The sequence below is a fragment of the Pseudooceanicola nanhaiensis genome, assembly GCF_020171315.1.
Classification (GTDB): domain Bacteria; phylum Pseudomonadota; class Alphaproteobacteria; order Rhodobacterales; family Rhodobacteraceae; genus Pseudooceanicola; species Pseudooceanicola nanhaiensis_A.
In genome coordinates, this window is the sequence record NZ_JAIUZP010000011.1 from 113,093 (window position 1) to 161,049 (window position 47,957).

Consider the following 47,957-nt stretch of genomic DNA (forward strand, 5'->3'; position numbering starts at 1 on the left):
AGGCCATGCTGGAGGCCGGATACGCCCGCTACATGGACCTCTTTCCGCGGATCGACGCCCTGCCCCGGCAGGTGGTGCACAACGATTTCAGCCGCTCCAACCTGCTGGTCGACCGCTCCGGCCCCGCGAACCTCGTGGGGATCATCGACTTCGGCGACACGGTGGAGACGGCGATTGCCATCGACATCTCCACCGCGCTGCTGAACCAACTGCCCCGCGACGCCGCCGAGAACCCAGTGGAGGATCTGCTGGCCGCGCCCAAGGCGGTGCTGCAGGGGTATCTGGAGGTCGCCCCCCTGACCGATGAGGAACGCGCCCTGCTGCCCCACCTCGTCATGGGCCGGGTCATTGCCCGCGCGCTGATCACCCTGTGGCGCGCGCGCGAATTCCCCGACAACGAAACCTACATCCTACGCAACACGGAACAGGGCTGGGCCCAGCTCAACTGGTTCCTCGCCCGCGATCCCGACGACATCTCTGCGCTGCTGGCCTGAGCAGCCCATCCGAAAGGCCCCCCCGATGACCTCTTCGATCTCCACCCGCGGCAAGATGGTGAACGCCTTCGACCCGAACAGCCTCTACCATCTCGACCCGCTGCGCCGGGCTGCCATTGAACGGCGCACCCGCCTGCTGGGCCCCGCCTACCGCCTGTTCTATCAGGACCCGGTGGAGGTGCGCGAAGGCCGCGGCACAAGGCTCTTCGACAGCGAGGGGCGCGAATACCTCGACGCCTACAACAACGTGGTCTCCGTCGGGCATTGCCACCCCAAGGTGGTGGAGGCCGTGCACAAGCAGATGTCCACCCTCTGCACCCACACGCGCTATATCCAGGAAGGCATCCTCGATTACGCCGAGGCAATGCTGCCGACCTTCGGCGGGCGGATCGCGGCGGGCGGGCACATGATGTTCACCTGCACCGGCTCCGAGGCCAATGACCTCGCCATGCGGATCGCCAAGCATTACACCGGCCATCAGGGGATCATCATCACCCGCGAGGCCTACCACGGGAATTCCGACCTGACGGCGGGCTTCTCTGCCTCGCTCGGCACCTCCTCGCCGCTGGGGGCGTGGGTGCGCACCGTCTCCGCGCCCGACAGCTACCGCGAGGACCCGGCGACGCTGGGCCAGCGGATGGCCGAAGAGGTCGCGGAACAGGCATGGCACCTCAAGCGCAACGGCAACGGTCTGGCCGCCTTCATCGCCGACAGCCTGTTCTCCTCCGACGGGATCTATGCCACGCCCGAGGTGCTCAAACCCGTGGCCGATGCCGTCCATGCCGCAGGCGGGCTCTTCGTCGCGGACGAGGTGCAATCGGGCTTTGGCCGGTCGGGCGATGCGATGTGGGGCTTCCAGCGCCACGGGATCGACCCGGACATCGTCTCGATGGGCAAGCCCATGGGCAACGGCTACCCGGTGGCCGGCATCGCGCTGGTGCCCGAGATCGTCGAGAAATTCGGCAAGGACACGCGCTATTTCAACACCTTCGGTGGCAATGGCGTGGCCATGGCCGCCGCGCAGGCGGTCTTTGACGTGATCCGCGAGGAGAACCTTCAGGAAAACGCCCGCCTGCGCGGGCAGGAGATCCAGGACGGCTTCAACCGGCTGGCCGAACGCTTCGAGGGCATCGGCGACGTGCGCGGCGCCGGGCTCTACATCGGGGTCGAGCTGGTCACGGACCGGGACAACAAGATCCCCGATGCCGATGCCGCCACGCGGATCGTGAACGGCCTGCGCGAAAAACGCGTGCTGATCTCGGCCACCGGGCCCGATGCCAACGTGTTGAAGATCCGCCCGCCCGTGGTCTTCACGGAAGCCGATGTAGCGTGGCTGCTCGCCGCCTCGGAAGAGGTGCTGTCGCACGTCTACGGCTGAGACGCCCCTGTCGGTGCCCGTCAAAGTGGCGGGCCCCCAAGGGCCGTCGCGTAAAACGGCAGTGGCCCGGCGCGGGCCATTGACGCCGGGGCAGACCCGGCTTGGATTGTCGACACATCGGAACACGCCGGAACAGACCGGCCCGGCCCTCTCCACCCCTCACCTGCAACATCAGACTGGAAGACCCGCGATGCCCCTCAGCGCAGACCTCAAAGAGAAGATCCTGAAATCGGTGGACGACGGCTTCGATGAGCAGACCGCCTACCTCAAGACGCTGGTCTCCTTCGCCTCGCAGCGTGGTGAGGAAGTGCCGATGCAGGAGTTCATCTACACGGATTTCGCCGAACGCGGCCTGACGATGGACCGCTTCGCCATGGACGAGGCGGCGCTGACCGCTCACGAGGGCGGCGCCCCCTTCTCCGCCACCCATTCCAAGGCCCCGATCGTGGTGGGGACCCATCATCCCAAGGAGGCCAAGGGCCGGTCGCTGATCCTGCAGCATCACCTCGACGTGGTGCCGATCGGCCCGCGCGAGATGTGGGAACATGACCCCTACGCCGCCGAGATCGTCGACGGCTGGATGTACGGCCGCGGCGCGGGCGACATGAAGGCCGGCGCCTCGGCCAACGTCTATGCGCTGGAGGCGCTCAAGCGGATCGGCCTGCAACCGGCGGCCACCGTCCACCTGCAATCGGTGGTCGAGGAGGAATCGACCGGCAACGGCGCGATGCAATGCTTCCTGCGCGGCTATACCGCCGAGGCGGCGATGATCCCCGAGCCCTCGAACATGACGCTGGCACGCGGCGCGCTCGGGGTTCTGTGGTTCGAGGTGCTGGTGCGCGGTTTCCCGACCCACGTCAGCGTCATGGGCACCGGCAACAACGCCATCGACAGCGCCTATCGCCTGATGGGCGCCCTGCGCGAGGTCGAGGAGAAGTGGAACGCCGAGAAGGATCAGCACCCCTACTGCGCCCATATGGAGCACCCGATCAACCTGAACATCGGCAAGATCGAGGGCGGCGACTGGGGCTCCTCCGTGCCGGCGTGGTGCAAGTTCCAGGTGCGTGTGTCGATCTACCCGGGCCAGAAGGCACAGGACAAGCTGAAGGAGATCGTGGATCACGCCCTCGCCTTCGCCAAGCAGGACCCGTTCCTCGCGCAGAACCTGCCGACCTTCACCCAGAACGGCTTCAACTCCGAGGGGTTCATCCTCGAACCCGGCTCCGAGGCAGAGGAAACGCTGGGCCGCGCCCACGAGGCGACCTTCGGCACGCCGCTCGAAAGCTTCACCACCCCGGCCTATATCGATGCCCGGGTCTATGCGCTCTACAACAAGATCCCCGTGCTGAATTACGGGCCCGAGGGCAGGCTGTCCCACGGGTTCGATGAATGCGTGAACCTCGAATCCCTGCGCCGGACGACCCAGTCCATGGCGCTCTTCATCGCCGAGTGGTGCGGCACCGAAGACATCTGACCTGCACTCAGGTCATGGCGCTGCGCCCCCGGCCACCCCGTGTGGCCGGGCCTTTGCGTTTGGGCCTGCGGTGAAGGCGCGCAACTTACGCCGCACCGCAGAATGCACGGAAATTGGGCAAATCGGCAACATATTAACGCTTTGATTTTGCTTATATTTATTCATTTCTGCATTTGCACGACAGTCATATGACAGGAATCTCCGACTGTCCTCGGGTTCATCGTTGCCTCGCAAAAAACTTCGGTCCTATCCTCTGGAATGATGATTGACGACAATCGTCGAATAATAATCTCAAAGTCTGTCAGGGAGACTGAAATGCTCACCAAAAGTTTCTGCAGCAACCTGCTGAAGCCGACGATGCTGGCGCTTGCGCTTGGCACCGTGTCCGGCGCCGCCGTTCAGGCACAGACCATCACCGCCGTGATGCACGCGCCGCTGCGCGCCGTGGACCCGGTCATCAGCACCGCCTACATCCTGCGTAACTTCGGTTACATGATCTATGACACGCCGCTGGCCCTCGACAGCGCCGGCACCCCGCAGCCGCAGATGGCCAGCTGGGAAGTCTCCGAGGATGGCAAGACCTACACCTTCACCCTGCGCGACGGCCTGACCTTCCACGATGGCGCCCCCGTCACCGCGGCAGACGTCGTCGCCTCGGTCACCCGCTGGAGCAAGGTCGACAAGACCGGCCAGGTGATGGCCTCGCTGATGACCGAAATGGTCGCTGTCGACGACAAGACCTGGACCATGACCTTCGGCGAGCCCACCGGCATCGCGCTGATCGCCCTGTCCAAGCCCTCGGGCCTCGCCCCCTTCATCATGCCCGCCTCGGTCGCAGCCACCCCCGTGAGCGAGCCGATCACCTCGACCATCGGCTCCGGCCCCTTCAAGTTCGTCGAAGCGGACTACCGTCCCGGCGTCTCGGCCACCTTCGCCAAGTTCGAGGAATACGTGCCCCGTGAAGAGCCCTCCGACGGCATGGCCGGCGGCAAGGTCGTGAAGGTCGACGAAGTGGTCTGGACCACGATGCCCGACCCGATGACCTCGCTCAACGCGCTGATGTCCGGCGAGATCGACTTCCTCGAACAGACCCCGCATGACCTGCTGCCGGTGATCGAGGGCAACCCCGACATCAGCACCCGTCAGGTGAAGAAGCAGGGTTCGCAGAACCTCGTGCGGATGAACCACACCCTGCCGCCCTTCGACAATCCGAAGTACCGCGAAGCCGTGCTGCTCGCGCTTGGCCAGCAGCCCATGCTGGACGCGCAGGTCGGTGCCGGGTCGGAATACTCGCAGGCCTGTGCAGCGGTCTTCGGCTGCGGCTCGATCTACAACTACGACTACCGCGCGGATGACATCATGTATGCGCATCCCGACAAGGCCAAGGCGATCCTCGACGAAGTGGGCTATGACGGCACCCCGATCCTGCTGATGCACGCCACCGACCTCGCCACGCTGAACCCGCAGGGTCCGGTTATCGCGGCACAACTGCGTGACGCTGGCTTCACGGTCGACATGGTCTCGATGGACTGGGCCTCGGTCGTTGCCCGCCGCGCCTCCAAGGCAACGCTGGCCGATGGCGGCTGGAACATGTTCTCCACCACCAACGTTCTGCCCGACGTGGCCAACCCGATCGGCTTCATCGGCGTCGCGGCTGGCGGCGATTCGGCATGGTTCGGCTGGCCCAACGTCCCCGAGATCGAAGAACTCCGCATGGCGGTCGCACAGACCGCCGACGTGGATCAGCAGATCGAATACGCCAAGAAGATCGACGAACTGGTCATCGACAACGGCGTCATGGTCCCGATGGGCGAACTCTTCAACGTGAACGCCTATTCGTCCAAGCTGACCGGTCTCGTCGAAGCCGAGGCGCCGGTGTTCTGGAACGTCGAAAAGGCCGAGTGATCAAGTATGCTGAGCTTCGTTGTCAAACGGGTCCTCTCGGCCGTGCCGGTGCTGTTCATGGTGGCGGTCATCGTCTTCATGGTGCTGCGCCTGTCGCCCGGTGACCCGGCGGTCATGATCGCCGGCCCCAACGCAACCTCCGAACAGCTTGCCGATCTGCGCGAGAGCATGGGGCTGAACCGGCCGCTGCTCGAACAGCTGCTGATCTGGCTGGGCGACATCGGCCGGGGTGACTTCGGCACCTCGCTCGTGTCCGGCAAGCCGGTGACAGAGCTTGTCATGGACCGGCTGTGGCCGACTCTGGCGCTCAGCACCTCCACGATCATCCTGGCGGTGGCCGTCGCGCTGCCGCTGGGGGTCATCGCGGCCTGGCAGCAGGGCAAGTGGCTGGACCGGCTGGTCATGGCCGGGTCGGTTGTCGGCTTCTCGGTGCCGGTGTTCATCATCGGCTACGTCATGATCCTGATCTTCGCGCGCAAGCTGGGTTGGTTCCCCGTGCAGGGCTACAAGCCCCTGTCCGCGGGATTCGGAGAATTCGCCTCGCGGCTGGTTCTTCCGTCCATCGCGCTGAGCTTCCCCTATATCGCCCTGATCGCCCGCATCGTGCGGACCAACGTGATCGAGGTGATGGGCGAGGATTACATCCGCACCGCCCGGGCCAAGGGCCAGACGGAACGCGGGGTGATGACCGAACACGCGCTGCGCAATGCGGCCGTGCCGATCGTCACGATCATCGGTGTTTCCATCGCCATGCTGATTTCCGGCGTGGTGGTGACCGAGTCGGTGTTCAACATCCCCGGCCTCGGCCGTCTCGTCCTCGAGGCGGTGCTGGCCCGGGATTACACCGTCATCCAGGCCGTGATCCTGCTCTTCTCGACGATCTACGTCTTCATCAACCTCTCGGTCGACCTGCTCTACGGGCTGTTCGATCCGCGGATCCGCTACTGATCTGGCGGCTTGCCGGCCCCCTGCCCCGGGGGCCGGTCCAACGGGGACACGAACACGCGGCCCATCAAGAGCCGCAAGCAACGGACGTACACCATGACCACTGACAGCGGAAACACGATGAAAGCCGAGGAGACACTCGCCCTTCCGGACATGGAAGAGGCGCAGAATGCCTCCGGCCTCGGACAGCTGATCCGCGGCATTCTCTCCACCTGGCCGGCCCGCATCTCGGCCGTGGTCCTGCTGCTGATCATCCTCATGGCGGTCTTCGCCCCCTACCTCGGCACGGTGGACCCGGTGCGGCTTGACCCGTCGCAGCGTCTTCAGGGCTCCACCGCCGCCCATTGGCTGGGCACCGACAGCTTCGGCCGCGATCTCTATTCCCGCGTCGTCTATGGCGCGCGCATCTCCCTCGCCGTGGGGGCCGGCACCGTGATCGTCGCCCTGCTGGCGGGCGTCTTCTTCGGCGTGCTGACGGGCTACTTCCGCTGGGCCGACATCGTCGTCATGCGCTTCATGGACGGCCTGATGGCAATCCCCGGCATCCTGCTGGCCATCGCCCTCGTCGCCATTTCCGGTGCCACGCTGACCACCGTGCTGATCGCCATCTCGATCCCCGAGGTGCCCCGCGTCGCCCGCATGGTCCGCTCGGTTATCATGGGCGTGCGCAACGAACCCTACGTCGAGGCGGCCTCGGTCCTCGGCACCTCCACGATCAAGATGATCACCCGCCACATGCTGCCCAACACGATCGCGCCGCTGATCGTGCAAGGCACCTATATCTTCGCCTCGGCGATCATGACGGAATCGATCCTGTCCTTCCTCGGCGCGGGCGTTCCGCCCGAAACGCCCAGCTGGGGCAACATGATGGCCGATGGCCGTCTCTACTTCCTCGTGAAGCCCGAACTCATCCTCTACCCCGGCGTCATGGTCTCGCTCACCGTTCTGAGCGTGAACATGCTGGGCGATGTTCTGCGCGACCGTCTCGACCCGCGCATGGCCAAACGTATCTGACCGAGAAGAGGATCATCATTATGACGACCACCCCCGACAGCCAAGTCGTCCTCTCGGTCGAGGACGTGACGGTAGACACCCGCCCCAAGGGCAAGAAACCCATCGTGCGCAACATCTCCTTCGACGTGAAGGAAGGCGAAACGGTCTGCATCGTGGGCGAATCCGGCTCCGGCAAATCGGTGACCTCGATGGCGGTGATGGGCCTGCTGCCCAAGGACGCCCTTCAGGTCACCGGCGGCCGGATCATGCTGGATGGCGAAGACATCCTGAAGGTCACCCCCGCCCGGATGCGCGAGCTGCGCGCGGCCTCCGTCGCCATGGTCTTCCAGGAACCGATGACGGCGCTGAACCCGGTGAAGACCGTGGGCGACCAGATCGACGAGGTGCTGCGCCTGCACACCAAGGACAGCCCCGCCGAGCGCAAGAAGAAGGTCCTCTCCATGCTCGACCGGGTGCACCTGCCCGATATCGAGCGGGTCTACAAATCCTTCCCGCACGAGCTGTCCGGCGGGCAGCGGCAGCGGATCGTGATCGCCATGGCGCTGATCCTGCGCCCGCGCCTGCTGCTGGCGGATGAACCGACCACCGCGCTGGACGTGACGACGCAGAAGCAGATCCTCTACCTCATCAAGGAATTGCAGGAGCAGGAGAAGACCGCCGTCGTCTTCGTGACCCACGACTTCGGCGTCGTGTCCGAGATCGCCGACCGCATCGTGGTGATGAACCGCGGCGATCTGGTGGAGACCGGCACGCGGGACGAGATCCTGACCGCGCCCAAGAAGGACTACACCCGGATGCTGGTCTCCTCGGTGCCCAGCCTGATCCCCCGCCGGGAGCCGATCGCGGCCCAGCCGAAGGTGCTGGACGTGATCTCGCTGCAAAAGCGCTACGGCAAGAAGGGCCTGCTCTCCGACAACACCGTGCTGGCGGCGCAGGACATCAACTTCACCGTCCACAAGGGCGAGATCACCGGCATCATCGGCGAAAGCGGCTCAGGCAAGTCGACGGTGGCGCGCTGCGTCATGCGGCTGACCGATCCGACTGAGGGCTCGGTCGTCGTCAACGGGCGCGACATCGTGCCGATGAACAACCTGCGCGACGTGCGCAAGCAGGTGCAGTACATCTTCCAGGACCCCTACCGTTCGCTCAACCCGCGCCGCACCATCGGCCAGTCCCTGATGGAGGGGCTGATCAACTACGGCATGGACGAGGCCGAGGCGAAGAAGCGCGTCGGCGAGACGCTGGAGCTGGTGAACATGCCCGCCTCGGTCATGAACCGCTATCCGCACCAGTTCTCGGGCGGGCAGCGCCAGCGGGTCGCCATCGCCCGCGCCGTGGTGATGGAGCCTGACCTGCTGATCGCGGACGAGGCCGTCTCGGCACTGGACGTGACGGTGCAGGCGCAGGTGCTGAAGCTGCTGGAAGACATCCGCGACAACACCGGGGTGTCGATCCTCTTCATCACCCACGACCTGCGCGTGGCGGCCCAGATCTGCAACACGGTGGTCGTGATGCAGAAGGGCAAGATCGTGGAACACGGCGCGGCACGCGATATCCTCGCCAACCCGCAGCACGCCTACACCCGGGCCCTGATCGACGCGGCCCCGGCCCCGGACTGGGATTTCCAGAACTTCCGGCCCGCCGCAGCCGCCGTCGCGGTCTGACCCCGGACCGCAGAGCAGAACGAAGAAAGGACAGGCAATGCGCATCCTGCTTGCCGGTTTCAACCACGAGACCAACACCTTTGCCGACAGCCGCGCCGATGACGCGGCCTTTGCCCACGGCGGCGGCTTCCCGGGCTTCTGCACCGGCGCGGAGGTCCGCGCGGCGCTGAACCCCGAGGTGAACCTCGCCGGTGCGGGCTTCCTGCTGGCGGCCGAGGCGGCGGGCGACGAAGTGGAAACCCTGCTCTGGACCGCCGCGGTGCCCTCGGGCTACGTGGTGAAGGAGACCTATGACCGGATCGCGGGCGAGATCATCGCCCGGATCGCCGCCGCCCTGCCCGCCGATGCGGTCTACCTCGACCTGCATGGCGCCATGGTGGCCGAACATGCCGAGGACGGCGAGGGCGAACTTCTGGAGCGCATCCGCGCCGTCACCGGCCCCGACCTGCCGATCATCGTCAGCCTCGACCTGCATGCCAATGTCTCGCAGCGGATGATGGACCTGTCGGATGCAATGGTGGCCTTCCGCACCTATCCGCACGTGGACATGGCCGAAACCGGCCGCAAGGCCCATGCGCTGCTCACCCGCCGCATGGCCCATGGCAAGCCTTTCGCCAAGGCCATGGCCCGCATCCCCTATATGAAGCCGATCTGCTGGCAATCGACCGAAGACGCGCCCGCCCGCGACCTCTATGCCCTCGTCGGCACGCTGGAGGCCGAGACCGGCGCGCCCTCCGTCTCCTACTGCATGGGCTTCCCGGCGGCGGACATCCCCATGTGCGGCCCCGTGGTCTGGGCCTATGGCGAAACGCCCGAACAGGCCGCTGCCGCCTGCGATCCGCTGAACGCCGCCGTCGTCGCGGCCGAGATGGATTTCGAAGGGCCGCTCTACACCCCCGACGCGGCGGTAGAGAAAGCGCTGGAGCTGAATACCGCAGGCGTGAAACCTGTGGTCATCGCGGATGCGCAGGACAACCCCGGTGCAGGCGGCTCTTCCGACACGATGGGGCTGATCAAGGCGCTGGTGGCCCATGACGTGCAGGGCGCAAGCGCGGGCCTCGTCTATGACCCCGAGGCCGCCAAGGCCGCCCATGCGGCCGGTGTCGGCGGGCAGGTCACCCTCGCGCTCGGCGGGCGCTCGCCTGCCAAGGGCGACAGCCCCTTCGAGGCGACCTTCACGGTCGAGGCGCTCTCCGACGGCGTGTTCCAGACCAAGGGCCCCTTCTACGGCGGGCGGACCATGGGGCTTGGCCTCTCGGCCTGCCTGCGCATCGGCGGGGTACGCATCGCCGTTGCCTCGGCCAAGGCACAGCTCGCCGATCAGGAGATGCTGCGCTACCTCGGGATCGAACCCACGACCGAGAACATCATCGTCGCCAAGAGCGCGATCCACTTCCGCGCCGATTTCCGCCCCATCGCCGGTGAGATCATCACCGCCGTCGCCCCGGGCGAGATGATGATGCGCTCGACCGACTGGACCTGGCACAACCTGCCCGACGACCTGCGCATGATGCCCGGCGGCCCCACCTTCGCCGAAACGAAGACGCCAGCCAAAACGGCCGCCGACGCCTGAAAGGACCCGCCATGACAGACCTCTGGACGCTTTCCGCCAGCCTGCGCCCGAACGGGCCCCGGTCGCGGCAAGCTTCCGGGGCGCCTGCCGGGTCCCCCGCCCTCCGGTCTCAGATGCCTCCCCCTGCGCCGCACGGCGCGGGGCGCAGGCGTTTGTGCCTCCCCTGATCCCGAAAACACCAGAAAGACACCGCAATGGCAGACACAGCAGACCAGCCCCTCTGGAGCCTCCCCGCAACCCGTATCGCGGCGCTGGTCCGCGCCGGTGAGCTCAGCGCCGTCGAGGTGGCGCAATCCTCGCTCGCGCGGATGGAGGCGGTAAACCCCGCCATCAACGCCGTGGTCGATTGCCGCCCCGAGGAGGTCCTCGCCGCCGCCGCCGCCGTGGATGCCGTCGTGGCCGGGGGTGGCGATCCGGGCCCGCTGGCCGGTGTGCCGGTGACGATCAAGGTCAACGTGGATCAGGCGGGCTATGCCACCACCAACGGCCTGAAGGCGCAGAAGGACCTGATCGCCAAGTCCCACAACCCCGTTGTGGCCAACCTGCTGGGCGCGGGCGCCGTGGCCGTGGGCCGCACGAACACCCCCGCTTTCAGCTATCGCTGGTTCACCAACAACCTCGTGCATGGGCACACCTACAACCCGCGCAACAAGGCGCTGACGCCCGGCGGCTCTTCCGGCGGGGCGGGCTCGGCCACGGCGGCGGGGATCGGCGCCATCGGCCATGGCACGGACATCGCCGGCTCGGTCCGCTATCCGGCCTATGCCTGCGGCATCCACGGGCTGCGCCCGACCATCGGGCGGCTGGCGGCCTACAATGGTTCGGGCCCGGACCGGGCCGTGGGGCCGCAGATCATGGCCGTCTCGGGCCCGCTCGCCCGCACCATCGGGGACCTCCGCCTCGGCTTCGAGGCGATGGCCAAGGCCGATCCGCTTGACCCGTGGTCGGTGCCCGTGCCGCTGGTCGGCCCCTCGGTTGCCAAACGCGCCGCGCTCTGCCTCTGCCCCGATGGGATGGAGACCGCGCCGGAACTGCAAAAGGAACTGCTGGCCGCGGCCGACAAGCTGCGCGACGCAGGCTGGCAGGTGGACGAGTTGGACACGCTGCCCCCGATTGACGCGGCGGTGGCAGTCCAACTGACCCTCTGGATGGGCGACAACTATGCAGGCCAGGTCGCCGCAGCCCAGGCCGAGGGCGATCCCGGCGCCATCGCGGCCCTTGGCGGGCAAAAGGAGTTCGCCGAGTCCCTCGGCGCAATGGACCTGTCGCAGGCGCTGATCGCCCGCATGGGCATCGCGCGGAAATGGGCGCTCTTCCTCGAAGAGTACCCCGTTGTCCTGCTGCCGCCCTCGGCCGAGTTGCCGTTTGCCGACAATCTTGACCTCAAAAGCCCCGAAGACTATCAGCGCGTCTGGACATCGCAGATGGCCATGGTGGGCCTGCCCGTTGCCGGGATGCCTGCCCTGACGCTCTGCACCGGGCTGATGGCGGACAATACGCCGCTCGGCATCCAGATCGTCTCCGGGCGGTTCCGGGAGGACGTGGCCCTCGAAGCCGCCGAGGCGATCGAGGCACGCGGAACGCCTGTTACAATCGCGGAGCCCGCCCCCTGAGCGGGCCGAGCCAACACATGCGAGCCGGGCCGCAGCGCCCGGACAAACGCCAGCCGGGCCCCGCGGCCCGGCCAGCAGACAGAAGGGGGGAGAGATGACCATAAGCAAGCTGCGCCCGGTGACGCGCCAGTCGACCGAGGCCATCGTGACGGAGAACCTGCGCGACTACATCCTGTCGGGCGAAGTGGAGCCCGGCGGTCGCCTGACCGAGATCGCCCTGGCCGAACAACTGGGGGTCGCGCGGTCGACCCTGCGGATGGGCCTGCAACGCCTGGCGGTCGAGGGCATTGTCGTCCAGATCCCCTATACCGGCTGGCAGGTCGCTTCGCTGTCCCCGCAGGATGTCTGGGAGATCTGGACGCTGCGCGGCAGCCTCGAAAGCCTTGCCTCGCGCCTTGCCGCCGCCCGTACCGAGCCCGAGGTCCGCGCCCGTCTCGACAGCGCCATCGAGGGCCTGCTGAGCGCCTGCAAGAGCGGCGACCTGCGCGCCATGACCGATGCCGATTTCGCGTTGCACCGCGCCATCGTCGAAAGCAGCGGCCATCAGCGTCTCGCCTCGCAGTACCGTGTCGTGGAACAGCAGGTGCGGCTCTTCATTGCCACGTCGAACAAGCATGTCGCCGCCGGGCCCGATGACATCATCGCCCAGCACGAGCCCCTGATCGCCGCCCTGCGCGCGCAGGACCCCGAGGCCGCCGCCCGCGCTGCATGGGAACATGACGAGACCGAGGGCGCGCGCCTGACCCGCTGGCTGGAACAACAGACCGAAGCGGTGGACTGAGCCCCCGAAAGGCCCGGCACGGTCGCTCTGATGCCCGCAGTTTCGGCGCGGGCCCTTCGGCCTGCCGCGCCCTTGCCCTCTCCTGCCCTGTCGCGGGTGCGCCGAAATTGACAGCCGCGCCCGGCCTGCGCACCCTATGCGGGTATTTCAGCAGGAGTGTTGGTTATGACCCCTTTCGACATCTGGGCGCCCGTGCTGCGCGCGCCCTTTTCCGGTGACGTGACGCAGGCGATCTCGCCCCGGTTCCTGTCCGACGACATCGCGGGCGTGCCTGAGATCGAAGAGAAGATCGTGACCGAGGTTGCCAGCTACGGCGCGCAGCTTGGCAAGATCCTCGAGGCGCTGCAGACGCTGTCGCAGGCCACCGGCACCCCCCTGCCCGAAATCGACAGGCTTCAGGCGCAGGTCACGCAGGCCAAGGCCGAAAGCCGCGAGGCGATCCGCGCCGAGGCCGAACGGGCCCTGGCGCGGTTGCGTGCGGTGGATGAGGCCGCCTGGCACCGCCTGCGGGAATGACGCGGGTCATTCCGCGACGTAGATCGGCCCCTCGTTGTCCATGGCGTCACGCCCGCCGTCCAGACGGGTGAACATCATGCGCAGCTTGCGGTCGAGATAGCGCTCGATCTTCGGGATCGAGGGGTTGTCCTTCTCGATATAGGCCTTGGCCTGGCGCATCGCGGCTTCCATCTCGATGTCAGGGATATTGGCGATGCGCGGATCGCTCCGATAGCCCTTCACGCCCCAGCGCGGCCCGCCGAGGTAGACGGCGGCGAACATCACCTTGGCGGTGATCTCCTCGGTGCCGCCGACACGCAGCGCGTCATAGAACATGCGGTGTGTGCTCTGCCAGGTGCGGGTGTGGTAATATTCGCCCTGCTCGTTGCCGATGCCGCAGATCGCATCGTGGATCGCCGCCGCGTTCACAAAGGAGGGCGAGGTCGGGCTGCCCACGATGTTGATGAAGACCTTGGGGATCGAGGCGCCGTCGGTCAGCGTCCCGGCGGGCGCGATCCAGGCCTGGTTCAGCCCGTCGACGAAGGTCAGCTTGCGCGACATCGGGTAGAAGGTCAGCGCCCGCCCGTCGAGATGCGTCGGCGTGCTGCCGAGCTGGACCGGCGCGTCGATGAAGCGGCACTCGGGCGAGGTCGACCCGGCGCAGAAATTGCGCGCGGTCGAGACATTGGCCCCGGCCAGTTCGGCACGGGACCCGGGCATGGTGCAGCCCGCGAGGGCCGTTGCACAGAGAAGCGGGACTAGCAGAATTCGCATTGGGAAACCTTGAGAATGGGGATGTTGCTAAAATAGGCCTTTGTCTTCCCTTATCCCACCCTTTCAATCAAGGGGCGAGCGGCACGGCGTCTCTTCGCCGCTGCGTCCCGCCCCGGGGCTGCCTGTTGGGAAGGCGGTCCGCCGAGGCGCCGGTCAGCGCATCCGCGACATCAGGCCGTCGCGCAGGATGAACTGATGGTAGAGCGCCGCGCCCACATGCAGCACGATCAGCAGAAGCAGCAGCGTCTTGAGCGCCTCGTGCACCTCTGCCGCCGCGGCCACGCCCAGAAACCAGGCCAGCCCGCCGGTGAGCGGCAGCAGGATCAACAGCGCGTAAAGCGCCCAATGCGCGACATGGGCCAGCAACCGCAGCACGCGCGGTTCCACCTTCGGCAGCGGGGGAACGCCCTGGGTGAACCGCAGCAGGATGCGCAGAACGGCAAGGACCAGCACCGCGATCCCCGCGATGACATGGGCGTTGGCGCCGAGCGACGGGCCGGGATCGTTCCCTTCGAGCAACTGGCGCCACGCGGTGGAGATGCCGTCCTCGAAGAGGAACTGCGCCGCGACAAGGAGGACGACGATCCAGTGAAGCAGGATCTGGGCACGGGAATAACGAAGGGACATGGCGAACTTTCCTGATGAGGCTGTCGCAACGGTAGGCCCGAAGCCGCCCCGCGCCTAGCGGCGAAACCGCCGCAGGCCCGGCCCATGGGTGACCGGGCCGGGCGGAGGACAGGGCCAGGCAGTGCCCCCTGCCCCGAACGACACAGGGCCGGGGCGCTGTGCCCCGGCCCTGCCGTGATCTCGTGCAACTGGCCCCTCGCCGGGGATTAGTTGTCCATCTTGAGCGCGGAGATGAAGGCCTCCTGCGGGATCTCGACCTTGCCGAACTGCCGCATCTTCTTCTTACCGGCCTTCTGCTTCTCCAGCAGCTTCTTCTTCCGCGTGGCGTCGCCGCCGTAGCACTTGGCGGTCACGTCCTTGCGCAGGGCCGCCAGCGTTTCACGCGCGATCACCTTGCCACCGATGGCGGCCTGGATCGGGATCTTGAACATGTGGCGCGGGATCAGGTCCTTGAGCTTCTCGCACATGGCCCGGCCGCGCATCTCGGCCCGGTCGCGGTGCACCATCATCGACAGCGCATCGACCGGCTCGTCGTTGACGAGGATCTGCATCTTCACGAGGTTGTCCTGCCGGTAGCCCGTCAGGTGGTAGTCGAAGGAGGCATAGCCCTTCGTCACCGATTTCAGCCGGTCGTAGAAGTCGAAGACCACCTCGTTCAGCGGCAGGTCATAGACCGCCATGGCACGGCCGCCGACATAGGTCAGGTCTTCCTGGATGCCGCGGCGATCCTGGCAGAGCTTCAGCACGTCGCCGAGGTATTCGTCGGGCACCATGATGGTGGCCTTGATCCGGGGTTCCTCGACGTGATCCACATGGGTCAGGTCGGGCATGTCCGCCGGGTTGTGCAGGTCGATCTTGGAGCCGTCCTTCATGAAGACGTGGTAGATCACCGAGGGCGCCGTGGTGATCAGCTCGATGTCATACTCGCGCTCGATCCGGTCGCGGATCACCTCGAGGTGCAGCAGCCCGAGGAAACCGCAGCGGAAGCCGAAGCCGAGCGCGGCGGAGGTTTCCATCTCGAAGGAGAAGGAGGCATCGTTCAGTGCCAGCTTCTCGATTGCGTCGCGCAGGTCCTCGAACTCGGCGCTGTCCACCGGGAAGAGACCGCAGAAGACCACGGGGATCGACGGCTTGAAGCCCGGCAGCGGCTTGTCCGCGCCCTTCTTCTCGTGGGTGATCGTGTCGCCGACCTTGGTGTCGCGCACCTGCTTGATCGAGGCGGTGATGAAGCCGATCTCGCCCGGGCCCAGCTCATCCACGTTCTGCATCGCGGGGCGGAAGACGCCGATCCGGTCGATCTGGTGGATCGTGCCGTTCTGCATGAACTTCACGCGGTCATTCTTCTTCATCACCCCGTCCATGATCCGGACGAGGACGACGACGCCGAGGTAGCTGTCATACCAGCTGTCCACCAGCATCGCCTTGAGCGGCGCGTTGCGGTCGCCCTTGGGCGCGGGCAGACGGTGGCAGATCGCCTCCAGCGTTTCGTGGATGCCGATCCCGGACTTGGCCGAAACCATCAGCGCCTCGGAGGCGTCGATGCCGATCACGTCCTCGATCTGCTCCTTCACGCGCTCGGGCTCGGTCGCGGGCAGGTCGATCTTGTTCAGGACCGGGATGATCTCGTGATCCGCCTCGATCGCCTGATAGACGTTGGCCAGCGTCTGCGCCTCGACCCCTTGGGTCGAATCGACCACCAGCAGCGAGCCTTCCACGGCGCGCATGGACCGCGACACCTCGTAGGCGAAGTCGACGTGGCCGGGGGTGTCGATCAGGTTGAGGATGTAGAGCTCGCCATTGTCGGCGATATACTCGATCCGGACGGTGTTCGCCTTGATCGTGATGCCGCGCTCGCGCTCGATATCCATCGCGTCGAGCAGCTGCTCTTTCATCTCCCGTTCGGAAACGGTGTTCGTGGACTGAATCAGCCGGTCGGCCAGGGTGGATTTCCCGTGGTCGATATGGGCAACGATGGAGAAGTTACGGATGTGCGCGAGATCGGTCATGATGGGCAGCATATGCGGGGGAAACGCCCGTTTGGCAAGGGTCTGTCGCAGGGGCGCGCAGCATGTGGCGGCACGTCGCGTCCGCAGCCCCGCCCTGCCTCCCGTTTCGCCGGAATGCCCCGGGTACAACCACCGCACGACCCGCGCGGATCGCGACGCCCGCCTCCGTATTTTTCGAAAAATCCGGTTCGGAAAATTCGAATTTTCCGGGCAGTCCCCTCGGGCGTCTGTGCGCCCCTGACGGCCCTGGGGCCTCTGCCCCGTCCCCACGCCCAGATCGCCCAACCCCGCGCGTGGAGCGGTCGCCCGCTCACCCAACGGAAACGTGAGGTGCCGCACCGGCAGGACGGCCTATCTTTGTGCGCAAACCACAGGGAGAGAGCCCATGCTGCCCAGACGAACCTTCCTCGCCGTGGCCGCCGCAGGTGCGGCGACCACCGTGTTCCGCCCGACCGCGCTGATGGCGCAGGCCGGTGCCTCAGACAGCTATGCCACCGATGGCGGCGAGGTGGTGATCCGCCCCGTCTCGCACGCCTCCTTCGTGATGGAGACGCCCTCGGGCGTGATCTACTGCGATCCCGTGGGTGAGGCCGCGCAATACGAGGACATGCCCGCGCCGGACCTGATCCTCATCACCCATGAGCACGGCGACCATTATAATGCAGACACGCTGGCGGCCCTCGTCGGCGCCTCGACCCAGCTGGTGACCAACCCGGCGGTCTACGAGAAGATGCCCGATGGCCTGAAGGCCCGCGCCACCGCGCTTGCCAACGGCGAGAAGGCCATGGTGATCGGCGTCGATATCGACGCGGTGCCCGCCTACAACACCACCGAGGAGCGCAAGCAGTACCACCCCGAGGGGCGCGACAACGGCTATGTGCTAAACATCGACGGTCTGACCGTCTATATCGCGGGCGACACCGAGGACACGCGGGAGATGCGGGCGCTGACCGACATCGACGTGGCCTTCGTGCCGATGAACCTGCCCTACACGATGACCGAGGAACAGGCCGCCTCCGGGGTCGCCGCCTTCGCGCCCAAGGTCGTCTATCCCTATCACTACCGCGACAGCGACCCGGAGAAATTCGCGCAGCTTCTCTCGGACGAGGGGGCGGAGACCGAGGTTGTCATCGGGCCGTGGTACGGCTAAGCCGCAGGTGACGCAGGGTCGGCCCCGCCGGCCCTCAACCGCGCTGTCATGGACCTGTCACAGGTCGCCCCATTGGGCTTGACGCCATCGGCGTTTGGACATATGCAGCGCGGACGAATTCCGGGGCGCCGCCGCTGGCGGTGCCCTATCGCATTGAAGAGGGCGGCTGCCGCCCTGATGATCCAGAGCTGCACCAGACGAGGACGAAATCATGTCGCGCCGCTGCGAACTGACCGGAAAAGGCCCCATGACTGGCAACAACGTCAGCCATGCTAACAACAAGACCCGTCGCCGGTTCCTGCCGAACCTGAACGACGTGACCCTGCAATCCGAGACCCTGAACCGTGGCATCAAGCTGCGGATCTCGGCCTCTGCCCTGCGCTCGGTGGACCACCGCGGCGGGCTGGACAAGTTCCTGATGAAGGCCAAGGACGCAGAGCTGTCCGACACGGCCCTCAAGGTCAAGAAAGAGATCATCAAGGCCCAGGCAACCGCCTGAACCCTTTGATCTTTTGACGGTTTAACACCCTCGCCCCCCGGGCGGGGGTGTTTCCGTTTCAGCCCCCGCATGTGTCGCCCCGTATTTGTCGCATTGTCCGGGTGCGCGCGGCGGATATAACGGGGGCATGTTGCGCCGCATCGCCGCCATCGGGCTTGCCCTTCTGCTGCTGGTGACCGCCCAGGCCATGGCCGAGGCGCGCACCCGCCCCCTGCCCGCAGGCATGGCGACGCTCTGCACCGGGACCGGCCCGGTGATGGTGCACGTCGACAAGGACGGCCAGCCCGTCGGCGCGCCGGTCCTCTGCCCGGATTTCGCACTCTCGCTGCTGCAGGCCGTGGCCCTGGCCCCGGTGCTGCCGACCCCGCCGGGGCTCTGGCATCGCTGGCAGGCGCAGGCCGTCATCGCCCGCGGCGCCCCCTCCGAAGTGATTCTCTCCAGCGTCAGGGACCCGCCCCGCGTGGCCTGAGACCCACTCAGTATCCTGACGAATCGCCTGAACATTTCCGGAGGAGAGACGAGATGTCCCCCAATTTCCTGCGCGCGGCCGTGACCGCGCTGATCCTTGCCGCCCCCCTGCCCGCGCTTGCGGAGGGGATCGAGGTGCATGACGCCTATGCCCGCGCCGCCTCGCCGATCGCCAAATCCGGCGCGGCCTTCATGGTGATCCAGAACCAAGGCGCCACCGAGGACGACCGGCTGATCGGCGTGGCCTCGGACATCGCCCAGAAGGTCGAGCTGCACACCCATCAGGACATGGGCGGCGGCGTGATGAAGATGGTCCATGTCGAAGAGGGCTTCGAGATGCCCGCCGATGGCGAGCTGCGCCTCGAACGGGGCGGCAAGCACGTGATGTTCATGGGGCTGACCCGGCCGATGAAACAGGGCGAAAGCTTCGATCTAACCCTGACCTTCGAGAAGGCGGGCGACGTGACGATCACCGTGCCCGTCGATCTGGAGCGCAAGCCCGAGCACGGCAAGGGCCACATGAACTGAGGCGCACTGTCGCCTGTCCCCGCGGCTGAGGTATCTAGCCGCGCCGGCGGGGGCCCCGGAAAATGCGCATTTTCCGGTTCGGAATTTTCGAGAATTCCGGGAGGCGCTTTCTGCGAAAGCGCCTCTGGTCATCGAAACAGGCCGGTCAGCCTGTCGGGAACGACCGGCGCAGGCGGGCGATGTGCCGCCAGCCCAGCCAGCCCGCCAGCAGCCCGACCGTCACATTGGCCACAAGCTGCGCCACCAGGACACCCTCCGCCCCGGCGATATGGCCCAGCCAGAAGGCGGCGGGCAGCGTGATCACCGCATCCCGCGTCCAGGCCGAGGCCGTCGACAGAATCGGCCGCCCGAGGTTGTTGAACGCCGCCCCCGCCACGTACACCGCCCCGGCGAGCGCCAGCGACCATGCGGTCATCCGGCAGAAGAAGAGCACCACCTCGGCCCCGTCCTCGGACAGGCCGAAGCCGCGGACGATGGCCCCGCTGGCCGCGAAGAGCAGCACCCAGGCCACGAGGGCGTAGAGCACGCAGAAGACCAGCGCATCGCGATAGGCCGAGGCCACCCGGTCCAGCCTGCGGGCACCGTAGTTCTGACCGAAGATGCCGCCAATGGCCCCGGAGAGCGCGAAGATCCCGCCGAAGACGAGGATCATCAGCCGCAGCACCACGCCAAGCCCCGCGACCGCGCTGTCGCCCTGTTCGGCCATGGCGCGGGTCAGGGCCCAGTTGCCGAAGGGGTTGGACATCTGCGCCAGCAGCGCGGGCACGGCGATGGCCACGTAGGGCCCGATCATGTTGCGCATGTTGCGCAGCGAGGGCGGCGCCAGCATGTCGTGATGGCGCACCACCCACCAGAAGCCGAGCCCCGCCACGATCCCGCGCGACACCACGATGGAGAAGGCCGCCCCGTCCACGCCCCAGCCCGCCCAGAGGATCAGCACCGGGTCCAGCAGGATCGCCACGATCCCGCCCGCCAGCGTGGTGGCCATGGTGCGCCAGGCATCGCCAAGCGCCCGCAGCACCGCGCCCGAACACATGCCCACGGCGATCATCGGCAGCGAGGGCAGCGAGATCCCGAGGAAGCGGTAGGCCACCTCCAGCACATCGCCCTGCGCGCCCGAGGCCTCCAGCAGCGGGCGGCGCAGCAGCCAGGCGGCCGCGGCCAGCGTGGCCATGGTCAGGACCATGTAGATCATCGCGCTGGTGGCAATGCGCCGCGCCCGCGCCCGGTCATCCGCGCCCAGCGCGCGCGAGACGAGCGCATTGGCCCCGATGTTCATGCCGATGGAGATCGACATCAGGAAGAACTGGATCGTCCAGGCATAGCCGATCGCCGCGACCAGCGCCTCGACCCGCAGCTGGCCGACCCAGAACAGCGCCATGAAATCCACGAGGAACATGAAGCTGAGGCCGAGGGAGCCGGACAGCGTCATCACCACCACGTGCCGCATGGTGGAGCCGGTCAGGAAGCGTGCCGGCGGTGAGGTTTGCGGCCTACTCTGCGGCACCGGTCATCAACCGGCGCTGGAAGATCGTCTCGAAGCCCGGCTCGGGATGGCGCGGGATCAGCAGCGCGAGGCAGAAGCTGCCGGCGGCGAAGCTGGCGGCAAGGCCGAAGACCGCCGCGGGCGAGATCAGCCAGAGATAGCCAAGGCCCGCCGGCAGGAAGACCGCCGCGATATGGTTGATCGTGAAGGCCACGGCCGCGGTCGGCGCGATGTCCTGCGGATCGGCGATCTTCTGGAAGTAGGTCTTCAGCGCCAGCGCCATGGCAAAGAGCAGGTTGTCGATCACGTAGAGCGTGGAGGCGATCACCACGCCCCAGCCGAAGTAGTAGATCCCGCCGTAGAGCGAGAAGACCGTGACCAGCCCGATGTATTCGAAGAGCAGCGTGCGACGTTCCCCGAAGCGGCCCACGGCGCGGCCGATCAGCGGCGCGATGAAGATGTTCGAGGTCAGGGTGATCAGGAAGAGCCCCGTCACCTCATGCACGTCGAAGCCGAAGCGTTCGACCATCATGAAGCCCGCGAAGACCACGAAGATCTGCCGCCGGGCGCCGGCCATGAACTGCAGCACGTAATAGAGCCAGTAGCGGCGGCGCAGGACGAATTTCTTCAGCTGCGGGTTCGGCGCGGCAAAGCTGGGGAAGAGCACCATGGCCGCGATGGCGATCACCGAGGTGACCCCGCCCGCCACCATGTAGACGATGTTGTAGGTCAGCCCGAGCGGATCCCAGAGCACGACAATCAGCCCGTAGGACACCAGCGTTGCCGCCGAGCCGGTGGCCAGCAGCTTGCCCATGATCCGGGGCGCGTCCTTCTTGGGCAGCCATTGCAGTTGCAGCGACTGGTTCACCGTCTCGTAGTAGTGGAACCCGATGGAGGAGAGCAGCGTGATGATCATGATCCCCCCGAAGGTGGGGAACCACGCCGTCACCGCCGTCGCCACCCCCAGAAGCAGCAGCGAGAGCAGGCCGAGGAACTGCTCCTTGAAGAGCATCAGCAGGACGATCACCCCGATGGCGAGGAAGCCCGGGATCTCGCGCACCGTGTGCAGCCAGCCGATGTCCGAGCCGTCGAACTGCGCCACGTCGATGACGAAGTTGTTCAGCAGCGCGGACCATGTGGCAAAGGAGATCGGCATGGCGGCGGCCATGACGAAGAGCAGGACGATGGGCTGCTTCCAGCGGGGCGCGGCCGAGGGGGCCGTGGGGTGAGTCGCTTGGGTCATGTGAGACGTTTACGCGCGGGATTGTGACTTGGCGAGTGGCGCTGATCTGAATCAATGCAATATGAATATGAGCATGGCATAGCCCTGCCCCATGGAGAGGACCGCCCTGAGCGGCGGGGGAGGCCCGGGGAGGCATACCATGGATATCGTCACGCTGGTGGAAAGCATCGGAGAGCGGCCCTCGGCCGCGGTGCTCGGTCTGCTGACCGGCCTGATCTTCGGCGTCGCGGCACAGCGCTCGCGCTTCTGCCTGCGGGCCGCGACGGTGGAATTCGCCCGCGGCGCCATGGGCGACAAGGTTGCCGTCTGGCTGCTGACCTTTTCCACCGCGTTGGTCTGGGTGCAGGGCGCGCAGCTGGCCGGGCTGATGCGGACCGAGGAGGCGCGCATGATGGCCGTGCCGGGCAGCTGGTCCGGCGCGGTGATGGGCGGGCTGATCTTCGGCGCGGGCATGGTCATGGCGCGGGGCTGCTCGGGCCGGCTGCTGGTGCTGGCCTCGACGGGCAACCTGCGCTCGCTGGTCTCGGGCCTTGTCTTTGCCGTGGTGGCGCAGATGAGCCTCGGCGGCGTGCTCAGCCCGCTGCGCGACCGGCTGGCCGCGCTCTGGACCACGGCCGGGGGCCGCAACCTCGACCTTGGCACCGCGCTGCACCTGCCCGCGTGGGGTGGTTTCGCCCTCGGGCTGATCTTCGCGGCCGCAGCCCTCGTGATCGCCCGGCGCAACCGGATCGGGGCCGCGCGCCTCGTCTTTGCCTCGGGCGTCGGCTTCTCGGTCGCCGTGGGCTGGGTGCTGACCTTCACGCTGGCCTCGGTCAGCTTCGAGCCGATGCAGGTGGAAAGCGTCACCTTCACTGGCCCCTCCGCCCACACGCTGATGTACCTGCTGGACCGCGCGCGGGTGCTGGAGTTCGACATCGGCCTCGTGCCCGGCGTGGTGATCGGGGCGCTCACCTCCTCGCTGCTGGCGGGCGAGTTCCGCTTTCAGGGGTTCGAGGGCGAAGGCCCGATGCGCCGCGCCCTGACCGGGGCCGCGCTGATGGGTTTCGGCGGGATGCTGGCGGGGGGCTGTGCCATCGGCGCGGGCGTCACCGGCACCTCGATCCTCGCGGGCACCGCGTGGCTTGCGCTCTTCTGCATGTGGATCGGGGCGATGGCGACAGACCTGCTGATCGACCAGCGCCGCGCTCAGGTGGCCTGATCCATCAGTTCCGGCAGGTAGAGCCGTTTCAGCCGCAGGGCGAGCGCCTCGGGCCGGTCCCTCTCACCCGGGCCCTGCCCCAATGCGGCAAAGCCGAAGTTGGAGTGACTGCGCAGGCTGAAGCACATGATGATCAGCGCCCCGATCCGGAAACGCAGTTCGTCCTCCCCCAGCCGCGCCATAGGCGTCTCTGACAGCGCGTGGGTCAGCCCGGCGATGATCTCTGACAGCGCGCCCTCGAAGATGATGCCGAAGGCCTCGGCGTCCTCCGCCTCGCAGCGCATGAAGAAGCGCGGCCAGTCCTGCTGCGGCTTCTCCTGCAGGATGTTGCGCACCGTCGCCTCCAGCGCCGCCTCGACCCGCGCCAGCGGCGGGGCCTGCGTGGCAAGCGCCGCGCGCACGCTGGCCGTCACCCCGCGGACGTTCTCGGCGATCTGCGCCGCGCAGGCGAGGTACAGCTCCCGCTTGCCGCCGAAGTGGTAGGAGACCGCCGCCAGCCCCGCCCCGCTGCGCTTCGCAATGTCACGCAGGCTGGCGCCTTCGTAGCCATGGGTGCCGAAGGCGGCGATGCCCGCCTCGATCAGGCGGGTGCGCTTGGCCTCGCTGCGCGCCTGCTGGCGCTCGGGCCGGGCGGAGGAGAAGGGGCAGCCGGTCATGCCCCGTCATACCAGAGCACCGCCCGGGGCGGCAACGAATTTGAAACGATCGTTCCAAAACTGTTGATGCAGCGGGATGCGGCTGCTACCAACGTCGGCAATCCTGCCGCGAAAGGGTCCGACCATGCCCCCTGCTCCCCGCCTGCCGCGTCTTCTTCTGTCGTCCCTCATGCTGTGCGCGCCCGGCCTTGCCGTGGCGCAGGAGGCAGGCGCCCTGCCCGTCACCGTGGTGCGCGCGGATTTCGCCCCGGTCACGATCAGCGCCACGCTGACCGGCGTGACCGAGGCAAAGGACAGCGCCGACATGGCCTTCCGCGATGGCGGGCGCATCGTCTCGCTTGCGGTCGATGTGGGCGACCGGGTCACCGAGGGGCAGGAGCTGGGCCGGATCGACGACCGGCAGGCGCAGGAGGCGCTGCGCGAGGCGCAGGCGCAGCTGCGCGCGGCCGAGGCCAACCGCGACCGGGCCGAGCAGGAGTACACCCGACAGGGCGCCATGTATGACCGGGGCGTGACCACCGGCGCCACGCTCGACAGCGCGCGGGAGAGTTTCCGCACCGCCGTCTCCAGCGTCGAGCAGGCCCGCGCCAGCGTCGAACAGGCGCAGATCACCCTCGACGAGACCCGGCTGACCGCGCCCTTCGACGGCACGGTGACCGCGCGCAATGCCGATCCCGGCCAGATCGTCGGCGCGGCCACGGCGGTGCTGGAACTGGCGGCGGATCGCGGCGTGGTGGCGCTGTTCTACACGCCCGAGGGCTATGTGGACGAGGCGGTCCATGCCCGCGACATGCGCTTCAGCCTGCTGGACGAACCCGCCCTGCCGATCACCGGCACCGTGTCCGAGATCTCGCCCATGATCGACCCGACCAACGGGTCGGTCGCGGTGAAGGTGGCGCTGGATGCCGGGACGGCGCCGATCCCGCTGGGGGCGGCGATCAGCGGGACGGTGCTCTTCGACATCCCCGACACCGCCGCCCTGCCGTGGGAGGCGCTGACCTCGGACGAGAGCGGGCCTGCGGTCTGGGTGATGGGCGCGGACGGCACGGCCTCGCTGACGCCGGTGACGGTGGAGCGCTACCAGACCGACCGGGTGCTGATCTCGGACGGCGTGACCGAGGGCGCGGAGGTCGTGGTGAAGGGGGCGCATCTGGTGTTCCCGGGCCGGGCGCTGCGCGTGGTGGAGGGCGAGTGATGTTGATGCGGTTTTTCGGGTCGCGGTGGTTTGGTGCGGGCGCGCGCCGGGCGAGGACGATGCCGGAGGGCATGGAGGGGGGTACGCGTTGCACGGCACAGTCCGGCACGTCGTCTTTCATGGCGCAAGACAACATTCATACATTCTATGCCCTGCGTAGAAGCGCTCCGTCTCTCCTGACCGCGCAACAAACGCCTCAAGAAGGTTCCGCCCGGCCGCAGGCCGGGCAGCGCCGACCCGCCCCCATGGGGCGGCGCTATTGCGCCACCCCGCGGGACGGCGCTGCCCTTCGCATACCTGACAGACGTGATGAAACTGCCGCCGTGACGCCCCGGGCAACTGGCACCCTGTCGCTTCGCTTCAAAGGCATCCCCAAACCGGCACTACCCTCCCTCCCCAAAACCCTCCTCGCCCTCGCCCTGATCCCCCTCCTTGCCGCCTGCAAGGAAGAGGCCCCGCCCGACTATGGCCCCCGCCCGGTGGTCTCGATCCTCGTCACGCCCTCGACCATCGAAGAGCGCGGCATCACCGGCACGGTCACCGCCGCGACCGAGAGCGACCTCGGCTTCCTGACCGCAGGCCGGATCATCACCCGCCCCGCCTCGGTCGGTGACACCGTCAGCGAGGGCGAACTGCTTGCCCGCCTCGACGGCTCCGACCTCGAGAACACCCGCCGCTCCGCCGCCGCCGGTGTCAGCGCCGCCGAGGTGCAGCTGGAAACGGCGCAACACACGCTCGACCGGGTCTCGGCCCTGCAGGATCGCGGCGTGGCCAGCCAGTCCGACCTCGAAGAGGCGCAGCGTGGCCTCGCCGCCGCCCAGGCCGAGCAGGCCCGCGCGAGTGCCGCCCTGAAACGGGCCGAGGATGCGCTGACCCATACCGAGCTAAAGGCCCCCCGCGACGGCGTCATCACCGAAACCTACGAGGAGCCCGGCACCGTCGTCAGCGCCGGGCAGGCCGTCCTGCATATCGCCGCCACCGGCGAGCGCGAGGCGGTGATCGACGTGGCCGAGGCCGCGGCCCGTGTCCTGCAGCCGGGCGATGTCTTCGAGGTCACCTCCCGCGTGACGCCGGGCATCCGCACCACCGGCACATTGACCGAGATCGACCCGGTGGCCGATGCCACCACCCTGACCCGCCGCGCCCATATCGCGCTCGACAACCCGCCCGAGGGGATGCGCCTCGGGGCGCTCGTCGTGGTGCGGCTGACCGGCGCACGGGAGGAACGACTGACGATCCCCCCGGCCCTGCTGATCCGTGACCGCGCCACGCCCACGGTCTGGCGTGTCACCCGCAACGGCAACGGCGACACGGGCACCGTCAGCGCCGTGGAGATCGAGACGGAGGACGAGCCCGGCGGCACGCTGCGGGTGCTCTCCGGCCTCGAGATCGGGGACGAGATCGTCGCCAAGGGCGTCAATTCACTGAAGGACGGCGACTCTGTCGGCGCACGGGTACAGCAATGACGGGTTTCAACCTCTCCGACTGGGCGCTGCGGCACCGCTCCTTCGTCTGGTATCTCATGATCGCCTCGCTGGTCGCCGGCGCGCTCAGCTACATCAGCCTGGGACGCGAGGAAGACCCCTCCTTCACCATCAAGACCATGGTGATCACCGCCGCCATGCCCGGCGCCTCGACCGAGGAGATGCGCGAACAGGTCACCGACCGGATCGAGAAGAAGCTGGAGGAACTGGACGAGCTCGACGCCACCCGCTCCGTCACGGCGCCGGGGGCCACGGTCGTCTACATCGACCTCGCGCCCACCACCCGGGGGCCGGCGATCCCGCAAATCTGGCAACAGGTCCGCAACATGATGTCCGACATCCGCGCGGATTTCCCCAGCGAGTTCCAAGGCTTCAGCTTCAACGATTCCTTCGGGGACGTCTTCGGCAACATCTATGCCTTCACCTCCGACGGCTTCTCCCCGCGCGAGATGCGCGATTATCTCGAGGACATCCGCACCGAGGTGCAGGCCCTGCCCGACGCCGGCAAGGTCGAGCTTCTGGGCACCCGGGACGAGGTGATCTACCTCGAGTTCTCCACTCGCAAGCTGGCGGCCCTCGGGCTTGACCAGTCGCAGGTGATCTCGACCCTGCAGGACCAGAACGCGATCTCGCCCTCGGGCATCGTGGACACCGGGCAGGAGCAGGTCCTCGTCCGGGTTGGCGGGCAGTTCCAGGATGCGGCGAGCCTCTCTGCCGTGAACCTGCGGGTGGGCGACCGCTTCTTCAACCTCTCCGACCTCGGCACGATCACCCGCGGCTACGAGGACCCGCCCTCGGAGGTCTTCCACCTCAACGGGCAGGAGGCCATGGCCCTGACCATCGGCATGGCCGAGGGCGGCAATATCCTCGACTTCGGCGAGGAGCTGAAAACGCTCATGGCGCGGGTGCAGGCCAACCTGCCGGTGGGCATCCAGATGCACCTCGTGGCGGATCAGCCCGACGTGGTGGACCACGCGGTCAACGAATTCGTCCGCGCCCTCGTCGAGGCCATCGTGATCGTCCTCGCGGTGACCTTCGTCAGCCTCGGCCTGCGGGCCGGCTTCGTCGTCACGCTCTCGATCCCGCTGGTGCTGGCGCTGACCTTCGTGGTGCTGGAGCAATGGGGCATCACCCTGCAACGGGTGTCGCTCGGTGCGCTGATCATCGCCCTCGGCCTGCTGGTGGATGACGCGATGATCGCCATCGAGACGATGATCTCGCGGCTGGAGGTCGGCGACAGCCTGACCAAGGCCGCCTCCTTCGCCTGGACCTCGATCGCCTTCCCGATGCTCTCGGGCACGCTGGTGACGGTGGTGGGCTTCATCCCGATCGGGCTCAACGCCTCGCAGGCGGGGGAATACACCTTCTCGCTCTTCGTGGTGATCGCGGTCTCGCTGATGCTGTCGTGGATCGTGGCGGTGCTCTTTGCGCCGCTCCTGGGGGTGACCTTCCTGCCCAAGACCATGAAGCACCACAACCCCGAGCCGGGCCGCCTGCGCCGTGGCTTCCACGGGGCGCTGCGGGCCACGATGCGCCATCCCTACCTCGCGATCCTCGCCACGCTGGCGATCTTTGCCACCAGCCTCTGGGGCATGAAGCACGTGGAGTTCCAGTTCTTCCCCGCCTCCGACCGGCCCGAGCTTCTGGTGGACATCAACGCCCGCCAGAACAGTGCCATCGCGGAGACCGCACAGACCATCGCGCGGCTGGAAAGCCACCTCGCGGGCGACGCGGACATCGACCACTGGACGGCCTACATCGGCCGGGGCGCCCCGCGCTTCATCCTGACGCTGGACGTGCCGACGCCCGGCCCCTTCATGGGCCAGCTGGTGATCCAGGCCAGGGACATCGAGGCCCGCGACCGGGTCCGTGCAAGGATCGACGCGCTGCAGGACGACTTCCCCGGTGTCGAGCTCTTCACCAAGCTGCTGGAACTGGGCCCGCCGGTGGGCAAGCCGGTGCAATACCGCGTCTCCGGCCCCGACACCGGCGAAGTGCGCCGCATCGCCCGCGAGTTGACCTCGCTCATCGCACGCGATGACCGGCTGACCGCCATCGCGCCGGACTGGAACGAACCGGCCCGGGTGGTGCGGGTCGAGGTGGATCAGGACAAGGCCCGCCAGCTGGGCGTCGCGGTGGGGGACGTCTCGGGCGCGCTCTACTCCGTCTTCTCGGGCAAGACCGTGACCCAGCTGCGCGATGCGACCTACCTTGTCGACGTGGTGGCCCGGGGCGAGGCCTCGGACCGCACGGATGTCTCGGCGCTGGCCAACCTGCAACTGCAAAGCTCCGACGGCACGCCGATCCCGCTCTCCAGCCTCGCGACGCTGGTCTACAGCACCGAACAGCCGGTGATCTACCAGCGCAACCGCCGCCCCACGATCACCGTGAAGGCCGCCATGGCCGGGGATGACCAGCCGCTTTCGGTGGTCGAGGACCTCGCCCCCGCGGTCGCGGCCTTCGCCGCAGATCTCCCCCTCGGCTACCGGATCGAGGCCGGCGGCACCGCCGAGAGCACCGGCGACAGCACCGGGCCGATCGCCGCCGTGGTGCCGCTCATGCTGCTGCTCATGGTCACGCTGGTGATGATCCAGATGCAGAGCTTCCGGCTCAGCCTGATCGTGCTGGCCGCCGCGCCCCTCGGGCTGATCGGTGTCACCGCGGCACTGCTGCTCTCGGGTGCGCCGCTCGGCTTCGTGGCGATCCTCGGGGTGCTGGCGCTGGTGGGCATCCTGATCCGCAACTCCATCATCCTCGTGCACGAGGTGGAAAACCAGCGCCACGCGGGCCTCGACCGCTGGAACGCGGTCTTCACCGCCTCGGACAGCCGGGCCCGTCCGATCCTGTTGACGGCAGCGGCGGCCAGCCTCGCCCTGATCCCCATCGCCCGCCAGATCTTCTGGGGCCCGATGGCCTATGCGATGATGGGCGGGATCATCGCAGGCACGCTGATCACCCTGCTCTTCGTCCCCGCGCTCTACATCGCCATCTTCCGGGTGCGGGAAAGCCCCCGCCCCTGATCCCTTTCCCTTTCCCTTTCCCTTTCCCTTTCCCTTTCCGTTTCCGAAATATCCCGGGGGGAATTGGCCGCAGGCCAAGGGGGGCAGCGCCCCCACCCCGCCCGCCGCAGGCGCAAACGACAGAGGGGCCCGGCAGGGCCCCTCTTCGTTTCCGTGTCGAACGTCCCGCGTCCGCGGCGGCGCTCAGGCCTCCCAGACGTAGGGCCGCGTATAGCTGCCCATCAGCGCGTTGACGGCGGCGCGATCCGCCTCGCCCTCGGCGCGGATCACGGCGGTCAGCCCGGTCTTCTTGTCGTCCACGACCTCGATCACATGGGCCGGCACGCCCGCCTCTTCCAGCGCCGCGTTGTAGACCCGCTTGATCGCGGACTTGCGCAGGTCGGGCTTGAAGACCTTGCCGACGGCGGTCTTGGGCAGCGCGTCGAGCACCTCGATATGCTTGGGATAGGCGGCGCGTTCGTGGATGTGCAGCCGGGCGTGGGCCATTAGCTCCTCCGCCGTCACCTCGGCCCCAGCAACCAGTTCGACATAGGCGCAGGGCAGTTCGCCCGCGTGCCTGTCCGGCTGGCCGATGGCACCGGCAAAGGCCACCGCCGGGTGGGTCAGCAGGGCTTCCTCGATCTCCGCCGGGTCGATGTTGTGGCCGCCGCGGATGATCAGGTCCTTGGCGCGGCCGGTGATCCACAGGTAGCCGTCCGCGTCGATCCGCCCGAGGTCCCCGGTGCGCAGGTAGCGCTCGTAGTGGAAGAGATCGTGGTTCTTCGCCGCCTCGGTATAGGTCGAGCCCTCGAAGACGCCGGGGTTGGCGACGCAGATCTCGCCCACCTCGTCGATGCCGCATTCCACCGGCCCGTCGGGCCCGGCATGCAGGATGCGCACCTCCGTGTAGGGGAAGGGAATCCCGACGGAGCCGATCTTCTTCTCCCCGTCCACCGGGTTGACCGAGACGAGGCAGGTCGCCTCGGTCAGGCCATAGCCCTCGATGATCGTGACGCCGGTCTGGCGCTCGAAGCGGTTGAACAGCTCCTTGGGCAGCGGCGCCGAGCCCGAGAAGGAGGTTTTCACCGTCGAGACATCCGCATCCACCGGCCGCTGCATCAGTGCCGAGACGGCAGTGGGCACGGTGATGATGAAGCTGATCTTCCAGCGCTCGCAGAGCTTCCAGAAATTGTCGAAGACCCCGTCGCCGCGATAGCCCGCAGGCGTGGGGAAGACCACGTGCCCGCCCGAGCAGACCATGGCCATCATGATCACGTGGCAGGCAAAGACATGGAACAGCGGCAGCGGGCAGATGACATTGTCTTCCTCGGTGAAGAGCAGCGTCGCCCCCAGCCAGCCATTGTAGAGGATGCCGGAATACTTGTGCTGCGCCACCTTGGGCATGCCCGTGGTGCCGCCGGTGTGGAAATAGGCCGCGACCCGGTCGCCCGCGCTGTCCTCGAAGGCCAGCGTGGCGGGATGTTTCGCGACCTCGGCGGTGTAGCTGAGGATGTCGGCATGGTGCTTGCCCGAGACCTTGGGCCGGATCAGCGGCACGATCCAGCTTTTCGGCGGGCTGAGGTAGCGGTTGAGATCGACCTCCAGCACCGTGTGAACGGCGGGCGCATGGCGCACGGCCTCGTTCATCTTCTGGGCGATGTCGGTCTTGGGGAAGGCCTTCAGCGTCACGACGATCTTCGCGCCGGTCTCGCGCAGGATCGAGCCGATCTGCTCGGGCTCCAGCAGCGGGTTGATCGGCGTCACGATCCCCGCAATCGCCCCGGCCATGATCGAGACCGCCATTTCGAGGCAGTTCGGCATCACCAGCGCCACCACGTCCGTCTCCCCGATGCCGAGGCTGCGGAAGAGGTTCGCCGCACGGCAGACCTCGCGGTGCATCTCGGCCCAGTTCAGCGTCTGCGCCGGGTCCTTCGGCCCCGAGGTCAGCTGGAACGAGACCGCATCATGTTCCGGAAACTTCTCGGCGGTGCGCGCCAGCTGTCCGTACAGCGTCGCGGGCACGTCGCGCTCCTGCCACGGCATTTCCCGCTCGATGGCCAATGCATCTTCAACCGATGCGAAACTCATCAGGTATCCTCCCTTATTCCACGCCCCGGCTCCTGCGCCCGGACATGGCCCCTCGTGCCGAAAATGGAGGGCAAACCCGCCGCTGGCAAGTTTGACGGAACGTAGAAAGCCCGGCCACGGTCGCGCGCCGTCACGTCACCCCGCCCCACCGAGGGGCCCGTTGACCCGGCCCCCGACCGGGTCTATCCCGCACCCGGGCCCAAGGCCAGCGTCCGGCGGCGCGATCCCCGGAAAACCGGGCGTTTTCGCCGATCTTCGCCTTGATTTCCTCATGGAAACCTCCTAAACGGCGGCATCCGGGATTCTGCCGCAGGGCGGGCGCCCCTGTCGTACGTGGCAGGACGCTCCTCAAGGCCCCCGGACAGGACCCGCCACGGGCGGTCCGGCAGCGACGATGGTGCATTCTTCTGCCCATCCTGCCGGAAGCCCCGGGTCCGACGCAAGAAACGACGACTTACCTCTGGCGGGCTGCCATGCGCGGGACCCGGTGAAGACACAGAGCTCTGGGACGACAACAAACCTTCGCGGAATACCGCGAGCCAGATAGGAGATGATCAGATGGACCTGATCGCACAGCTGGAGGCGGAACAGATCGCCTCCCTCGGGAAGACCATTCCCGACTTCAAGGCCGGCGACACCATTCGCGTCGGCTACAAGGTGACCGAAGGCACCCGTACCCGTGTTCAGATGTACGAGGGCGTTTGCATCTCGCGCAAGAACGGTTCGGGCATCGCCGGTTCGTTCACCGTCCGCAAGATTTCCTTCGGTGAAGGCGTGGAACGTGTGTTCCCCCTCTTCTCGACCAACATCGAGTCGATCGAAGTTGTCCGTCGTGGCCGCGTCCGTCGCGCCAAGCTGTACTACCTGCGCTCGCGTCGCGGTAAATCGGCGCGTATCGCCGAGGTCAGCAACTACAAGCCGAAATCCGGCGCTGAAGCGTAAGGAACAGTCAGATGAAAAAAGACATCCATCCCGACTACCACTTCATCGACGTCAAGATGACCGACGGCACCGTGATCCAGATGCGGTCCACCTGGGGCAAAGAAGGCGACACCATGTCGCTCGACATCGACCCCACCGTGCACCCCGCATGGACCGGCGGTTCGTCGCGCCTGCTGGACGCCGGCGGCCGCGTGTCGAAGTTCAAGAACAAATACGCCGGCCTGGGCTTCTGAGCCTTTCCCGGTTGACGAGATCGAACGCCGCCCCCCCGGGGCGGCGTTCTGCATTTCAGGGGGGGGGGGCGCTGCGGGGCCCGCGATCACAAATGCCCCTGCCCTGCGGATCGGCCATTCTGCTTTCCGCATCCGTGCGTTAAGCCACCCTCCATGGCCCTGACACTCCTCATCCTCGCCACCGCGATCCTCACCGGCGCGCTGCTCTGGTCGCCGCGCCTGCGCCGCTTCCCGGCCTGGACCGCGATGACGACGCCGCTGGCCTCGATCATCGGATCGGGGTTCCTCGTCCTCGGCCCGGTGCTGGAGAACGCCTACGGGCTCTGGGCCCCGCTGGTGATGGCCGCGCTCTGCCTTGCCGCCTTCGGCTTCGGCGCGGCGGTGCGCCACAACATCGCGCAGATCGGCGACAGCCCCGGCCCGTGTCCTACCCTGCGTTCCACCTCCGAGGCGCGGCTGGAGGACGTCGCCTCCGCCGCCCTCGCCTTCGCCTACATGATCTCGGTCGCCTACTACCTGAACCTGCTGGGCAGCTTCGCCACCTCGCTGACGCCCTTCGACACGCCCACGGTCAGCCGCAGCATCACGACAGCGGTCTTCCTGCTGATCCTCGTCACCGGCTGGACCCGTGGCTTTGCCCTGCTGGAACGGATGGAATATGCCAGCGTCACGCTGAAACTGGCGATCATCGCCGGTCTTCTGGCGGGGCTGCTGTGGTACGTCGGTGCGCGGGCGGCGGAGGGGGCGCTGCTGCTCAACCCCGTCACCACCAGCGGCTGGGGCGCGGTGACGCTGGCCTTCGGGCTGCTCGTCACGGTGCAGGGGTTCGAGACCTCGCGCTATCTTGGCGCGGAATACGACGCCAGGACCCGCATCCGCAGCATGACTTGGGCGCAGGGCCTCTCCACCGCGATCTACATGGTCTATATCGGCCTCATCGCCTATGCCTTCCCGCGCACCGGCGCCGCGGTGAGCGAGACAGCGATCATCGACATGATGGCGATCGTCGCCCCCATCCTGCCGCTGATGCTGGTGGCTGCGGCGCTGGCGGCGCAATTCTCGGCCGCCGTGGCGGACACCGGCGGCTCCGGCGGGCTGCTGGCGGAACTGACGGGCAAGCGGCTCTCGCCCCGGCAGGGCTATGCGCTGCTGACGCTGGTGGGGCTCACGCTGACATGGCGCGCCGATGTCTTCCAGATCATCTCCTATGCCTCGCGCGCCTTTGCAGCCTACTACACGCTGCAATGCCTCCTCGCGGCGCTCTCGGCCCGGCGGCAGGGCGCGGGGGCGAAAGCCGCAGGTTTCGCGGCGCTCGCGCTGCTCGGCGCGGCGATCACGCTCTTCGGGCAGCCGGTCGAGGGCTGATCCCGTCGCGCCAATGCCACAGGGGCGGGTTTTCCCGGCAACACCGCTTCCCTTGGGGGACGCCACAACATATGGTGGCGGGAAACAAATGACCCGCGATAACAGTCGGGGGAAGGACCGGGCCATGGCACATATCATCGTCGTCGGAAACGAAAAGGGCGGAGCGGGGAAATCCACCGTCTCCATGCATGTCGCCACCGCGCTTGCCCGGATGGGCCACAAGATCGCGGCGCTCGACCTCGACCTGCGCCAGAAGACCGTGGGCCGCTATGTCACCAACCGCATCGCCTACCTCGAGCGGGAAGGCGTAACCCTGCCCTCGCCCGAGTATCACGATCTGCCGCAGGTGGATCAGTCTGAACTGCGCCCGGGCGAGAACATCTACGATCACCGCCTCTCTGCCGCGGTCTCTGCCCTCGAGGCAGAAAACGACTTCATCCTGATCGACTGCCCCGGCTCGCACACCCGCCTGAGCCAGGTGGCACATTCGCTGGCCGATACGCTGATCACGCCGCTGAACGACAGCTTCGTCGACTTCGACCTGCTGGCCCATGTGGACAACGACGGCGAAAAGATCCTCGGCCCCTCGGTCTATTCCGAAATGGTCTGGAACGCCCGCCAGCTGCGCGCGCAGGCCGGGCTCAAGCCGATCGACTGGGTCGTGCTGCGCAACCGCCTCGGCGCCCAGCAGATGGTGAACAAGAAGAAGATGGAAGACGCGCTTGCGCGGCTCTCCAAGCGGATCGGCTTCCGCCTCGCCCCCGGCTTCTCCGAGCGGGTCATCTTCCGCGAGCTCTTCCCCCGCGGCCTGACCCTGCTCGACCTGAAGGACGTGGGCGTCCAGCAGCTCAACATCTCCAACATCGCCGCCCGCCAGGAGCTGCGCGACCTGATCAAGGCCCTCGACCTGCCCGGCGTCACCGTCGACTTCTGAGCCTTCATCTTTCCCGAAATACTCCGGGGGAGTCGCGGAACGCGACGGGGGCAGCGCCCCCAACCGCCCCCAAGACCCGCGCTGCCCTCCCGGCGCCCCCCGGAATTTTCAAAAATTCCGGTCCGGAAAATTCGAATTTTCCGGGGTCCACCGCCTGCAAAGAACCACCTCCCCCTCCACATCCCCTCCAAAATTCTTCGAAGACTCTTCGGGGGGAATTTTGGGAAGAATTTTCAAAAATTCTTCCTCTCCCGGCCGCACCCTCGGCGTGGTACCCAAACCCGGTCACGACAGGGAGGACGCGATGCGCTGGACAGATTTTCCGAAGTGGGGCCGATGGATGGCCGATTGGGCCGCGGGCTATCACGCGGGCCTGCGCGACCGCCCGGTGCGCGCCCGTTCCACCCCCGGCGCCGTGCTGGCCGCCCTGCCCGCCCATGCCCCCGAGGCGCCTGAGCCGATGGAACAGGTGATCGCGGACTTCGAATCCCTCGTCGTCCCCGGCATCACCCATTGGCAGCACCCCCGGTTCTTCGCCTATTTCCCCTCCAACGCCTCCCCGGCCGCGGTGCTGGCCGACACGCTGATCGCGGCCATGTCGCCGCAATGCATGCTCTGGCAGACCTCCCCGGCCGCGACCGAGATGGAAACCCGGATGATGGAGTGGCTGCGCGACGCCATCGCCCTGCCCGGGGACTTCCACGGCGTGATCCAGGACAGCGCCTCCACCGCCACGCTGGCGGCCGTGCTGGTGATGCGGGAGCGCGCGCTCGACTGGGCCGGAAACCAGCAGGGGCTCGGCGCCCATGCTCCGGTGCGCATCTACTGCTCGGGCGAGGTGCACACCTCCGTCGACCGGGCGATCTGGGTCGCGGGCATCGGCTCGGACAACCTGCGCCGCATCCCGACGCAGGGCCCGACCCGGGCCATGGACCCCGCCGCCCTGCGGGCCGCCATCGCCGAGGACCGCGCGGCGGGCCTGATCCCTGCGGGCATCATCGGCTCGACCGGGGGCACCTCCACCGGCGGCTCCGACGACATCGCGGCCCTGGCCGACATCGCCGAGGCCGAGGGCCTCTTCCTCCACGTGGATGCCGCATGGGCGGGCTCGGCGATGATCTGCGAGGAGTTCCGTCCCCTCTGGGCCGGGGTGGAGCGCGCGGATTCGGTCGTCTTCAACCCTCACAAGTGGCTGGGCGTGCAGTTCGACTGCTCGGCCCATTTCATCCGCTCGCCCGAGGACCTGACCCGCACGCTGGCCTATCGGCCCGAGTTCCTGAAGACCCACGGCGCGGACGGGATCATCAATTACTCCGAGTGGTCGGTGCCGCTGGGGCGGCGCTTCCGGGCGCTGAAGCTGTGGTTCCTGCTGCGCGCCTACGGGCTGGAGGCCCTGCGCGGCATGATCCGCAACCACGTCACCTGGTCGCAGGCGCTCTGCGAGGGGCTGCGGGGCGAGCCGGATTTCACCATCGTGACCGAGCCGGTGCTGTCGCTTTTCACCTTCCGCTACACGCCGGAGGGCGCGGGCGATCTCGATGCGCTGAACCAGCGGCTGGTGCAGGCGATCAACGACGACGGGCGGATTTACCTGACCCAGACGCAGGTGGCGGATGGCATCGCGCTCCGCTTCCAGGCCGGGCAATGGGATTGCACCGAGGCGGATGTGATCCTCGCCGGTGAGGTGATCCGGGAGATCGCGCGGGGGCTGTGACGCGGGGCGGGCCGTTAGCGGCGCTGCATGGTAGAGGTTCGCCTTTGTGCCCGATCCCGCCTCTTTCTCAGGGGAATGGCGCCAAGTCCGCCCCCTGCCCCTCGCGCGGAGCCGCGCATTGCCGGCGCGCGCGGGGGCGATCCGAAGCTCTCTGGCGAGCAGTTTATCCCAGCCAAGCTTGTCGTGTCCCATCGAGGGACCGCCCAGCCTCGCCAAATCGCCGCCGCGTGGGGGCGCGCCGGCGATGCGCGGCGGCCTGCGGCCTTGTCCCGCGCGGGTGATCGTCCAAGCCGTTCTTTGAGCCGTTCCTTGGCGCCCAATGAAAAAGGCCGCCCAATGAGGGCGGCCCTTCTAGATCATGGGGCGAAGCAGCCTCACCCCCGCCGTCACCCGATCCGCACCAGGTGGTTGTCCCACTGCATCTCGGAGGCCGCCTGCCAGTCGCTGCGGCCGCTGCCGGTGTCATATCCGATCACATGGCCGATGCCCGAGGTGATGACGAAGCCCCCGGCCCCGCAGGACAGCCCGCAGGCATCCGCCTCGGCCACCTGCTCCACCAGCGCGCCCGTCGCCGTGTCGAAGATCTGCACCAGCCCGCCCCGGGGCGAGGAGATCGCGGCGCGGGTCCCGGCGGCATCCATGGCGACAGAGCCCGCGTAGCCCTGCATCGCGTCATGCATCGGCCCCTCGGCCATGGCCAGCAGGGGCTCTTGCCCCTCGCGGTGCAGCCCCAGCAGCGCGGGCGCCTCGTATTCGTCGCCCTGCCACTGCATCGCGAAGGCCACCAGACCGTCGTCCGACAGCGCGAGGTGGCGGATCGAGTTCAGGTGCATCTCCTCCGGCAGCTCCATCTGGCTGCGGATCGACCCGGCGGCGCTCATGTAGGTCAGGTTCGGGCGCATCACCGGCAGGTTCAGCTTGGCCCGGCCCGCGTCCGGGTGGGTCTCGATCCCGCCGTTGGCCACCACGAAGGAGCCGTCCGGCAGGCGCAGGATGTCATGCGGCCCCACCCCGCCCGAGGGCACCTCGTCCACGCGGCTATAGCCGGATGCCACGTCCCAGACGCCGATCACGCCCTGCCCCGCCTCGTAGTCGTTCTCGGGCGTGAAGAGCAGTGCGCCATCAGCGGAAAACGCACCGTGGCCGTAGAAATGCCGCCCCTCGGGGCTGTCGAGCCGCGCCGCGATCTGGCCCGAGCGGCAATCGACCACCAGGGCGAAGGTGCCGGGACGGCGGGCAAAGGCCACGGCCTCGGGGCGGGTCGGATGGGCGGCGGCGGCATGGCCGCGCGCGGGCAGCGGCTGCTGGAAGAGCACCTGCCCGCGCGCGTCCAGACCGCAGAGGCGATAGGCCCCGTCGGGCGCGCGCGCGGCGGAGAGGAAGGCGGGATCGCCCGCCTCGGCCCAGGTGGGCGTGGGCAATGCGCCCGCGGCCAGCATCCCGGCCAGGAAAGTCCGGCGAGAGGTCATGTCAGTCTCCATCCAGCGCGTTGAACCCGGCACCCACGCCGAGGCGGGCGCCGATGTTGGCCGCCTCCTGTTCCCGGATATGGTCGATGGCCTGTTGCAGGATCTCGACCCGCAGCCGGCCCGAGGGATCATCCACCCCTGCAAAGATCGGATCGTCCAGATCGGCGGCAAGGTCCTGCGCGGTCTGGAAGCCCTCGTCCACCTGCGCCAGCAACTCGGCATCATCGCCCGAGAGCCGCTCCCCCAGATCGCGAAGCGCGGCGAGCGACAGCTCCACATGGCGGAGCGAACGGCCGGAGCGACGCGCCTCGGCCCGGGTGGCACGGGGGCGGTCGAAGGTGCCCATCGGCCGCCCGAGGCGGGTGTCAGAGGTGAATTGCAACCCCTGCGACAGGGCGCCGAATAGTTCGCCCAGCACCTCGTCCTCGTCCCGATAGGGGCCGGAGGGCGGCGGCAGCAGGTAGCCCGCCCATGTCTCGTGCCAGTCGCTCGCGATTGCCAGCGTGGTGCGCTCGATGTCGCCAGTCATGGCGCGGATGAGGGCACAGCGGTACGCTGGCGTGCCCATCCCGGTGAATTGGTCGTCGTAGAGCATGTATTCCAGCGCGTAGAAGCCCTGCGCCGCGATGGAGACCTGCGTGAAGTCCTCGGCGTTTTCGACCGCCGGGTCGCTGTCGGCGATCAGCGCCGAGAGCGCCTTGGGCGTGGCGCCCCGGCTGTCAGGCCAGAAGGCGAGCGAGAAGGCGCGGTTGTCGGCCTCCGTCGGGCCGAAGCGCAGGTGGCTGGCGGAAATCCAGGCGTCGAAGGCCGCGCCCCATGCCTCTTTCAGGGCGGGCCCGGGGGTGCAATCGGCCAGCGCCGCCGCATCCAGCGCCTCGGAGGCCTCGGCGAGCGCGTCGAAGCGCGGCAGGATGTGGTTCTCGACCACGTCGGTCACCGTCGCGTCGAACTCTCCGGCCTGCCCTGCCCCCGGCGGCATCAGCACGAAGGCCAGCGGGATCAGGGCGGTGCGGAGGGGACGTCGCATTAAAGGCTCTCCAGGAAGCGGATCAGGGCGGCACGGTCGGGCGCGGGCATCGAGACGACGGCATCGCGGGCGGCCTGTGCCTCGCCCCCATGCCACAGGATCGCCTCCAGAATCGAGCGTGCCCGCCCGTCATGCAGGAAATAGGCGTGGCCGGAGACGCGCTCGGTCAGACCGATGCCCCAGAGCGGCGCGGTGCGCCATTCGCGGCCCGTGGCGCGGGCCTCGGGGCGGTTGTCGGCCAGACCTTCGCCCATGTCGTGCAGCAGCAGGTCGGAATAGGGCCAGATCAGCTGGAAGCTCTGCTCCGGGCGGCCCTGCATCCGGTGGGTGACGAATTTCGGCACGTGGCAGGACTGGCAGTTGACGGAGTAGAAGACCTCCTTGCCGCGCAGCACCTCCGGGTCGTCCAGATCGACGCGCTCCGGCACCGCGAGGTTGCGGGAGTAGAAGGTCACGAGGTCGAGGCCGGTCTCGTCGATCTCGAAGCCGCCCTTGTCCATGTCCCGCCCGTCCGGCGCCTCGCGGCAGCCCGCCTGCAGGTCGGTGCATTCGCCGTAGGCCCCGGTGAAGAGCGGGTTGGAAATGCCAATGTCCCCGTCAAAGGCGGCGGCGGACTGGTGGCGGATCGTGGGCGCGCCGGCCTTGAGCCCGAAGCGGCCCAGCATCGGCAGATCGAATTCGACCGAGCGCACGACATTCGCGCGGCCCGAGATGCCATCGCCATCGGCATCGTCCGGATCGGCGTGGGCAAGGATATCCTCGACCGGGATCGCCTCCAGCAGGCCAAGGCCGATCATCTGCGGTGCAACCCGGGGGCTGAGCATCACGTCCGCGGCCATCGGGCCATAGCCGAGGTCCTCGACCCGGTAGGTCGGCTTGCGCAGGCTGGCGCTTTCGCCATCGGAGAGGGAGACGGGGATCTCCTCGTAGTCGATCCGCATCTGCCCCTCGGCGGGCAGCCCGGCAAGGGAGAAGTCCTGCAACTGGGTGCCGTAGTGCGGCTCGGGCGCGGTGGCGATGAAGTCCTCGATCTCGGCCTCCTCCGGGCCACCGGGGACCGAGACGCGCAGGAACATCGACACGTTGCTGTCGGTCGGCCCCTCGGGCGGATGGCCGCGGCCGTCCTTCAGGTGGCACCGCTGACAGGAGCGCGCGTTGTAAAGCGGCCCCAGCCCGTCCGACGCGAGGGTCGAGGACGGGGCGGAGACCCAGATTTTCTTGAAGAGCCCGTTGCCGACCTTGAAGTCGAGTTCGCCCTCGAAGCTGATGTTGCCGGAGGGCTGCGAGAAGGCATCGGCGTTCTGGCGCAACCGCACGGAGGCGGCGCCACCGGGCAGGGCCTCGAATTTCTCGGGATTGGAGAAATCGGTGGTGGGCGCGGTCACCTCGGCGATGCGGGCGCGTTCATCCTCGCTGCGCGGCTGGATGTCGAGGTGCAGATCCTCGAGCGCGACACCGGCGGCGACATGCGCCGCATCCTTGGCATGGGCCCCCGCCCCGCCGGTGACGGCGAGGGCGGCGGCAAACGTGGCTGCAAGCGCGGAAGGCTTACTCGGCTTCGTCCATCGTAGAGGCATTGAGCTGGGCATATTTCTCGGGGCCGATCTTCTCCAGCAGGTCAAGCTGGGTTTCGAGGAAGTCGATATGGCCTTCCTCGTCCATCAGCAACTCTTCGAAGAGCTTCATGGACACGTAGTCACCGGCCGTGTTGCAGTATTCCCGGGCTTCCTTGTAGAGCGCGGCGGCCTCCTGCTCGGCGGCGAGGTCGGCTTCCAGCGTCTCCTTGGGGGTCTGCCCGATGCGGAGCGGGTCGAGTTTCTGAAGGTTCGGATGCCCTTCAAGGAAGAGGATGCGCTGGATCAGCTTGTCCGCGTGGTTCATCTCTTCGATGCTTTCCTCGCGGCTCTTGCTGGCCATGTGGCCGAGGCCCCAGTCATCCTGCAGGCGGTAGTGGAGCCAGTACTGGCTCACGGCAGTCAACTCACTTCTGAGCGCCGTGTTGAGATACTCGATAACCTTCGGATCGCCTTTCATCGGAGGTCTCCTCTGTTGCCGGCCTGCGCAGGCCACGCAGTTGCATTGGAACCTCAAAGTTGTCGTTCTTGCGCATGGTTGCAAGGAAAAGTGGCATGCAACCGCCGCAATCCGCGGCCTTGCCCAAGGCGCGGTAGACTTTGCCCGGGGTGACGATGGTTTCGGCATCGGAGGCGCGCATCCAGTCGATGGCGGCGTTGATGTCCTTGTCCGAGATGTTCTGGCAGTGGCAAACGATCATCGCTGCGGTCCAATGGCATTCGTGGCTCTGGGGTGGCACGGGCCCCGCGAGGGCCCGCACCGGGTGTCAGGGTCCAGCGCGGAACGCCGGGGGGCGCGTCACTGGAAGACGGCGCCGGGGTTGTCGAGGCTGTCGGAGCCTTCGAACTCGATGGCATCGGCGCCAAGGGCCGCCACCACGCGCTCGATGGTCTGGGTCTGGTCCACGAGGCCATCAACGCCGCCCATGATCAGCGCCTCGCCGCCCGCGTTGCCGCGTTCCAGCATCTGGTCGTAGGAGAAGCCTGCCTCGGCCGCGGTCTTGATCTGACCAAGGGCGCGCATGGTGTTGGCGAGCTTCATCCGCATCTCGGCGTCGAGGTCCGGGTTCAGTTCGGAAACCAGATCGGAGAGCGACGCGCCGGAGACGATGGAGCCGTCTGCACGCACGTAGTTGCCGAGGTAGACGTTCTGGATGCCGAGACCGTCGTAGTAATGGCTGTTGTGGGTGTTGTCCGAGAAGCAGTCATGCTCTTCCTCGGGGTCGTTCAGCATCAGGCCGAGGCGCATCCGTTCGCCCGCCTGCTCGCCGTAGGAGAGCGAGCCCATGCCGGTGAGGATGGTCGAGATGCCTGCGTCCTCGTTCTCCATCACCGCGGCGCGGGCCTCGCCGCCCTCGGCCCACTGGCCGGCCATGTACTCGAGGTCGGAGACCAGCAGGTCGGTCACCGCGGTCAGATAGGCGCCACGACGGTCGCAGTTGCCATTGGTGCAGGCGTCGCCCGCGGCGTAATCGGTGAAGGGCCGGTTGCCCGCGCCGTGGGCGTGGCCGTTCAGGTCCTGCCCCCAGAGCAGGAATTCGATGGCGTGGTAGCCGGAGGCGACGTTGGCCTCCACCCCGTCGGCCTCGTGCAGCGTCTCACCGATCAGCTCGGGCGTGATCTCGGAGGCGTCCACCTCTTCGCCCGAGAGGGTGAAGGTCGGGTTGGCGATGACGTTCAGCGCGGCGAATTCATTCTCGTCCGTGGGGCCGCCATAGGTGGCATCCACGTAGTCGATCAGACCCTCGTCCAGCGGCCAGGCGTTCACCTTGCCTTCCCAGTCATCCACGATCGCATTGCCGAAGCGGAAGACCTCGGTCTGCTGGTAGGGGACGCGGGCGGCGAGCCAGGCGGTCTTGGCGGCCTGCAGCGTGGCGTCCGAGGGATCGGCCACGAGGGCGGCGACGGCCTCCTGAAGGGCCTGCGCGGTGGTCAGGCTGTCGCCGTAGGCGGCGGCGGCGATATCCGCGTAGGTGGTGAGAACCTCGGCCTTCTCCTGTGCCTGCGCGGCAGTGGCGAGGGACAGGGAGAGCGCGGTGGTGCTGAGGGCCGCGGCGGCAAGCTTGCTGAATGTCGTCATGGTCGGTCCTTGAACGATGGGTGGGTGTCAGTGAAGGCGCGCATCCGCCGGCCGGCGGGGGTGACGCGTCATGCGGGTCAGTGCCAGCCCCAGCCCCTCGGCCAGGCCCAGCAGGCACGGCGCCATGTCGGGCCGGGCAATGAGGGTTGCAAACATCATGGCATCCTCGCGCGCGCCTTCGGCGGCAGCGGCGATGAAATGGCCGAAACAGGCCTCGTCCCCGCCGAGGCAGGTACAGCTGAGATGGTGGCGCATCAGCGGGCGCCGGCCGTGGCTGTGGCAGAGCGCGCAGATCTCGTCGAGGGCGGCGGCCGCCTCGCCACCGAGGTCGGGGCCGAGGGTGTCGATGAAATCGCGCAGCGTCTGCGCCCGGCTTTCCGGGCTGTGGCACCAGCCGCGCAGGCAGAGCACCGCGCCCGCGGCGACGGCATCGAGGTCGGTCAGCTGTCCGACCGCGGCGCCACCGCGCGGCGCAGGCCCGCCACTGGACCGGTCGGAGGGCGACCGCAGCGTCATTTCGTCAGGATCAGCTTGCCCGCGCGGGTGATGCGCAGGGTGTAGACCTGATCCCCGAGGCGGATGAGCGCGAGGCCATCGGGGCCCGTCAGCTCCTCCGCGCTGTGAACGGGGCCGTCGAAGGCCGCCAGCGTCTGGGTCGCAACCGTATTGGTAGACATGGGTTCACTTTCCTCTCGTCCATGCGCCCGGCTTCCCCGGAGCCCGGCTGAGAGGCGCGAGGGACGCGGCTCAGGTCAGGGGTGGCTGGCATGGGTTTATACCTGACAAAAGCAGTCAGCTTCGTCAATCCGATTCTTTTGGTAGGGTATTGGGCAGGCACAGATCTGCCCTGCCCTGCCCGTCTGAGGGCAACCTTTGGATCGGACGCAGGATTGGGGGGCTGTCTGCCCCCCTTGGCCCTGACGGGCCAATTCCCCCCGAGGATATTTGGGAAACGAAAATGGGACGGGCCGTTGGGCCCGCGAAGCCCGCGCGGGCCTCAGGCCTGCGGGATGCAGGCGCCGCGGATCGCGTCGAGCTGCGCGTCGAGCGCGGGACCGCTGGCCGGGAAGACCCCGTCGAGCGCGGCGGTGCCGATGGTGAAGCCCGCCGCCCCGCAGGCGCGCAGGCGGGCGATCCGGTCCGGGCTGTCGATGGAGCCCGCGATGATCACCGGTTTCTCGGTCGCGGCGCAGACCGCCTCCATCATCGCCTCCACGTCGCCCGCGAAACGGTAGGCCAGCAGGTCGAGCCCGTGGACCCCGTCCATCTCCGCAAGCGCCCGGGCCGATGCGACGATCGCCTCGGAGGGGCCGTGCAGCACGCTGGGGATGCCCGTGACCCGGCCCGGGAAGGGATAGTAGCGCAGCGCCGTGCCCGCGATCACCGGCAGCACATCCTGCGCATGGGTCCCGCCCAGCAGGATGTCGACGCCGATTTCCACCGCCGCCCGAGCCGAGGCGATTTCGCTCTCGCGGTCTTCGGAGACCACTTCGAGGTAGCTGGTGGCCCCGCCCGCCCGGATGCGCCGGGCAAGCTCCGCCAGGTCTGGGATCGGCAGGCCCACGTCCTTGAACCCGATATGCCGCAGCCCCTGGGCCAGCGCCACGTCAAGATGATGCGCGGCATCCTCGACAGTGCGGTCGTTGCGGGTGAGCATGAAGATGAAATCCATCACGCTTCCTCTGTCGCGTGCCGGGCCTCGGCCAGTTGCACCGCGTAGCGCAGGGCCGTGACCATGCTGTCGGGCTCTGCCACGCCCTGCCCCGCGATGTCGAAGGCGGTGCCGTGATCGGGCGAGGTGCGCACGAAGGGCAACCCCAGCGTGATGTTCACGCCGCTCTCCAGCCCCATGTATTTCACCGGGATCAGCCCCTGGTCATGATACTGCGCCACCACCACGTCGAAGCGGCCCTTGCGCGCCATCATAAAGACCGTGTCGCCCGGCCAGGGGCCCGAGGCGTCGATCCCCTCGGCCCGGGCGGCCTCGATGGCGGGGCGGATGATCTCGATCTCCTCGCGGCCGAAGAGCCCGCCCTCGCCCGCATGGGGATTGAGCCCCGCCACGGCGACCCGCGGCGTCGCGATGCCGAGCGCCTTGGCCCCTGCATGGGCCAGCCGGATGGCATCCATCTGGGCGGGGAAATCCGCCTGCTCGATGGCGTCGCGCAGCGAGACGTGGATCGTCACCAGCACGGTGCGGATCTCATCGTTGGCCAGCATCATCGCGACCTTGCCGGCGCCGCCGTAGGTGGCCAGCATCTCGGTATGGCCGGGGAACTTGATGCCCGCGGCCGAGAGGGCCTCCTTGTGGATCGGCGCCGTGACGATCCCCGCGACGCGCCCCGCCTTGGCAAGGTCGATGGCCGCACGGATCGCGTCGTAGGCCGCCTGCCCCGCCGCGGCCGTAACCTGCCCGTAGGCGGGCGCAGGCTGTCCGGGGGCCGTGTCGATCAGGCGGATGGCCCCCGGGAGGGCGGGCGTCTGCGGGCCGTCGACGGGCTGCAACTGCCATTCCGGCGCCACGAGGTTGAGCGCACGGGCCAGGGCCGCGCCGTGGCCGATCACCACGGCAGGCGGCGCCGCGGGCGATGTCAGCGCGCGGACGGTGATCTCGGGGCCGATCCCGGCGGGATCGCCCAGGGTGACGGCAAGGGGCGTGGAGGAGAGAGACTCGGTCATGTCGCGAGAGTAGCAGAGGCGCGAGGCCCGCACAGCCTCGTCGCGTCGGCCTGCGCCGGAATCCGCGAGACTGGCCCTGCGGTTGCCCCCGTTGCACCAAAGGAGGTCACGCCCCTTCCGTCAAACCGGGCGCCATCCCGTAACGTCGGCCCGTCTTTCGCCTCCACCGCGCGGGTGGCGTTGCGGGAGGTGGTAAGCGCCTCGCACGGGCGACCTCGCCTCCCCCGTCCACGCCCGGCGCACGTCGCGGAAAGTTTCTCCTAAGTGCCAGTTTCGTCTTGTAGTCCCTGCGCCGCCTTCGCTATACGCGTCGGCGGAGACGTGGCCGAGTGGTCGAAGGCGCTCCCCTGCTAAGGGAGTAGACGGGAAACCGTCTCGTGGGTTCGAATCCCATCGTCTCCGCCACCATGGCATTTCCCCCGCTTTCATAGACTCGCCTCCGAGGGCTTACGCGCCTGAAAATAAGGCCAGCATGAGTTCGCGTAGTTTTGTTGGTTTGAGTTCGCTTCCACTGGTATGCTTCCATTGTGTGGTATGAATGGTGGTATTTTCAATGGCGGCTCTTACCGGAAAGCTGACTCGCAAACTGGTAGACAACCTCGGGCCGGGTCGGCACGGCGATGGCTCCGGGCTGTACCTCGTGGTGGATCCTACGGGGGCGCGCCGATGGATCGTGCGCGTGACAGTGAAGGGGCAGAAGAATCGTCAGGGCGGCCCGCTTCGCACCGACTTTGGCCTTGGCGGCGCCGATGTCGTCACGCTGAACCAAGCACGAGAACGCGCGCTTGAATACCGCCGCATGGCGAAGGCGGGCCTGAACCCGCGCTTCAACGCGAAGCGGGAGGTGCCGAGCTTCGAGGAGTTGGCGGGGCAGGTTCACTTAGATCGCCTTCCGACATGGAAGAACCCGAAGCACGGCCAGCAATGGCTCAACACGCTCCGCGACTACGCTTTCCCTAAGATTGGCAGGATGCCGGTTGATAGCATCGGGCAACCCGAGGTTTTGATGTGCTTGTCCCCGATCTGGACCGCCAAGCACGAAACCGCACGGCGCTTGGCACAGCGCATCAAGACCGTTCTGGACGTGGCAAAGTCCTCAGGCTTCCGGACCGGAGAGAACCCGGTGACCGCCGTGAAAGAAGCGGAGGTACTTCCCAAGGTGAAGGCTAGGCCATCGCATCACGATGCAATGCCGTGGCGCGACGTCCCTGCATTCTATGCGGAGCTGGCGGCACGCACCGCCGTGGCGGCGAAGGCGCTGCAATTCACGATCCTCACGGCTTGTCGGACCTCGGAGGTGCTGGGTATGACGTGGGCGGAGGTGGACGACGAGGCCCGTCTCTGGACGGTCCCGGCGGAGCGGATGAAGGGCGGGGTGCAGCATAGGGTGCCGCTCACAGACGAAATGCTGCGCATTCTCGATGCGATGAAGGAACTGCGCTCTGACGTGGTTTTCCAAGGTCAGAAGCGGCATCAGCCATTGTCGAACATGTCGATGCTGATGCTGCTGCGGCGGATGGGGTGCGGCGACTTCACAGTTCACGGTTTCCGGAGCACGTTTCGCGATTGGACAGCAGAGGTTGCGGGCGCACCGCGCGAGGTTGCTGAGGCGGCGCTGGCGCACCAATTCGGCACAGATGTAGAGCGCGCCTATGCGCGGTCAGATTTGCTGGAAAAACGGCGAAATCTAATGGCCCGCTGGACTGCATTTGTCCTAGGCAGCCAGGAGGCGGCTTAATGAGGTACTATAAATTAGTTGAGGTCGCGGAGTATTGCTACCTAAGTGAGGCGGTTGGATTTGTTGCGTTCGGGCGTGTGCCTGCGGTCGCTTGGGAAGATGGGCCGGAGCTTGACGAAGATGGAAACCTTTACGGGCAAGACTTGCGCTTCAGTTGGCGCGAGATGCCAGACAACTTTGAAGATAGCGAGTTTGAGTTTGAGTTCTTCGAGGAAGCTGAGTTTGAGGCAGCCGGGCTGGAAATGCCGGATGGCTACATCGAGGCAGCGAGTTCAGTTCTTTTCGGTGCAATCGCTGATGCTCAATCTACCGTCAAAGTGCACGAACAGTACTTTGCCAAGCTAAATGACCTGCTCCCCGTAGTGTCCGCGTTTTTTAGTTCGCTCTGTTCAGGATTTGGTCCTCTATTGACCGTTGGTGATACTCCCACGGGGTAAGCCCGTCGAGGCTCGTGTGGGGGCGGTG

General features: G+C 67.4%; 43 protein-coding genes and 1 tRNA gene (1 of these 44 cut by a window edge). 27 read left to right on the forward strand and 17 right to left on the reverse strand.

The genetic code is table 11. The features are described from left to right. From LCM32_RS18045 to LCM32_RS18095, 11 genes are all read left to right on the forward strand, one after another. Positions 1–494 carry the end of a phosphotransferase gene (locus LCM32_RS18045; protein WP_224822490.1) on the forward strand. The gene continues 568 nt to the left of window position 1, outside the view, so only the last 494 of its 1,062 coding nucleotides appear in the window; the start codon falls outside the window, past its left edge; its stop codon occupies positions 492–494. 25 nt (positions 495–519) lie between these two features. After that, entirely contained in the window at positions 520–1,872 is a 1,353-nt protein-coding gene (locus LCM32_RS18050) for an aspartate aminotransferase family protein (RefSeq protein WP_224822491.1), read from the forward strand. A 190-nt stretch (positions 1,873–2,062) separates the two neighbouring features. After that, complete coding sequence (locus tag LCM32_RS18055) at positions 2,063–3,346, forward strand: ArgE/DapE family deacylase (protein WP_224822492.1); 1,284 nt, start codon at positions 2,063–2,065, stop codon at positions 3,344–3,346. 315 nt (positions 3,347–3,661) lie between these two features. After that, a complete protein-coding gene (locus LCM32_RS18060; protein WP_224822493.1) occupies positions 3,662–5,251 on the forward strand; it encodes an ABC transporter substrate-binding protein in 1,590 nt (529 codons plus the stop codon). Positions 5,252–5,257: 6 nt separating this feature from the next. Continuing rightward, complete coding sequence (locus tag LCM32_RS18065; protein WP_224822494.1) at positions 5,258–6,199, forward strand: ABC transporter permease; 942 nt, start codon at positions 5,258–5,260, stop codon at positions 6,197–6,199. A gap of 93 nt (positions 6,200–6,292) precedes the next feature. Then, a complete protein-coding gene (locus LCM32_RS18070; protein ID WP_224822495.1) occupies positions 6,293–7,210 on the forward strand; it encodes an ABC transporter permease in 918 nt (305 codons plus the stop codon). Between the two features lie 20 nt (positions 7,211–7,230). After that, positions 7,231–8,874 carry a dipeptide ABC transporter ATP-binding protein gene (locus LCM32_RS18075; RefSeq protein WP_224822496.1) on the forward strand — a complete coding sequence of 548 codons (1,644 nt, stop codon included), beginning with the start codon at positions 7,231–7,233 and terminating at the stop codon, positions 8,872–8,874. Positions 8,875–8,911: 37 nt separating this feature from the next. After that, positions 8,912–10,447, forward strand: coding sequence for a M81 family metallopeptidase (locus LCM32_RS18080; protein ID WP_224822497.1), 1,536 nt, complete (start codon positions 8,912–8,914; stop codon positions 10,445–10,447). A gap of 194 nt (positions 10,448–10,641) precedes the next feature. Beyond that, entirely contained in the window at positions 10,642–12,060 is a 1,419-nt protein-coding gene (locus LCM32_RS18085) for an amidase family protein (protein ID WP_224822498.1), read from the forward strand. Positions 12,061–12,154: 94 nt separating this feature from the next. After that, positions 12,155–12,841, forward strand: a complete 687-nt coding sequence (locus LCM32_RS18090; RefSeq protein ID WP_224822499.1) for a GntR family transcriptional regulator — start codon at positions 12,155–12,157, stop codon at positions 12,839–12,841. A 165-nt stretch (positions 12,842–13,006) separates the two neighbouring features. After that, positions 13,007–13,357 (forward strand): hypothetical protein, encoded by a 351-nt coding sequence (locus tag LCM32_RS18095; RefSeq protein ID WP_224822500.1) that lies wholly within the window; start codon positions 13,007–13,009, stop codon positions 13,355–13,357. A 6-nt stretch (positions 13,358–13,363) separates the two neighbouring features. Here the strand turns inward: LCM32_RS18095 and LCM32_RS18100 are convergent, their stop codons facing one another. From LCM32_RS18100 to lepA, 3 genes are all read right to left on the reverse strand, one after another. Further along, positions 13,364–14,056, reverse strand: coding sequence for a DUF1353 domain-containing protein (locus LCM32_RS18100; protein WP_224822501.1), 693 nt, complete (start codon positions 14,054–14,056; stop codon positions 13,364–13,366). A 207-nt stretch (positions 14,057–14,263) separates the two neighbouring features. Then, positions 14,264–14,737, reverse strand: coding sequence for a cytochrome b (locus tag LCM32_RS18105; RefSeq protein ID WP_224822502.1), 474 nt, complete (start codon positions 14,735–14,737; stop codon positions 14,264–14,266). Positions 14,738–14,943: 206 nt separating this feature from the next. Next, positions 14,944–16,743 carry a translation elongation factor 4 gene (gene lepA, locus LCM32_RS18110; protein WP_224822503.1) on the reverse strand — a complete coding sequence of 600 codons (1,800 nt, stop codon included), beginning with the start codon at positions 16,741–16,743 and terminating at the stop codon, positions 14,944–14,946. A gap of 385 nt (positions 16,744–17,128) precedes the next feature. Between lepA and LCM32_RS18115 the strand changes: the two genes are divergently transcribed. The 4 genes from LCM32_RS18115 (at position 17,129) to LCM32_RS18130 (ending at position 19,388) form a co-directional block, all read left to right on the forward strand. Beyond that, the gene (locus LCM32_RS18115; protein WP_224822504.1) at positions 17,129–17,893 is read left to right on the forward strand and encodes an MBL fold metallo-hydrolase; all 765 of its coding nucleotides are present in this window, start codon (positions 17,129–17,131) and stop codon (positions 17,891–17,893) included. A gap of 211 nt (positions 17,894–18,104) precedes the next feature. Continuing rightward, entirely contained in the window at positions 18,105–18,392 is a 288-nt protein-coding gene (gene rpmB / locus LCM32_RS18120) for a 50S ribosomal protein L28 (protein WP_224822505.1), read from the forward strand. Positions 18,393–18,519: 127 nt separating this feature from the next. Beyond that, positions 18,520–18,861: a hypothetical protein gene (locus LCM32_RS18125; protein WP_224822506.1), complete on the forward strand. Its 342-nt coding sequence runs from the start codon at positions 18,520–18,522 to the stop codon at positions 18,859–18,861. Between the two features lie 53 nt (positions 18,862–18,914). Then, positions 18,915–19,388: a copper chaperone PCu(A)C gene (locus tag LCM32_RS18130; RefSeq protein ID WP_224822507.1), complete on the forward strand. Its 474-nt coding sequence runs from the start codon at positions 18,915–18,917 to the stop codon at positions 19,386–19,388. Between the two features lie 145 nt (positions 19,389–19,533). On the opposite strand, the gene LCM32_RS18135 is transcribed toward LCM32_RS18130, so the two are convergent. Beyond that, the gene (locus tag LCM32_RS18135) at positions 19,534–20,838 is read right to left on the reverse strand and encodes an MATE family efflux transporter (RefSeq protein ID WP_224822508.1); all 1,305 of its coding nucleotides are present in this window, start codon (positions 20,836–20,838) and stop codon (positions 19,534–19,536) included. Positions 20,839–20,881: 43 nt separating this feature from the next. Then, the gene (locus tag LCM32_RS18140; protein ID WP_224822509.1) at positions 20,882–22,117 is read right to left on the reverse strand and encodes an MFS transporter; all 1,236 of its coding nucleotides are present in this window, start codon (positions 22,115–22,117) and stop codon (positions 20,882–20,884) included. Positions 22,118–22,256: 139 nt separating this feature from the next. On the opposite strand from LCM32_RS18140, the gene LCM32_RS18145 reads away from it, so the two are divergent. Then, entirely contained in the window at positions 22,257–23,315 is a 1,059-nt protein-coding gene (locus tag LCM32_RS18145; protein WP_224822510.1) for a YeeE/YedE family protein, read from the forward strand. Here the strand turns inward: LCM32_RS18145 and LCM32_RS18150 are convergent. Continuing rightward, positions 23,303–23,971 carry a TetR/AcrR family transcriptional regulator gene (locus LCM32_RS18150; protein ID WP_224822511.1) on the reverse strand — a complete coding sequence of 223 codons (669 nt, stop codon included), beginning with the start codon at positions 23,969–23,971 and terminating at the stop codon, positions 23,303–23,305. The two genes, LCM32_RS18145 and LCM32_RS18150, sit on opposite strands and share 13 nt — an antisense overlap. 124 nt (positions 23,972–24,095) lie before the next feature. On the opposite strand from LCM32_RS18150, the gene LCM32_RS18155 reads away from it, so the two are divergent. From LCM32_RS18155 to LCM32_RS18165, 3 genes are all read left to right on the forward strand, one after another. Further along, positions 24,096–25,166 (forward strand): efflux RND transporter periplasmic adaptor subunit, encoded by a 1,071-nt coding sequence (locus tag LCM32_RS18155; protein WP_224822512.1) that lies wholly within the window; start codon positions 24,096–24,098, stop codon positions 25,164–25,166. Positions 25,167–25,489: 323 nt separating this feature from the next. Next, positions 25,490–26,632: an efflux RND transporter periplasmic adaptor subunit gene (locus tag LCM32_RS18160; RefSeq protein WP_224822513.1), complete on the forward strand. Its 1,143-nt coding sequence runs from the start codon at positions 25,490–25,492 to the stop codon at positions 26,630–26,632. Next, the gene (locus tag LCM32_RS18165) at positions 26,629–29,670 is read left to right on the forward strand and encodes an efflux RND transporter permease subunit (RefSeq protein WP_224822514.1); all 3,042 of its coding nucleotides are present in this window, start codon (positions 26,629–26,631) and stop codon (positions 29,668–29,670) included. The genes LCM32_RS18160 and LCM32_RS18165 overlap by 4 nt, the downstream gene beginning before the upstream one ends. Before the next feature lie 183 nt (positions 29,671–29,853). On the opposite strand, the gene LCM32_RS18170 is transcribed toward LCM32_RS18165, so the two are convergent. Next, positions 29,854–31,737 (reverse strand): acyl-CoA synthetase, encoded by a 1,884-nt coding sequence (locus LCM32_RS18170; protein WP_224822515.1) that lies wholly within the window; start codon positions 31,735–31,737, stop codon positions 29,854–29,856. A 558-nt stretch (positions 31,738–32,295) separates the two neighbouring features. On the opposite strand from LCM32_RS18170, the gene rplS reads away from it, so the two are divergent. The 5 genes from rplS (at position 32,296) to LCM32_RS18195 (ending at position 36,925) form a co-directional block, all read left to right on the forward strand. After that, the gene (gene rplS, locus LCM32_RS18175; RefSeq protein WP_222489246.1) at positions 32,296–32,679 is read left to right on the forward strand and encodes a 50S ribosomal protein L19; all 384 of its coding nucleotides are present in this window, start codon (positions 32,296–32,298) and stop codon (positions 32,677–32,679) included. 11 nt (positions 32,680–32,690) lie between these two features. Further along, on the forward strand, positions 32,691–32,912 hold the full coding sequence (rpmE, locus tag LCM32_RS18180; RefSeq protein WP_222489245.1) for a 50S ribosomal protein L31: 222 nt from the start codon (positions 32,691–32,693) through the stop codon (positions 32,910–32,912). A 153-nt stretch (positions 32,913–33,065) separates the two neighbouring features. Beyond that, entirely contained in the window at positions 33,066–34,277 is a 1,212-nt protein-coding gene (locus LCM32_RS18185) for a hypothetical protein (RefSeq protein ID WP_224822516.1), read from the forward strand. 124 nt (positions 34,278–34,401) lie between these two features. Next, positions 34,402–35,211, forward strand: a complete 810-nt coding sequence (locus LCM32_RS18190) for a division plane positioning ATPase MipZ (protein WP_224822517.1) — start codon at positions 34,402–34,404, stop codon at positions 35,209–35,211. A 304-nt stretch (positions 35,212–35,515) separates the two neighbouring features. Then, positions 35,516–36,925, forward strand: a complete 1,410-nt coding sequence (locus tag LCM32_RS18195) for a pyridoxal phosphate-dependent decarboxylase family protein (protein ID WP_224822518.1) — start codon at positions 35,516–35,518, stop codon at positions 36,923–36,925. 386 nt (positions 36,926–37,311) lie between these two features. Here LCM32_RS18195 and LCM32_RS18200 read toward each other — a convergent pair whose 3' ends face one another. The 10 genes from LCM32_RS18200 to pdxA all read right to left on the reverse strand — a co-directional run bounded on the left by LCM32_RS18200 (position 37,312) and on the right by pdxA (position 45,754). Continuing rightward, positions 37,312–38,394, reverse strand: coding sequence for a DUF1513 domain-containing protein (locus LCM32_RS18200; protein WP_224822519.1), 1,083 nt, complete (start codon positions 38,392–38,394; stop codon positions 37,312–37,314). A 1-nt stretch (position 38,395) separates the two neighbouring features. Beyond that, positions 38,396–39,421 carry an imelysin family protein gene (locus LCM32_RS18205; protein WP_224822520.1) on the reverse strand — a complete coding sequence of 342 codons (1,026 nt, stop codon included), beginning with the start codon at positions 39,419–39,421 and terminating at the stop codon, positions 38,396–38,398. Then, the gene (locus LCM32_RS18210) at positions 39,421–40,998 is read right to left on the reverse strand and encodes a di-heme oxidoredictase family protein (protein WP_224822521.1); all 1,578 of its coding nucleotides are present in this window, start codon (positions 40,996–40,998) and stop codon (positions 39,421–39,423) included. The genes LCM32_RS18205 and LCM32_RS18210 overlap by 1 nt, the downstream gene beginning before the upstream one ends. After that, a complete protein-coding gene (gene bfr, locus LCM32_RS18215) occupies positions 40,970–41,455 on the reverse strand; it encodes a bacterioferritin (RefSeq protein ID WP_224822522.1) in 486 nt (161 codons plus the stop codon). Before bfr ends, LCM32_RS18210 begins: the two co-directional genes overlap by 29 nt. Continuing rightward, complete coding sequence (locus tag LCM32_RS18220; RefSeq protein ID WP_224822523.1) at positions 41,403–41,696, reverse strand: bacterioferritin-associated ferredoxin; 294 nt, start codon at positions 41,694–41,696, stop codon at positions 41,403–41,405. Before LCM32_RS18220 ends, bfr begins: the two co-directional genes overlap by 53 nt. 98 nt (positions 41,697–41,794) lie before the next feature. Then, positions 41,795–43,075, reverse strand: a complete 1,281-nt coding sequence (locus LCM32_RS18225) for an imelysin family protein (protein ID WP_224822524.1) — start codon at positions 43,073–43,075, stop codon at positions 41,795–41,797. A 27-nt stretch (positions 43,076–43,102) separates the two neighbouring features. After that, positions 43,103–43,591: a hypothetical protein gene (locus LCM32_RS18230; protein WP_224822525.1), complete on the reverse strand. Its 489-nt coding sequence runs from the start codon at positions 43,589–43,591 to the stop codon at positions 43,103–43,105. After that, complete coding sequence (gene hemP, locus LCM32_RS18235; protein ID WP_222489234.1) at positions 43,588–43,752, reverse strand: hemin uptake protein HemP; 165 nt, start codon at positions 43,750–43,752, stop codon at positions 43,588–43,590. Before hemP ends, LCM32_RS18230 begins: the two co-directional genes overlap by 4 nt. A gap of 320 nt (positions 43,753–44,072) precedes the next feature. Beyond that, a complete protein-coding gene (locus LCM32_RS18240; protein ID WP_318246202.1) occupies positions 44,073–44,747 on the reverse strand; it encodes a hypothetical protein in 675 nt (224 codons plus the stop codon). After that, positions 44,747–45,754: a 4-hydroxythreonine-4-phosphate dehydrogenase PdxA gene (pdxA, locus tag LCM32_RS18245; RefSeq protein WP_224822526.1), complete on the reverse strand. Its 1,008-nt coding sequence runs from the start codon at positions 45,752–45,754 to the stop codon at positions 44,747–44,749. The genes LCM32_RS18240 and pdxA overlap by 1 nt, the downstream gene beginning before the upstream one ends. Positions 45,755–46,069: 315 nt before the next feature. Here pdxA and LCM32_RS18250 point away from each other — a divergent pair. From LCM32_RS18250 to LCM32_RS18260, 3 genes are all read left to right on the forward strand, one after another. After that, a tRNA-Ser gene (locus LCM32_RS18250) sits at positions 46,070–46,159 on the forward strand. A gap of 148 nt (positions 46,160–46,307) precedes the next feature. Further along, positions 46,308–47,492, forward strand: coding sequence for a tyrosine-type recombinase/integrase (locus LCM32_RS18255; protein WP_224822527.1), 1,185 nt, complete (start codon positions 46,308–46,310; stop codon positions 47,490–47,492). Continuing rightward, positions 47,492–47,929 (forward strand): hypothetical protein, encoded by a 438-nt coding sequence (locus LCM32_RS18260; RefSeq protein WP_224822529.1) that lies wholly within the window; start codon positions 47,492–47,494, stop codon positions 47,927–47,929. Before LCM32_RS18255 ends, LCM32_RS18260 begins: the two co-directional genes overlap by 1 nt. Positions 47,930–47,957 lie beyond the last annotated feature (28 nt).

What these genes read in the sequence shown, in the direction of transcription:
- LCM32_RS18050 (WP_224822491.1), top strand. Translation starts at nt 520, where the DNA reads ATGACCTCTTCGATCTCCACCCGCGGCAAGATGGTGAACGCCTTCGAC.
- LCM32_RS18055 (WP_224822492.1), top strand. Translation starts at nt 2,063, where the DNA reads ATGCCCCTCAGCGCAGACCTCAAAGAGAAGATCCTGAAATCGGTGGAC.
- LCM32_RS18060 (WP_224822493.1), top strand. Translation starts at nt 3,662, where the DNA reads ATGCTCACCAAAAGTTTCTGCAGCAACCTGCTGAAGCCGACGATGCTG.
- LCM32_RS18065 (WP_224822494.1), top strand. Translation starts at nt 5,258, where the DNA reads ATGCTGAGCTTCGTTGTCAAACGGGTCCTCTCGGCCGTGCCGGTGCTG.
- LCM32_RS18070 (WP_224822495.1), top strand. Translation starts at nt 6,293, where the DNA reads ATGACCACTGACAGCGGAAACACGATGAAAGCCGAGGAGACACTCGCC.
- LCM32_RS18075 (WP_224822496.1), top strand. Translation starts at nt 7,231, where the DNA reads ATGACGACCACCCCCGACAGCCAAGTCGTCCTCTCGGTCGAGGACGTG.
- LCM32_RS18080 (WP_224822497.1), top strand. Translation starts at nt 8,912, where the DNA reads ATGCGCATCCTGCTTGCCGGTTTCAACCACGAGACCAACACCTTTGCC.
- LCM32_RS18085 (WP_224822498.1), top strand. Translation starts at nt 10,642, where the DNA reads ATGGCAGACACAGCAGACCAGCCCCTCTGGAGCCTCCCCGCAACCCGT.
- LCM32_RS18090 (WP_224822499.1), top strand. Translation starts at nt 12,155, where the DNA reads ATGACCATAAGCAAGCTGCGCCCGGTGACGCGCCAGTCGACCGAGGCC.
- LCM32_RS18095 (WP_224822500.1), top strand. Translation starts at nt 13,007, where the DNA reads ATGACCCCTTTCGACATCTGGGCGCCCGTGCTGCGCGCGCCCTTTTCC.
- LCM32_RS18100 (WP_224822501.1), bottom strand. Translation starts at nt 14,056, where the DNA reads ATGCCCGGGTCCCGTGCCGAACTGGCCGGGGCCAATGTCTCGACCGCG.
- LCM32_RS18105 (WP_224822502.1), bottom strand. Translation starts at nt 14,737, where the DNA reads ATGTCCCTTCGTTATTCCCGTGCCCAGATCCTGCTTCACTGGATCGTC.
- lepA (WP_224822503.1), bottom strand. Translation starts at nt 16,743, where the DNA reads ATGACCGATCTCGCGCACATCCGTAACTTCTCCATCGTTGCCCATATC.
- LCM32_RS18115 (WP_224822504.1), top strand. Translation starts at nt 17,129, where the DNA reads ATGCTGCCCAGACGAACCTTCCTCGCCGTGGCCGCCGCAGGTGCGGCG.
- rpmB (WP_224822505.1), top strand. Translation starts at nt 18,105, where the DNA reads ATGTCGCGCCGCTGCGAACTGACCGGAAAAGGCCCCATGACTGGCAAC.
- LCM32_RS18125 (WP_224822506.1), top strand. Translation starts at nt 18,520, where the DNA reads ATGTTGCGCCGCATCGCCGCCATCGGGCTTGCCCTTCTGCTGCTGGTG.
- LCM32_RS18130 (WP_224822507.1), top strand. Translation starts at nt 18,915, where the DNA reads ATGTCCCCCAATTTCCTGCGCGCGGCCGTGACCGCGCTGATCCTTGCC.
- LCM32_RS18135 (WP_224822508.1), bottom strand. Translation starts at nt 20,838, where the DNA reads ATGCGGCACGTGGTGGTGATGACGCTGTCCGGCTCCCTCGGCCTCAGC.
- LCM32_RS18140 (WP_224822509.1), bottom strand. Translation starts at nt 22,117, where the DNA reads ATGACCCAAGCGACTCACCCCACGGCCCCCTCGGCCGCGCCCCGCTGG.
- LCM32_RS18145 (WP_224822510.1), top strand. Translation starts at nt 22,257, where the DNA reads ATGGATATCGTCACGCTGGTGGAAAGCATCGGAGAGCGGCCCTCGGCC.
- LCM32_RS18150 (WP_224822511.1), bottom strand. Translation starts at nt 23,971, where the DNA reads ATGACCGGCTGCCCCTTCTCCTCCGCCCGGCCCGAGCGCCAGCAGGCG.
- LCM32_RS18155 (WP_224822512.1), top strand. Translation starts at nt 24,096, where the DNA reads ATGCCCCCTGCTCCCCGCCTGCCGCGTCTTCTTCTGTCGTCCCTCATG.
- LCM32_RS18165 (WP_224822514.1), top strand. Translation starts at nt 26,629, where the DNA reads ATGACGGGTTTCAACCTCTCCGACTGGGCGCTGCGGCACCGCTCCTTC.
- LCM32_RS18170 (WP_224822515.1), bottom strand. Translation starts at nt 31,737, where the DNA reads ATGAGTTTCGCATCGGTTGAAGATGCATTGGCCATCGAGCGGGAAATG.
- rplS (WP_222489246.1), top strand. Translation starts at nt 32,296, where the DNA reads ATGGACCTGATCGCACAGCTGGAGGCGGAACAGATCGCCTCCCTCGGG.
- rpmE (WP_222489245.1), top strand. Translation starts at nt 32,691, where the DNA reads ATGAAAAAAGACATCCATCCCGACTACCACTTCATCGACGTCAAGATG.
- LCM32_RS18185 (WP_224822516.1), top strand. Translation starts at nt 33,066, where the DNA reads ATGGCCCTGACACTCCTCATCCTCGCCACCGCGATCCTCACCGGCGCG.
- LCM32_RS18190 (WP_224822517.1), top strand. Translation starts at nt 34,402, where the DNA reads ATGGCACATATCATCGTCGTCGGAAACGAAAAGGGCGGAGCGGGGAAA.
- LCM32_RS18195 (WP_224822518.1), top strand. Translation starts at nt 35,516, where the DNA reads ATGCGCTGGACAGATTTTCCGAAGTGGGGCCGATGGATGGCCGATTGG.
- LCM32_RS18200 (WP_224822519.1), bottom strand. Translation starts at nt 38,394, where the DNA reads ATGACCTCTCGCCGGACTTTCCTGGCCGGGATGCTGGCCGCGGGCGCA.
- LCM32_RS18205 (WP_224822520.1), bottom strand. Translation starts at nt 39,421, where the DNA reads ATGCGACGTCCCCTCCGCACCGCCCTGATCCCGCTGGCCTTCGTGCTG.
- LCM32_RS18210 (WP_224822521.1), bottom strand. Translation starts at nt 40,998, where the DNA reads ATGCCTCTACGATGGACGAAGCCGAGTAAGCCTTCCGCGCTTGCAGCC.
- bfr (WP_224822522.1), bottom strand. Translation starts at nt 41,455, where the DNA reads ATGAAAGGCGATCCGAAGGTTATCGAGTATCTCAACACGGCGCTCAGA.
- LCM32_RS18220 (WP_224822523.1), bottom strand. Translation starts at nt 41,696, where the DNA reads ATGATCGTTTGCCACTGCCAGAACATCTCGGACAAGGACATCAACGCC.
- LCM32_RS18225 (WP_224822524.1), bottom strand. Translation starts at nt 43,075, where the DNA reads ATGACGACATTCAGCAAGCTTGCCGCCGCGGCCCTCAGCACCACCGCG.
- LCM32_RS18230 (WP_224822525.1), bottom strand. Translation starts at nt 43,591, where the DNA reads ATGACGCTGCGGTCGCCCTCCGACCGGTCCAGTGGCGGGCCTGCGCCG.
- hemP (WP_222489234.1), bottom strand. Translation starts at nt 43,752, where the DNA reads ATGTCTACCAATACGGTTGCGACCCAGACGCTGGCGGCCTTCGACGGC.
- LCM32_RS18240 (WP_318246202.1), bottom strand. Translation starts at nt 44,747, where the DNA reads ATGGATTTCATCTTCATGCTCACCCGCAACGACCGCACTGTCGAGGAT.
- pdxA (WP_224822526.1), bottom strand. Translation starts at nt 45,754, where the DNA reads ATGACCGAGTCTCTCTCCTCCACGCCCCTTGCCGTCACCCTGGGCGAT.
- LCM32_RS18255 (WP_224822527.1), top strand. Translation starts at nt 46,308, where the DNA reads ATGGCGGCTCTTACCGGAAAGCTGACTCGCAAACTGGTAGACAACCTC.
- LCM32_RS18260 (WP_224822529.1), top strand. Translation starts at nt 47,492, where the DNA reads ATGAGGTACTATAAATTAGTTGAGGTCGCGGAGTATTGCTACCTAAGT.